At 38.1% G+C, this 44,141-nt stretch carries 38 protein-coding genes and 3 pseudogenes; 37 read left to right on the top strand and 4 right to left on the bottom strand.

Translation table 11 applies throughout. The features are described from left to right. The first annotated feature begins 324 nt into the window (after positions 1–324). The 31 genes and pseudogenes from M3183_RS22150 (at position 325) to M3183_RS22000 (ending at position 34,095) form a co-directional block, all read left to right on the top strand. The gene (locus M3183_RS22150; RefSeq protein ID WP_311315398.1) at positions 325–1,992 is read left to right on the top strand and encodes a ribonuclease J; all 1,668 of its coding nucleotides are present in this window, start codon (positions 325–327) and stop codon (positions 1,990–1,992) included. A 140-nt stretch (positions 1,993–2,132) separates the two neighbouring features. Beyond that, on the top strand, positions 2,133–2,888 hold the full coding sequence (locus M3183_RS22145; protein WP_251473050.1) for a ClpP family protease: 756 nt from the start codon (positions 2,133–2,135) through the stop codon (positions 2,886–2,888). After that, positions 2,885–3,121 carry a YlzJ-like family protein gene (locus tag M3183_RS22140; protein ID WP_251473048.1) on the top strand — a complete coding sequence of 79 codons (237 nt, stop codon included), beginning with the start codon at positions 2,885–2,887 and terminating at the stop codon, positions 3,119–3,121. Before M3183_RS22145 ends, M3183_RS22140 begins: the two co-directional genes overlap by 4 nt. Before the next feature lie 337 nt (positions 3,122–3,458). Next, positions 3,459–5,804, top strand: coding sequence for an FtsK/SpoIIIE family DNA translocase (locus M3183_RS22135; RefSeq protein WP_251473045.1), 2,346 nt, complete (start codon positions 3,459–3,461; stop codon positions 5,802–5,804). Positions 5,805–6,003: 199 nt separating this feature from the next. Next, on the top strand, positions 6,004–6,729 hold the full coding sequence (locus M3183_RS22130; RefSeq protein ID WP_251473056.1) for a GntR family transcriptional regulator: 726 nt from the start codon (positions 6,004–6,006) through the stop codon (positions 6,727–6,729). Positions 6,730–6,815: 86 nt separating this feature from the next. Beyond that, on the top strand, positions 6,816–7,898 hold the full coding sequence (locus tag M3183_RS22125; protein ID WP_251473042.1) for a BMP family lipoprotein: 1,083 nt from the start codon (positions 6,816–6,818) through the stop codon (positions 7,896–7,898). A gap of 210 nt (positions 7,899–8,108) precedes the next feature. Next, positions 8,109–9,638 (top strand): ABC transporter ATP-binding protein, encoded by a 1,530-nt coding sequence (locus M3183_RS22120; protein WP_251473039.1) that lies wholly within the window; start codon positions 8,109–8,111, stop codon positions 9,636–9,638. Continuing rightward, positions 9,631–10,677 carry an ABC transporter permease gene (locus tag M3183_RS22115; RefSeq protein WP_251473036.1) on the top strand — a complete coding sequence of 349 codons (1,047 nt, stop codon included), beginning with the start codon at positions 9,631–9,633 and terminating at the stop codon, positions 10,675–10,677. The genes M3183_RS22120 and M3183_RS22115 overlap by 8 nt, the downstream gene beginning before the upstream one ends. Continuing rightward, complete coding sequence (locus M3183_RS22110; protein WP_251473034.1) at positions 10,678–11,637, top strand: ABC transporter permease; 960 nt, start codon at positions 10,678–10,680, stop codon at positions 11,635–11,637. Between the two features lie 159 nt (positions 11,638–11,796). Beyond that, on the top strand, positions 11,797–13,077 hold the full coding sequence (gene yfmF, locus M3183_RS22105; RefSeq protein WP_251473032.1) for an EF-P 5-aminopentanol modification-associated protein YfmF: 1,281 nt from the start codon (positions 11,797–11,799) through the stop codon (positions 13,075–13,077). After that, a complete protein-coding gene (yfmH, locus tag M3183_RS22100) occupies positions 13,077–14,366 on the top strand; it encodes an EF-P 5-aminopentanol modification-associated protein YfmH (RefSeq protein ID WP_251473030.1) in 1,290 nt (429 codons plus the stop codon). The genes yfmF and yfmH overlap by 1 nt, the downstream gene beginning before the upstream one ends. 79 nt (positions 14,367–14,445) lie before the next feature. After that, complete coding sequence (ymfI, locus tag M3183_RS22095; RefSeq protein WP_251473029.1) at positions 14,446–15,168, top strand: elongation factor P 5-aminopentanone reductase; 723 nt, start codon at positions 14,446–14,448, stop codon at positions 15,166–15,168. A gap of 268 nt (positions 15,169–15,436) precedes the next feature. Beyond that, positions 15,437–15,682, top strand: coding sequence for a DUF3243 domain-containing protein (locus M3183_RS22090; RefSeq protein WP_251473028.1), 246 nt, complete (start codon positions 15,437–15,439; stop codon positions 15,680–15,682). Positions 15,683–15,925: 243 nt separating this feature from the next. After that, the gene (locus tag M3183_RS22085; protein ID WP_251473027.1) at positions 15,926–16,714 is read left to right on the top strand and encodes a YmfK family protein; all 789 of its coding nucleotides are present in this window, start codon (positions 15,926–15,928) and stop codon (positions 16,712–16,714) included. A 20-nt stretch (positions 16,715–16,734) separates the two neighbouring features. Further along, a complete protein-coding gene (locus M3183_RS22080) occupies positions 16,735–17,643 on the top strand; it encodes a helix-turn-helix domain-containing protein (protein WP_251473025.1) in 909 nt (302 codons plus the stop codon). Between the two features lie 157 nt (positions 17,644–17,800). Further along, entirely contained in the window at positions 17,801–18,385 is a 585-nt protein-coding gene (pgsA, locus tag M3183_RS22075; protein WP_251473023.1) for a CDP-diacylglycerol--glycerol-3-phosphate 3-phosphatidyltransferase, read from the top strand. Positions 18,386–18,404: 19 nt separating this feature from the next. Then, positions 18,405–19,655 (top strand): competence/damage-inducible protein A, encoded by a 1,251-nt coding sequence (locus M3183_RS22070; protein WP_251473022.1) that lies wholly within the window; start codon positions 18,405–18,407, stop codon positions 19,653–19,655. A 255-nt stretch (positions 19,656–19,910) separates the two neighbouring features. Further along, positions 19,911–20,195 (top strand): annotated as a pseudogene (locus M3183_RS22065) (recombinase RecA); the annotation flags it as partial. 824 nt (positions 20,196–21,019) lie between these two features. Beyond that, on the top strand, positions 21,020–22,738 hold the full coding sequence (ltrA, locus tag M3183_RS22060) for a group II intron reverse transcriptase/maturase (RefSeq protein WP_251473019.1): 1,719 nt from the start codon (positions 21,020–21,022) through the stop codon (positions 22,736–22,738). A gap of 6 nt (positions 22,739–22,744) precedes the next feature. Next, positions 22,745–22,930, top strand: a complete 186-nt coding sequence (locus tag M3183_RS22055) for an HNH endonuclease signature motif containing protein (protein ID WP_251473016.1) — start codon at positions 22,745–22,747, stop codon at positions 22,928–22,930. A 103-nt stretch (positions 22,931–23,033) separates the two neighbouring features. Next, positions 23,034–23,357 (top strand): annotated as a pseudogene (locus M3183_RS22050) (recombinase RecA); the annotation flags it as partial. A 414-nt stretch (positions 23,358–23,771) separates the two neighbouring features. Beyond that, positions 23,772–24,206: pseudogene (locus M3183_RS22045) on the top strand (recombinase RecA family protein); the annotation flags it as partial. A 302-nt stretch (positions 24,207–24,508) separates the two neighbouring features. Continuing rightward, the gene (rny, locus tag M3183_RS22040) at positions 24,509–26,068 is read left to right on the top strand and encodes a ribonuclease Y (RefSeq protein ID WP_251473013.1); all 1,560 of its coding nucleotides are present in this window, start codon (positions 24,509–24,511) and stop codon (positions 26,066–26,068) included. Positions 26,069–26,155: 87 nt separating this feature from the next. Continuing rightward, positions 26,156–26,953, top strand: coding sequence for a TIGR00282 family metallophosphoesterase (locus M3183_RS22035; protein ID WP_251473010.1), 798 nt, complete (start codon positions 26,156–26,158; stop codon positions 26,951–26,953). A gap of 198 nt (positions 26,954–27,151) precedes the next feature. Then, the gene (gene spoVS, locus M3183_RS22030; protein WP_039232564.1) at positions 27,152–27,412 is read left to right on the top strand and encodes a stage V sporulation protein SpoVS; all 261 of its coding nucleotides are present in this window, start codon (positions 27,152–27,154) and stop codon (positions 27,410–27,412) included. A gap of 516 nt (positions 27,413–27,928) precedes the next feature. Continuing rightward, positions 27,929–29,665, top strand: a complete 1,737-nt coding sequence (locus M3183_RS22025; protein WP_251473007.1) for a 2-oxoacid:acceptor oxidoreductase subunit alpha — start codon at positions 27,929–27,931, stop codon at positions 29,663–29,665. Next, positions 29,666–30,532, top strand: coding sequence for a 2-oxoacid:ferredoxin oxidoreductase subunit beta (locus M3183_RS22020; protein ID WP_251473004.1), 867 nt, complete (start codon positions 29,666–29,668; stop codon positions 30,530–30,532). It abuts the gene before it with no gap. A 514-nt stretch (positions 30,533–31,046) separates the two neighbouring features. Beyond that, positions 31,047–32,591 (top strand): tRNA (N6-isopentenyl adenosine(37)-C2)-methylthiotransferase MiaB, encoded by a 1,545-nt coding sequence (miaB, locus tag M3183_RS22015; RefSeq protein ID WP_251473000.1) that lies wholly within the window; start codon positions 31,047–31,049, stop codon positions 32,589–32,591. A gap of 1 nt (position 32,592) precedes the next feature. Then, positions 32,593–33,048, top strand: a complete 456-nt coding sequence (locus M3183_RS22010) for a YlbF/YmcA family competence regulator (protein WP_251472998.1) — start codon at positions 32,593–32,595, stop codon at positions 33,046–33,048. Between the two features lie 204 nt (positions 33,049–33,252). Then, positions 33,253–33,798 (top strand): outer spore coat protein CotE, encoded by a 546-nt coding sequence (locus M3183_RS22005; protein WP_251472996.1) that lies wholly within the window; start codon positions 33,253–33,255, stop codon positions 33,796–33,798. 96 nt (positions 33,799–33,894) lie between these two features. Beyond that, complete coding sequence (locus M3183_RS22000) at positions 33,895–34,095, top strand: hypothetical protein (RefSeq protein ID WP_251472994.1); 201 nt, start codon at positions 33,895–33,897, stop codon at positions 34,093–34,095. A gap of 9 nt (positions 34,096–34,104) precedes the next feature. Here M3183_RS22000 and M3183_RS21995 read toward each other — a convergent pair whose 3' ends face one another. Beyond that, complete coding sequence (locus tag M3183_RS21995) at positions 34,105–34,659, bottom strand: GNAT family N-acetyltransferase (protein ID WP_251472993.1); 555 nt, start codon at positions 34,657–34,659, stop codon at positions 34,105–34,107. Positions 34,660–34,963: 304 nt separating this feature from the next. Between M3183_RS21995 and M3183_RS21990 the strand changes: the two genes are divergently transcribed. Further along, positions 34,964–35,410, top strand: a complete 447-nt coding sequence (locus tag M3183_RS21990; protein ID WP_251472992.1) for a GlcG/HbpS family heme-binding protein — start codon at positions 34,964–34,966, stop codon at positions 35,408–35,410. A gap of 170 nt (positions 35,411–35,580) precedes the next feature. Continuing rightward, entirely contained in the window at positions 35,581–36,378 is a 798-nt protein-coding gene (locus tag M3183_RS21985) for an ABC transporter ATP-binding protein (protein ID WP_251472991.1), read from the top strand. Positions 36,379–36,413: 35 nt separating this feature from the next. Here the strand turns inward: M3183_RS21985 and epsC are convergent, their stop codons facing one another. Next, positions 36,414–37,295, bottom strand: coding sequence for a serine O-acetyltransferase EpsC (gene epsC, locus M3183_RS21980; protein WP_251472990.1), 882 nt, complete (start codon positions 37,293–37,295; stop codon positions 36,414–36,416). Positions 37,296–37,453: 158 nt separating this feature from the next. Next, positions 37,454–38,893, bottom strand: a complete 1,440-nt coding sequence (hpaB, locus tag M3183_RS21975; protein ID WP_251472989.1) for a 4-hydroxyphenylacetate 3-monooxygenase, oxygenase component — start codon at positions 38,891–38,893, stop codon at positions 37,454–37,456. A gap of 750 nt (positions 38,894–39,643) precedes the next feature. Between hpaB and M3183_RS21970 the strand changes: the two genes are divergently transcribed. After that, positions 39,644–41,587, top strand: coding sequence for a CoA-disulfide reductase (locus M3183_RS21970; protein WP_251472988.1), 1,944 nt, complete (start codon positions 39,644–39,646; stop codon positions 41,585–41,587). Positions 41,588–41,921: 334 nt separating this feature from the next. On the opposite strand, the gene M3183_RS21965 is transcribed toward M3183_RS21970, so the two are convergent. Then, positions 41,922–42,122, bottom strand: a complete 201-nt coding sequence (locus M3183_RS21965; protein WP_251472986.1) for a cold-shock protein — start codon at positions 42,120–42,122, stop codon at positions 41,922–41,924. A 724-nt stretch (positions 42,123–42,846) separates the two neighbouring features. Between M3183_RS21965 and M3183_RS21960 the strand changes: the two genes are divergently transcribed. From M3183_RS21960 to M3183_RS21950, 3 genes are all read left to right on the top strand, one after another. Further along, positions 42,847–43,227, top strand: a complete 381-nt coding sequence (locus M3183_RS21960; protein ID WP_251472984.1) for a rhodanese-like domain-containing protein — start codon at positions 42,847–42,849, stop codon at positions 43,225–43,227. Between the two features lie 13 nt (positions 43,228–43,240). Further along, complete coding sequence (locus M3183_RS21955) at positions 43,241–43,504, top strand: metal-sensitive transcriptional regulator (protein WP_251472982.1); 264 nt, start codon at positions 43,241–43,243, stop codon at positions 43,502–43,504. Between the two features lie 201 nt (positions 43,505–43,705). After that, on the top strand, positions 43,706–43,933 hold the full coding sequence (locus tag M3183_RS21950) for a sulfurtransferase TusA family protein (protein WP_251473052.1): 228 nt from the start codon (positions 43,706–43,708) through the stop codon (positions 43,931–43,933). Positions 43,934–44,141: the final 208 nt, after the last annotated feature.

Raw genomic sequence — 44,141 nt, 5'->3', positions numbered from 1 at the left:
TCTTTTAGACATTTACAATGAGCTACATCCCCAGCGGGGATAAGCATGGAGGAGCCGTATGCGATGACCCGCACGTACGGATCTGTGAGAGGCGCATGAAATTTTTTCATGCGCCTACTCTATTTTTATGACCGTAAAAATGAAAGAGCTTACGATTTTTAGTTGTAAAGAATTTCGCATTTCAAGTATAATAATCATAACTGATTTCGATCGGACCAATTAGAAATGTGCTAGCACTCTAGTTAGTAAGGAAACGGAGCCAGACAAATTAAAAAAGTGTTTTTAGAAAAATATTTCGAAAACAGCATAGGAGGAGTTCAGGCAGTGGTAATAAAAAAAAATAACTCCATTAAGTTTATTGGACTTGGTGGCATAGGAGAAATTGGTAAGAATATGTATCTTGTTGAAGTGGACAAGGACATATTTGTGATTGATGCTGGTCTAATGTTCCCCGAGGAAGAAATGCTTGGCATCGATATGGTTATTCCTGATATTACTTATTTGAAGGAAAATAGGGACAGAGTAAAGGCCATTTTTTTAACCCATGGCCATGAGGATCATATTGGTGCTTTACCATATGTTCTTGAAAATATAAATGTGCCCGTTTATGGTACAAAGTTAACATTGGCGCTTTCTGCTGCAAAACTGAAAGAGCGGGAATATAAAGGGAAAAAGAATTTTATTGAAATTGATTCAAATATTGTTATTAAGTTTGATACCGCGGACGTAAGTTTCTTTAGAACAAATCATAGTATTCCTGATTCAGTTGGTATTTGTATTCATACATCGAAAGGAAATATTGTTTATACTGGTGACTTTAAGTTTGATCAGGCCGCATCAAAACTTTATAAACCCGAAATTGGAAAGATGGCTTCAATTGGGGAACAAGGTGTTTTATGTTTACTGTCAGATAGCACAGGAGCTGAAAAACCGGGTTATACCACCTCTGAGGCTATCGTCGCAAGGGAAATGTCAAACGCCTTTTATAATGCCCCAGGAAGAATTATCGCAGCTTGTTTCGCGTCAGATATCAGCAGGATTCAGCATATTTTTGATTCAGCCAAAGAAAATAAACGCAAAGTGGCTGTAGTAGGGAAAAGTCTTGAACGGATTTATCATATCGCCCTTGATTTAGGGTATTTGGAAGTGGATGATGAATTAATTATTCCAGTGAGTGATATAAAGGAATACGAAGATAAAGATTTAGTAATCCTTATGACAGGCAGTCAGGGCGAACCATTTGAAGGCCTGCAGAAAATGGCCAAGCAAACCCATAAACTTTTGAACATCCAAGAAGGGGACACCGTTCTTATTGCCGCATCACCACTAATGGGAAATGAGATATTTTTGGCTAAAACAATCGATATGCTTTTTAAGGCAGGCGCTGATGTGATAGCCGGAAAGCGGACAGTGCATGTATCAAGCCATGGGAGTCAGGAAGAATTAAAATTTATGATGAACTTAATGCAGCCTGAATTTTTTATACCTGTTCACGGAGAATACCGAATGCTGATGGCCCATCGAAAGCTGGCGTTAGATTGTGGCCTGGATGATGAACATATCTGTATTCCAGACCGAGGAGATATTGTTGAATGGAAGGATGAAACAGCAGCTATTACAGGAAAAGTCCCTTCTGGTAATGTGCTGATAGATGGTATAGGTGTCGGCGATGTTGGAAATATAGTTTTACGCGATCGAAAATTATTATCACAAGATGGAATTTTAATTGTCGTTGTAACATTGACAAAACATGAAAAGAAAATTGCCTCTGGTCCGGAAATCATTTCAAGAGGTTTTGTCTATGTTCGGGAATCAGAAAAATTAATGGATGAATCTACAAAATTAGTGAAAGAAATAGTGGAACGAAATATTATAAAAGAAACATTTGAATGGGCAAGTTTAAAACAGGAAATCAGGGATGGTTTAAATCGTTATTTATATGATCAAACCAAAAGAAGACCCATGATTCTGCCAATTATTATGGAAATTTAACACAGATATAGGCACTTAGAAACTATAGGATAAAATCCAAATAGATTCTAAGTGCCTTTTTATGATGAAAAAATTTCGAGCATGATTTTGGTGCAGGCGTAAATACTAAACTATATCATGCTTTGAAAGGGAGTAATCGAATGGATCAGGACTTACAAAAAACTTCGGCCAATCAGCCAGAGGGAGAAGAGCCCCAAAAACAGGAAAATCCTTCTTCGCCCATTATAGAGAAAATCCAGCAGCTTGGTCAGACGAATGTACCTCAGCTGTCTTCTGATTCAAAAATACATTGCCTGACAATTATCGGACAAATAGAAGGCCATATGGCACTTCCACCGCAAAATAAAACAACCAAATATGAACATCTTATACCACAGCTTGTAGCCATCGAACAAAATCCCAAAATTGAAGGGGTTCTAATTATCCTAAATACTGTCGGCGGAGATGTGGAGGCGGGTTTGGCTATTTCAGAAATATTGTCAACTCTATCAAAGCCAACCGTTTCAGTGGTTTTGGGGGGCGGTCATTCAATTGGCGTTCCAATTGCGGTTTCATGCGACTATTCTTTTATTGTGGAAACAGCAACCATGACGATACACCCGGTCCGGCTGACAGGTCTTGTCATCGGAGTGCCGCAGACCTTTGAATATTTAGATAAAATGCAGGACAGGGTAGTCAATTTTGTTACGAAACATTCACATGTCTCTGAAGAAGTTTTTAAAGATTTGATGTTTGCAAAAGGCAATTTAACGAGAGATATCGGGACAAATGTTATTGGCGCAGAAGCGGTTAAATATGGTTTGATTAATGAAGTCGGAGGACTTGGTAAGGCAATGAAGAAGTTGAATGAATTAATTGATTTAAGAAAGGACAATAAAGAAGGATTGATACAATGATTTTATATACAATGATGCCTCATGAGCTTGTGTTTCCCCCAGACGCAGATGCATTTGGAAAACAACAAATGGTGAAATACCAAGGAATCCCATTATTAGTCGAGCAATCAGATCAGCAAAATGTTCAAGTGGTTCGTATTTTAAGCAGTGACCCGCAGCATTTTTTGGATGCCAGAGTTTGTCCAGGGGAGAAAATTTCCTTTTCAAGCCTTGAAGGAGAAGTCACCTTCTAGTAAAAAATTATGGTATAATCAGGTTAGATTAACAAGAAGCAGCCAAACAGGCTGCTTTCTTCCTTTACATAAAGTGAAATTTTAATCAGCGGTTTTCTTTCACCACGCTGATTGTTAGTCCCGTGTTGGCTCAGGCACACCTCTGCTTATGCATCGGTAAGTTTCGCTGTATCTCACCAATCGGGTGCATGCGCAAGCTTCCTCCACTTATACTTCCTGCTTTAAGCTAAGCCTTAAAGCGGGGATTTTACTGCCCGTTAATGCGGGATAAAAGAATCGGAATTATGGACAAGCCATAAGGGGATGAATCCCAGATATTATATTTCAAGGTGATTAAATGGCCAAAAAGAAAAGACGACAACCTAAAAGACGAGAAAATAAAATGAAGCAGACACTTCAATATGAATTATCAGCAATAGCCATTCTGGCTTTAGCCATCATTTCCATTGCCAAACTAGGAGCTGTTGGAAGAGCAACCGTTCTATTTTTCCGGTTTTGGATGGGAGAATGGTATATGCTCTCATTAATTGGTTTAGTATTGTTAAGTGTTTATTTAATGTGGAAACGTGCTATTCCCTTTATCTTTCACCTCAAATTAATAGGAAGCTATTTTATCATTTCAGCCATCCTCTTATTGAGTCATGTAACCTTGTTTCGTCTGCTGACAAACGAAGGAAAGTTTAAAAATCCAAGTGTAATCGAAAATACATGGGAAATGTTTATGATGGAAGTCCGGGGGGAAACCAGTACATCCGACCTTGGTGGAGGGATTCTTGGTGCCATATTATATGCATTATTTCATTATCTATTTGCAGAAACAGGAACTAAAATTATTGCCTTTATCTTTATCGTAATTGGTTTTATTTTACTGACAGGAAAATCGGTTGGAGATCTCGTAGCAAAAATTTTAACTGCCCTGTATGCCTTTATGAAAGACCAATGGGCAGCTTTTAATAGGGACCTCGAAGAGTGGAAACAAAAGCAGGAGGAGAAGAAAAATCAAAGAAATGAAAGGCGCAGACAAGCATCGGATAATCAGCAGACTGCTTTAAATGCGAGTGAAGAACAAAGTGAGCCAGCAGTTGAGGAGCTTAGGTCTCCTGAGCCGATTATTTCTAGTTTTGCAGACCGGGCTTATACAGAGGAAACTCAAATACAACAAAATCAGCCTGCAGACACGAACGACAGAAACAATAATGCCGAAGATGAAGATGAGCTGGCACCGCCGATTACCTTTACTGAGGTAGAGAATGTCGACTATGAGCTGCCACCGTTTAATTTGCTGAAACTGCCTAAGAAAACAGACCAAACTGGAGAATATGAGTTAATACATGCAAATGCCGCCAAGCTGGAAAGAACTTTCCAAAGTTTCGGTGTTAAAGCAAGGGTCACACAAGTCCATTTAGGCCCTGCCGTAACAAAATATGAAGTTCATCCGGATGCTGGTGTTAAAGTAAGTAAGATTGTAAGTCTCAGTGACGATTTGGCATTGGCACTTGCTGCTAAAGATATACGAATTGAAGCCCCAATTCCAGGCAAATCAGCAATTGGTATTGAAGTTCCTAATTCTGAAATAGCAATGGTTTCCCTAAGAGAGGTTTTAGAAGCAACTCAAAATGATAAACCGGAGTCTAAACTTATGATTTGCTTGGGCAGGGATATCACTGGAGAAGCCGTAGATGCTGAATTAAATAAAATGCCGCACATGCTCGTAGCCGGTGCAACAGGAAGCGGGAAAAGTGTATGTATCAATGGAATTATTACCAGCATATTAATGAGGGCCAAACCCCATGAGGTAAAATTAATGATGATTGACCCAAAAATGGTCGAACTCAATGTATATAACGGAATTCCCCATTTGCTTGCACCTGTCGTGACCAATCCTAAAAAAGCATCACAGGCCTTAAAAAAAGTTGTTAGTGAAATGGAAAGAAGATACGAATTATTCTCGTATACCGGTACAAGAAATATTGAAGGATATAACGAACATATTAAAAAACATAATCTTGAAGAAGATGATAAACAGCCATTGTTACCCTATATTGTTGTCATTGTCGATGAGTTAGCTGATTTAATGATGGTTGCCTCATCTGATGTGGAAGATTCCATTACCCGTCTTGCGCAAATGGCAAGGGCAGCTGGAATCCATTTAATTATTGCCACTCAGAGGCCTTCTGTTGATGTTATCACAGGGGTCATTAAGGCAAACATCCCTTCCCGTATTGCCTTTGCCGTATCCAGTGCAACAGATTCACGGACTATCCTGGATATGGGTGGAGCTGAAAAACTGCTTGGACGGGGTGATATGTTATTTATGCCAGTTGGTGCATCCAAGCCGGTTCGTGTTCAAGGGGCATTTCTTTCTGATCAAGAGGTAGAGGATGTTGTCGAATTTGTTATTTCGCAGCAAAAAGCACAATATCAGGAGGAAATGATTCCTGATGATATTCCTGAAGTAACAGGGGCTGTGGAGGATGAATTATATAATGATGCAGTTGAACTCATTACTGAAATGCAGACTGCCTCTGTTTCCATGCTTCAGCGACGTTTCAGAATTGGCTATACCCGGGCTGCACGCCTGATAGACGAAATGGAAGCACGTGGTGTGGTGGGCCCATATGAGGGGAGCAAACCTCGGGCAGTATTAATCAGTAAAATTAATAATGAGGAACAAAGCTCATAAAATAAGAAAAGGCAAGAGATTGCAGCTGGAGGCAGGTATCTAAGAACACATTTCTGTTTAACAGCTGCTTTCTCTCGCCTTTTTTCGACAAAAGCATAAAATTCTATTTATTTATCCTAGAAAAAATGGTAATATATTTCTCGATTAGTAGGAATGATATCAGATGTCTGATGTCTTAGGAAAAGGCTGGAGGATGCAGATGTTTATTAAGTCAGATAACCGGCATTTATATTTACAAGTAATTGATCGCCTGAAGCAGGATATTGAGGAAGGTGTCTATAAAGAAAAAGAAAAATTACCCTCAGAATTCGATTTGGCTAAACAGCTTGGAATTAGCAGGGCAACACTCCGTGAAGCACTTAGAATACTTGAAGAAGAAAATGTAATTATCAGGCGCCACGGTGTTGGTACTTTTGTTAATTCAAAACCATTATTTACTTCAGGAATCGAGCAATTAAATAGTGTGACTGACATGATTAGACAGGCTGGCATGAAACCAGGGACTATTTTCTTAAGATCAAGTAAGCAAGAAGCCGTAGAAGAGGATATTCGTCATTTTTCCTGCCCGCAAGAGGAAGAAATTGTTGTGATTGAAAGAGTAAGAACAGCAAATGGGGAACCTGTCGTTTATTGTATTGACAAAGTACCCGCCCACATACTGCCAGAAACCTTTTCACATGAGGAAGAATCCATCTTTCATATTTTAAATGAAGAGGCACACAGGAAAATTACATATGCGGTAGCTGAAATTGAACCAATTGGATATCACGAGAAAATTTCTCCTATTCTTGAATGTGAGCCGGAAACAGCCTTATTAGTATTAAAACAAATGCATTATGACGAATTGGATGAACCAGTCCTTTTTTCGGTAAACTATTTTAAAGCAGACAAGTTTCGTTTTCATGTATTAAGAAAACGATTGTAGTATTTTTCTGATATTTGCGAAAATGCAGCTATTTTTTGCTTTAAACATTTCTGCTTAATTCATCAAAATTATAGGGGGTAAACTTCTTGAAAAAACGTAATATGGGTTTAGTTCTATCATTAGTTCTAGCGGCTGGTACACTTTTAGGTGCTTGCGGAAAGAGTGATAATCAAGGAACTGACACATCGAAAGACGGAGGTAAAGGGGATACTTTTTCAGTTGCCATGGTTACTGACTCAGGTGGTGTTGATGACAAATCCTTTAACCAATCTGCTTGGGAAGGTATTCAAAAATTCGGCAAAGACAATGGTCTTAAGCAAGGAAAAGGCGGTTATGATTATCTTCAATCCAAATCGGATGCTGATTACGTAACAAACTTAAATACTCTTGTACGTCAAGATTTTGATTTAGTATTTGGTGTTGGTTTTAAATTAAAAGGGGCAATTGAAGAAATTGCAAAACAACAAAAAGATGCTCATTTTGCCATTGTTGATGAACAAGTAGATCAGCCAAATGTGGCAAGTGTTCTCTTCAAAGAGCAGGAAGCCTCATTTCTTGCAGGTATAGCAGCAGCAATGACAACAAAAACCAATAGAATTGGTTTTATTGGCGGAATGGAAAGTGCTGTAATTGAGCGCTTTGAAGCTGGTTTTGTTGCGGGAGTTAAAGCTGCCAATCCAAAAGCTGTCGTTGATATAGACTATGCAGGTGCGTTTGATAAAGCGGAAACAGGAAAAGCAATTGCATCTAAGATGTTTACTTCCGGTGCAGATGTAATTTTCCACGCAGCAGGTGACACAGGTAATGGGATGTTTACAGAAGCAAATGATAGAAAGAAGAAAAATCCTGAAAAAGAAATTTGGGTAATTGGTGTTGACCGCGACCAGGCAGACATGGGTCCGGATATTGTCCTTACATCTGCACTTAAACGTGTAGACGTAGCAGTACAAGACCTCTCGAAGAAGGCTATGGATGGCAGCTTCGAAGGCGGTAAAGTCGTTTTATATGGTTTAAATGAAGACGGCGTAGGCTTAGCCCCAATCAATGATAAAGCACCAAACAAAGATGCAATTGAAAAAGCTGTTAATGAATGGATTGGAAAAATTAAATCGGGCGCTGTAAAAGTACCAGGTACCCGTGATGAATTGAAAAATTTTAGTGCAAAATAATACATGGTGGAATAAGCGGAGTTTTTTTAAACCGCTTATTCCTTCTTATTGAAATCCTAAATGAAGTGTAGAATGATATTTCCACATTTCACTTATGGTTTGAATAGCAGGGAGAATGAGTTCCCTATTTTTTTATAAATTTCGAAAGGTCTGACCTCTTACACCGATTGGTCAAAATTTCCTTTTACCTTACCACAGGGAGTGTGAAAGATGGATTATGTGATTGAAATGCTTAATATTCGTAAGGAATTTGGCAACTTTGTTGCAAATGATAATATTACCCTTCAATTAAAGAAAGGTGAAATTCATGCATTACTTGGCGAAAACGGTGCGGGCAAATCAACGTTAATGAATGTCTTGTTTGGATTATATCAGCCAGAAGGCGGTGAAATCCGAGTTAAGGGAAAACTGGTTAAAATTACCAACCCAAATATTGCAAATGATCTGGGAATTGGAATGGTCCATCAGCACTTTATGCTCGTAGATACATTCACAGTAACAGAAAATATTATTCTTGGAAGGGAAATAACCAAGGCGGGACATATCGACATAAAGAAGGCGGAACAGGAAGTTCGGCAAATATCTGAACGGTATGGCTTGTCTGTAGATCCTCAAGCTAAAATATCGGATATTTCAGTAGGGATGCAGCAAAGGGTGGAGATTTTAAAAACACTTTACCGCGGTGCTGAAATTTTAATCTTTGATGAACCAACGGCCGTTTTAACACCTCAAGAAATAAAAGAACTTATTCATATTTTAAAAACACTTATTAAAGAAGGAAAATCTATCATCCTCATTACCCACAAACTAAAAGAAATTATGGAAGTTGCTGACCGCTGTACAGTTATTCGTAAAGGAAAAGGAATCGGTACAGTTAATGTGAATGAAACAAATCCTAACGAACTTGCAAGTCTTATGGTCGGCCGTGAAGTAGTCTTCAAAACGGAGAAAAAAGCCGCTTCGCCTAAACAAGATGTATTAGAGGTAAAGGATTTAGTTGTCAAGGATGTTCGAGGTGTGACGGTTGTAAATGAGCTTAATTTGTCCGTCCAATCAGGAGAAATTGTAGGAATTGCCGGTATTGATGGAAATGGGCAATCAGAATTAATTGAAGCAATTACAGGTTTGCGTAAATCAGAAAGCGGAAGTATAAAGGTAAATGGAAAGGAATTAATCAATCATACACCTCGGAAAATTACTGAATCCGGGGTAGGTCATATTCCACAGGACCGCCATAAACACGGCTTGGTACTAAACTTTCCCATGGGGGAAAATATGGTTCTTCAAAGTTATTATAAAAAACCTTTCTCCAAACATGGTGTTTTAAACTTTAAAGAAATTTATAATCAGGCCAGAAGGTTAATCCAGGAGTTTGATGTCAGAACCCCTAGTGAATATGCTTTGGCACGAGCTCTTTCAGGAGGAAACCAGCAAAAGGCAATTATTGGACGTGAGATAGACCGGGACCCTGATTTATTAATTGCAGCACAGCCGACCCGCGGTTTAGATGTCGGGGCAATTGAGTTTATTCATAAACGATTAATTGAACAGCGTGACCATGGAAAAGCAGTCTTGCTTATTTCATTCGAACTAGATGAAATTATGAATGTCAGCGATCGGATTGCAGTAATATTTGAGGGGAAAATTGTTGCAGTCGTAAACCCGAAAGAAACGGATGAACAGGAATTAGGTTTATTGATGGCTGGATCGAATAGAAAGGAAGCGGGTGCAGATGTCTAAACGCTTATCAAGTATATTAACACCAATTATTGCCGTATTACTGGGCGTAATTGTAGGGACAATCATTATGCTGGCAAGTGGATACGATCCAGTTGCTGCCTATACAGCCCTTTGGAATGGTGCATTTGGCGATATTTATTATACTGGGGAAGTGATAAGGCAGGTTACACCATATATATTAGCTGGTCTTGCCGTTGCCTTTGCTTTTCGCGTAGGACTATTTAATATCGGGGTGGAAGGCCAATTCCTTGTTGGCTGGCTGGCTGCTGTTTGGGTGGGGGTTTCGTTCGATCTCCCGCGAATCATTCATTTACCACTGGCCATTATCGCAAGCATAGTAGCTGGTGCTTTGTGGGCATTTATTCCGGGTTTATTAAAGGCGAGATTTCGGGTTCATGAAGTCATTATTACCATTATGATGAATTATGTTGCACTTCATATTTCTAACTATATTATTAAAAATGTTATTACCGATCATAAAGATAAAACCGACATGATTAAAGATTCAGCTACACTGCGGTCTGAATGGCTGCAAAGTTTAACAGATTATTCTCGGCTTCATTGGGGAATTCTTATAGCCATTGTTTGTTGTATTTTAATGTGGTTCTTACTGGAAAGAACTACAAGAGGGTTTGAATTGAGATCAGTTGGGTTTAACCAGCATGCAGCCCATTATGCCGGGATGAGTGTGAATAAAAATATTATTTTATCCATGGTTATTTCCGGTGCATTTGCAGGGTTGGCGGGTGCTATGGAAGGTCTAGGGACTTTTGGATATGCAACTGTAAATGGTGGTTTTACCGGTGTGGGATTTGATGGAATTGCTGTTGCTTTGCTGGGTGCAAATACTTCTTTAGGGGTGTTTTTCTCAGCTATATTGTTCGGTGCATTGAAAGTAGGAGCATTGAACATGCCGCTTGAAGCAGGAGTTCCTAATGAACTTGTTGATATTATTATTGCTTTGATTGTCTTCTTCGTAGCATCGAGCTATATCATAAGAGTGTTTCTTGACCGATTTACTAAAAAGGGGGTGAAGTAAGTGAGCTTAATGGAAATTTTAACAATAGTTGTTCCATCCACCCTTTTATGGGCGGCTCCACTTATCTTCACTGCGTTAGGCGGAATATTCTCAGAGCGTTCAGGCGTAGTTAATATTGGTTTAGAAGGTTTAATGGTAATCGGAGCATTTTCATCTATCGTATTTAATCTGACATTTGTTGATACTTTTGGCAGTGCCACTCCTTGGATTGCATTGCTTGTAGCAATGGCGGCAGGCGCACTATTCTCGATGCTCCATGCTGTAGCTTCTATAACGTTTCGTGCCGATCATACTGTATCTGGTGTCGCCATAAACTTACTGGCCGTTGGGGTTTGTTTGTTTCTTGTGAAACAGATTTATGGAAAAGGGGAAACAGGCATCATTCGTGAAGGATTTAGAAAAATTGATGTTCCGGTATTAAAAGATATCCCGATAATTGGAGAAATATTTTTTCAAAATACGTATTGGACCTCATTTGTCGCTATAATTGCAGCAATTATTGGATGGTATGTTGTCTATAAAACACCATTTGGTCTAAGGCTCCGGTCAGTTGGCGAGCATCCAATGGCAGCTGATACAATGGGAATTAATGTAACAAAGATGCGTTATTTAGGTGTCATTATATCTGGAGCTCTTGGCGGTATCGGGGGAGCTGTATATGCACAATCGATAACCTCTAACTTCAGTCATGCCACCATCAGTGGTCAAGGTTTTATGGCGTTGGCTGCCATGATTTTCGGTAAATGGCATCCTCTGGGTGCTCTTGGTGCAGGTATTTTCTTTGGATTTGCTCAAAGTATCAGTATCATTGGATCAAGCCTGCCATTCCTAAAAGAAATTCCAAATGTATATTTATTAGTCGCTCCATATGTGTTAACCATCTTAGCCTTAACAGGATTTATCGGCCGGGCCGATGCGCCGAAGGCAAGCGGAACACACTATATCAAAGGGACTCGTTAATTACTTAGTATGAACTCTCGGCTAATCTGGGAGTTCTTCTTTTTTATAGGGAAGTGGTAAGTTTTACTTCAATTAGTATAGGTTTTATTTAAGTGGAAAAGATATAAAGAAAAATGTTTACATATCATTAATAAGAGCCTTATTAAAGGAGGATTGCAAATGAATGCTTCTGAAGAAAGAATGATTGAGATGCAAGGATATAAGCTTCATGTGATCGAGACAAATAAATATAAAACGAATACAATTGTTTGGCGAATGAAGGCCCCTTTGACGAAGGAAGATGTCACAAAAAGGGCATTACTTCCGCAAGTGCTTCAAAGCAGTTCTGCCAAATACCCTGCCACCACTAAACTGCGGGCCCATCTGGATGAGTTATATGGTGCAACCCTTTTCGTGGATTTAGCGAAAAAAGGGGAATATCATATCATTAGCTTTTTAATTGAAATTGCTAATGAAAAATTTTTAAGCGATCCCGCACCATTATTAAAAAAAGGGTTTGAATTATTAGCAGAAATTTTGACCAAACCGAATGTTTCCGGCAGCAGTTTTGACAAGGAAACAATTGAGAAAGAAAAGAGGACATTAAAACAACGAATCCAATCTGTTTATGATGACAAAATGCGTTATTCTAATGCCCGGCTAATTGAGGAAATGTGCAAAGGGGAACCATATGCATTGCAGGTAAATGGAGATTTAGAGGACGTTGATGCCATCACGGCCGAAAATTTATACGACTATTATAAAAAAGCCTTTTTAGAAGATGAAATGGATTTATATGTGGTAGGTGATGTCAAAGAGGAAGATGTAAGAAAGGCAGCTTCTGAGCTGCTGCAATTTGAAAATCGGACCCCGAAACAAGCTCCGGAACAGGAAGTTCAAAAGCGGTCGGAAGTAAATGAAGTGAAAGAACATCAGGATGTAAAGCAAGGAAAATTAAACATAGGTTATCGAACAAATATCAAATATGGAGACCCTGATTATTTTACTTTACAGGTCTTTAACGGGATTTTTGGGGGCTTTTCCCATTCAAAGTTATTTATAAATGTCCGTGAGAAGGCGAGCCTTGCTTATTATGCTGCCAGCCGTCTTGAAAGCCACAAGGGGCTCATGATGGTTATGTCCGGTATTGACAATAAAAACTATGATCAAGCAGTAGGAATTATTCATGAACAGATGGAAGCGATGAAAAAGGGAGATTTTACGGATGAGGAATTGACGCAGACAAAAGCCGTAATTCGAAATCAGATTTTAGAAACCCTTGATACATCAAGGGGGCTTTTGGAAATTCTTTATCATAATGTTGTGGCCCAAACGGATATCAAAATTGATGATTGGCTGACTGAAATGGGGAAAGTCACAAGAGATCAAATCGTTCAGACTGCGAATAAAATTGATCTTGATACGATTTACTTCTTAACCGGATCGGAGGCGGGCGAATAATGGAGCAAATCACATTTGATCAGCTAAAAGAGGAACTTTTTCATGAAAAAATGGCAAATGGGCTGGAGGTTTACATTTTACCAAAAAAAGGTTTCAACAAAACATATGCAACTTTTACAACAAAGTATGGATCAGTAGATAACACTTTTGTTCCGCTTGGGAAAAATGAATTTGTCAAGGTTCCGGATGGGATCGCCCACTTTTTGGAGCATAAGCTCTTTGAAAAAGAAGACGGTGATGTCTTCCAGCAATTTAGTAAACAGGGAGCTTCAGCAAATGCTTTTACTTCCTTTACAAGAACTGCATATTTATTTTCAAGTACTGCAGATGTTGAAAAAAACCTTGAGACCCTGATTGATTTTGTTCAAAGTCCCTACTTTTCAGAAAAAACAGTAGAGAAAGAAAAAGGAATCATCGGGCAAGAAATAACAATGTATGATGATAATCCAGATTGGCGCCTTTATTTTGGACTAATTCAAAATCTATATCAAAATCATCCGGTTCGAATTGATATCGCTGGTACGATTGAATCCATTTCACATATTACAAAAGACTGGTTGTATGAATGTTATAATACATTTTATCATCCAAGCAATATGCTGTTATTTATTGTCGGCCCTGTCGACCCAGAGAAAATAATGAATCAGGTCCGGAATAATCAAGCAGCGAAAGATTATAAAGATATGCCAGAAATTAAACGAAAGTTTGAAGATGAACCGCAAGCAGCTGCAGAGAAGAAACAAGTCATGCAAATGAATGTTCAAACCCCAAAATGTTTAGTTGGGATTAAGGCACTTCATGTTGATCAGACAGGACGGGAAATGTTAAAAAATGAATTAACCATGAACGTTCTGCTTGATCTTTTATTTGGTAAAAGCTCTGACTATTATTACGAACTTTATAATGACGGGTTAGTGGATGATTCATTTTCATACGATTATACACAGGAACAGGGTTTTGGGTTTGCTATGGTTGGCGGGGACACGAATAATCCTGATCAGCTGTCAGAAAGAATTCAAAAAATCCTTATAGCAGCTAAAAGTAAAGGGACATTTACTGACGAGCAATTGGAAAGGGCAAAGAAGAAAAAAATTGGTGCATTCCTTAGGGCCATCAATTCCCCAGAATATATAGCCAACCAATTTACCCGTTATGCTTTTAATGAAATGGACCTGTTTGATGTTGTACCGACACTTGAAGGCATTACTATAAAAGATGTAGAATCATTAGCAGAAGAAGTTATTGCAGAGGAACGCTTTTCTGTCTGTCAAATTGTCCCAAAGAAATAAATTTAGGTCAGCGTCGCGTTTTGCGGCGCTTTCCTGCGTTTCCTTCAACGGTTAAAGAGAATTAGAAAGAGTGAAAAGAATGAAGAAATTTGTCTTAATTACAGGTGCGAGCGGTGGAATCGGGCAATCGGTTGCTTATCATTTAGCGAAGAGCGGCTATCATTTATATCTACATTATAATAAAAATGAAAAATCTATTAAGGGATTACTCGAAGACCTTAAAAAGTTTGGGGGAGAGTATATCCCCATTCCTGCTGATTTGGCTGAACCTGATGGCTATAAAAAAATTACATCACAAATTTTTTCACTGGATGCTATGGTCCATTGCGGCGGGAACAGCCAATATGGTTTATTAATTGATCTGAAGCAGGAAGAACTGGAAGCTTTGATGAATATCCATGTATTAAACCCTGTTATGCTAACAAAAGAATTAATGCCAAAATTCCTTTCGAAAAATTCTGGGAATATTATTGTCATTACATCGATTTGGGGTCAGACAGGTGCTGCATGCGAAGTGGCTTATTCTGCTGCCAAAGGTGCTCAAATTGCTTTTGTAAAAGCGTTAAGCAAGGAAGTTGCCTTAAATGGTGTTCGTGTCAATGCCATTGCCCCTGGGGCGATTTCTACGCACATGATGGAAGGCTTTACAGAGGATGAGCTGGAACAAATCCGTTTTGATATTCCAATGGGCAGGCTCGGTCTGCCAGAAGAAATCGCACATGCTGTCACTTTTTTATTATCAGATAAAGCAAATTATATTACAGGGCAGGTCCTCGCTATTAATGGCGGATGGTATACATAAAATGTAACTTAAATCAGCGGGGTTTTTCCATCCCCCCAATGATTATTAGTCCTGCTGTAAACCTTTGCTGATACTTTGGTAAATTTCGGTGTATCTCACCAATCGGGTGCATTTAGCACTTATTCCCGCTTATATTTCCTGCTTGTGCTGTGTCTTGATACGTAGGACTTATTCGTTAATGTGGTAAAAAATTCACTTTATTACATGCATAGTTTGAACTCCAAAATAGCAAAATAACGTTGTACCATAATCAAAAGGAGGTTAAACAATGTCTGTTTTAGATAATTGGAAGGAATGGCAGGACTTTTTAGGTGATCGCCTTTCTCAAGCACAAGGTCAAGGAATGAGTGAGGGCGCAATTAACAGTCTTGCTCATCAAATTGGTGATTATTTAGCTGATAATGTAGACCCAAAAAATGAGCAGGAGCGAGTTCTTGCAGACATGTGGTCTGTTGCCGACGATCAAGAACAGCAGGCAATTGCTAACGTTATGGTAAAGCTTGTTAAACAATAATGTAGAACTCATCAGTGAGGGTTTTTACAACCTTTATTGATGGTTTAAACAAAGTCCCCCAGCTGGGGGATAATATTAAGTTTTATGGCTGGATAGAAGAGAGCGGAGGGTATCCTCCCTCTCTTTTTTTCATAATATATTTTTTTCACTGTGTTTTTTCTTTCATCTTCCAGTAAAATCATTTATGATAAAGTTTAGGTAAAGATTCGTAAAAATATTGTCGATTTTTCTTTGGGGGTTAACATGAAAAAAGAATGGTATTTAGAATATGAAATCCAAAAAAACCGCCCCGGTCTGCTAGGCGATATTTCTTCTCTTTTGGGAATGCTTTCTATTAATATTGTAACCATTAACGGTGTTGATGAAGGAAGACGCGGTTTGCTGATTTTAGCAAACGATGATAACCAAATAAAACGACTTGAGTCGATTTTACATAAAATGGACACAATAAAAGTAATCAAAATAAGAGAACCGAAACTCAGAGATCGGCTGGCCGTCCGCCATGGCCGATATATTCAAAGGGATGCGGATGAGAAAAAAACATTCCGATTTGTAAGGGATGAACTTGGCCTTTTAGTTGATTTTATGGCAGAATTATTTAAGCAGGAAGGTCATAAATTGATTGGAATCCGCGGAATGCCCCGTGTTGGTAAAACTGAATCTATTGTGGCCGCGAGTGTATGTGCCAATAAAAGATGGCTGTTTGTTTCTTCCACACTTTTAAAACAGACAATCCGTGATCAGTTGATTCAGGATGAATATAACGCTGATAATTTGTTTATTTTAGACGGTGTCGTTTCTACAAAACGCGCAAGTGAACGGCATTGGCAGCTGGTTAGAGAAATTATGCGTCTTCCGGCGGTTAAGGTGATTGAACACCCTGATATTTTTGTCCAGCACTCTGAATATACACTTGATGATTTTGATTATATTATTGAAATTAGAAATCATGCTGATGAAGTAATTACATATGACGTAATGGATAAGAATAATCTGTTCTCTGGATCTGATTTTGGGGATTTTAACTTTTAGTAATTGGAAGGTGTTTGTTAGTGACTGAATTAGGGAATCGATTAAAAGAAGCCCGTTTAGCCAAAAATTTAAGTTTGGATGATTTGCAATCCTTAACAAAAATCCAAAAACGTTATTTAATAGGAATTGAAGAAGGCAACTATTCAAGCATGCCTGGGAATTTCTATGTGCGAGCCTTTATTAAACAATATACAGAGGCATTGGGACTAGATCCGGATGAAATTTTTGAAACTTATAAAAGTGAAATACCTGCTTCCCTTAACGAAGAATTGCCGCAGCAGCTATCTCGGGTTAAAACAAATAAGGCCCTTTCAGAAGGGAATTCGAAAATTTTTGATATTCTTCCTAAAATATTAATTGGTGTGTTTGTCGTAGGCGTGGCTGGAATCTTGTATTATTTTCTCTATAATCATGCAGGTAATGATACAACTGAATCGATGAACAATGAAACAGAGCCTGTAAAGGTAGAGAATAAAATTGACCAGAATGCAAAGACGAGTGAGAAGGTTCAGACTGAGGATAAGAATCAGGGGGGAAAAGATAGTAAGAAGGGCACCAATGAGGAAACAACACCCCCTGCCTCTGAAGCAAATCCACAGGAATTGTCAGTTGTTAAGAGCCAAGGAAAAAATTCTACATTTGATTTGAAAAATGCTGATCAATTTGTTCTGAAAGTAGTATCGAAAGGAAAAACATGGGTCACTATACGAAATGGAAAAGGCAAGACTTTTTATTCAGGAATGTTACAAACAGGTGGAACAGAAAGTCAAACTGTTGATTTTTCAGACGAAAAAGAAGCTTATATTGTAGTCGGCAATTCCCTCGATACAGATATTTTTGTTAATGATCAGAAGCTGGAGTTTGCAGTAGATCCATCCAAAATGGTTCGGCAGAACATTACGATTCAATATGTTCCGAAGAACGAATAGTCATCGAGTGATGGCTATTTTTCACTTACCATCCCGCACGCAGGTAACGGGACCAACAATCAGTTGGGGATAGAAAACTCGCATGATTGAAGTTATACTTTATGTTTAAAATGCCTGGGTTGATTAGGCTTTTTCGTTTGCTTTAGGAGGAAACTGTATGAATATACCAAATAGAATAACCGTATCAAGAATTTTATTAATCCCAATTTTCCTAATCATTATGCTTGTCCCATTTAATTGGGGACGAATCCATTTGCTTGGGGCAGATATTCCGCTCACTCATTTTGTCGGTGCATTAATTTTCATTTTGGCATCCACAACAGATTGGATAGATGGTCATTATGCCCGAAAGCATAATCTAGTAACTAACATGGGTAAATTTCTTGATCCACTGGCTGATAAGCTTCTTGTTTCTTCTGCCTTAATTGTTCTGGTAGAAATAAATGATCTTTATGCGCCATCCTGGATTGTCATTATCATTATAAGCCGTGAGTTTGCTGTAACCGGTCTGCGCTTGCTGCTTGCCGGCGAAGGAGAAGTGGTGGCCGCCAATATGCTCGGCAAAATTAAAACATGGACACAAATTATCGCCATTTCATCTATTTTGTTACATAATATTATTTTTGCTATGATATCTTTCCGTTTTGATGTTTTGGCCCTTTGGGTAGCCTTAATTTTTACGATTTGGTCTGGCTTGGATTATTTTGCAAAAAATGGACATGTGTTTAAAAATTCAAAGTAGGAGAAAGGGGAGAGGGAAAATGAATGCAGAGATAATCGCGGTAGGTTCAGAATTGCTCCTGGGCCAAATCGTCAATACAAATGCCAGGTTTATTTCACAAGAACTGGCAGGTCTTGGAATTGATGTATATTATCATACGGTTGTTGGGGATAATCCAGACAGGCTTAAAGCAGCAATTACCATTGCAGAAAAGCGTTCCGATATTATTATCTTTACCGGGGGTCTCGGACCTACTAAGGATGATTTAACTAAGGAGACAATTGCGCGTCACTTAGGGAAACAGCTTGTAATGGATGATGCAGCATTGGATGGAATTAAGCTTTATTTCAAACGGACAAACCGTGAAATGACTGAAAATAACAAAAAGCAGGCATTAATTCTGGAAGGTTCACATGTGCTGCCAAACGATCATGGCATGGCACCAGGGATGCTGCTAAAAAAAGATGCCCATTTATATATGCTTCTCCCAGGGCCGCCAAAGGAAATGGAGCCGATGTTTTCAAAGTACGGAAAACAGGCATTATCTGCTGAGGCTGATTCAAGCTCTATTCTTGTCTCACGGGTGCTGCGCTTTTTTGGTATTGGTGAAGCTGCTTTGGAAACGGAAATTATTGATTTAATCGAGGCTCAGAGCAATCCTACCATTGCGCCTCTTGCAGGAGATGGGGAAGTGACCTTAAGATTAACCGCCAAACATTCTGACGAGGCTGTTGCCGTATCTATGCTGGATGAAGTGGAAAAGAAAATCGGGGAGCGGGTTGGAGAATTTCTATATGGTTATGATCAATCTTCTCTTTTGAACGAATTAACAAAACTATTAAAAGAAAAGAAATTAACCATAACAGCAGCAGAAAGCTTAACGGGAGGAATGTTTCAGCAGAATATTACTTCTATTTCTGGCGCAAGTTCTGTTTTCAAAGGCGGCATCGTTTGCTATTCCAATGAGGTCAAACATCAAATTTTACAAGTTAAGCAAGAAACACTTGAAAAATATGGAGCAGTCAGTGAGCAATGTGCACAGGAATTAGCGGAGAATGCCGGAAGAATTTTTGGAACGGATATCGGTATTAGTTTTACTGGTGTAGCTGGGCCCGAAGAACTCGAAGGAAAACCGGTTGGCACGGTTTATATTGGGATTTCTATTAAAGGAAAGCAGACGGTTGTTAAGAAATTAACACTCAGCGGTACTAGAACCGCTAACAGAGGTCGAGCGGTTAAATATGGCTGTTACTATATTTTAAAAATGCTGCGTACTGCACAGAATGCTTAAGAAGCGTTCTGTGTTTTTGGTTTTAGAGAGTTTTCTGACAAAATGAGAAAAAGATGCTTTCAAGAAAAGAAACCTCAGATTAATATCATTTCGGGGTAATTTTGGTCATATTGCCAACAAAAATAGATTGCAATCAAGTCGAATGAATGTTCGTGTTTTTGCTCGACAAATGAACAGAAAGAGGTTATATTATTAATAGGTTTCGTTTTGATAGATTCCGGCAATAATTAAACTTTTTATAAAGGAGGTCTATTTGTGAGTGACCGTAAGGCAGCGTTAGAAATGGCGCTAAAACAAATAGAAAAACAATTCGGTAAGGGATCCATTATGAAAATGGGTGAGCAAACGGATACACAAATTTCGACCGTCCCGAGTGGATCCTTAGCACTTGACACTGCACTTGGGGTTGGGGGTTATCCTAGGGGAAGAATTATTGAAATATACGGCCCAGAAAGTTCAGGTAAGACCACGGTTGCTTTGCATGCTATCGCAGAAGTGCAGGCAATAGGCGGACAAGCTGCGTTTATCGATGCCGAGCATGGTGCGATTTGTTGCTAAGTTAAATCCATTGGAAACAATGGGCTAAAGCTTAGCCGAGTAAAGACCACGGAGGATAAAAACCTCCATGAAAACCTGTGGTTAAAACTCGAACTGTATGACTAATTTGGCAGGTGAAATACCTGCTTAGGATGTATGCGAGCATTCCTACCCTAATACCCCGACATGCTGTGATAAATCCGCGTTTATCATGGTGTGAAGCTCGGAGAGGACGGCGAAACTTGACCTGAGATGGTACAGGAGTAGTCGGGGGGCTAGAAAATTCCTATGCGTAGAGAGTCCTCTGGACTAGAACGAACCAACGGAAGTACGGCTCGAAAGGCGTGGAGATACCAAAATGAAGGTACTCACATCCGAAAGGATGACCAGTAGTGGATTTTGTATTCGTGTTTGCAAAATCTGTGTTTAACCATTATAGGTTATTCGAGAATTTGAACCTCTCGCAGTGGTTGAATTCTTTGCTGGCGGGTTAGAGTTGGACGCTAAGGGAATATGTAAAGCTAAGTCATACGGAACAAATGAAGCCGAGAAGTGGATGTTAAGGTTGCGGAATCAATGACACTAATCAGTAGGAAATGGCTGATGAATCTCGGTGGCAGCAGCCCGTAGTAGGTATGAAGCACTGATAATAAGGTGTGGACCGAAGGGGCATAGTTAGTAGTTATGTTACAAGAGTAGATTTGCGACTAAACTGACAAGGAAGCCGTTAAGGAATCGAATCGATTTCAATGAGCACAACTGACTAAAACCTGCAATCCTTCAAAGCGTTACGTGTAATAATACACGATTGAAGGGGGTCCAAGAACTTGTCGAGACCAAAAACAGAAGCCGAATACAAATCCCTGCAAGATAAATTTTATAACCAAACAAAAGAATGTTTGGAAAGAAACAAACACCCAAGTTTTAAAGGGCTTCTCGAAATCGTTAAAAGCGATGCAGTGATAATGACAGCAATTCACAAGCTAAAAGCAAATAAAGGTAGTAAAACACCCGGAAGCGATGGAATTGTCATGGAAGATATTTTGGTCAAAGATTATCGTGAGGTAGTCGATGGGGTCAAAAAGAAATTGGACAATTACAAAGCAATACCTGTAAGAAGAAAATTTATTCCGAAGACAGGTAAGAAAGGTGAATTCAGACCACTTGGTATTCCGGCTATCATAGACAGGGTTATACAAGAACTAATTAGGGGCGTAATAGAGCCAATACTTGAAGCCCAGTTCTATGACCATTCTTACGGGTTTAGACCCATGAGAGAAGCGGGACAGGCGGTTGAATACCTTAACCATATTATGAGACGTACAGGGTATACATGGTGTATCGAAGGTGATATAAGCAAATTCTTTGATGAAGTTAATCACCGTATTCTTCTGAAGACCTTATGGTCTATGGGAATAAGGGATAAGCGGGTCTTGATGATTATCAAAGAAATACTTAAAGCCGGAATAATGAATGAATGTAGTAGGAATGAACTTGGAACACCTCAAGGAGGAATTATTTCTCCATTGTTAGCTAATGTATACTTACATCGCATGGATATGTGGATAACAAAAGAGTGGTATAACAAGAAGACGAGGAAAAGTTTTGTAAGCCAATCGTCTAAAATTTCTACGTTAAAACATCATTCAACATTGAAGCCAGCTTATTTAGTACGCTATGCCGATGATTGGGTTATTATATGTCGAAGTAAAACTGATGCTGAAAAGTGGAAATACCGGATAGGAGAATATCTGGGAAATACATTAGAACTTCGGCTTTCAGAAGAAAAGACATTAATAACCGATGCAAGAAAGAAACCTCTAAAGTTCTTAGGGTTCAAGATTAAAATGCTCAGTAATCGTGGAAGAGCAACACATGGAATATTGCCGAAAGTAACGCCGGATGAAGAACGAGTTGACCTGAAAGTAAAAGAATTACGTAAAGCGATCAGGAGATTGAAATACGCCAAAAACAAAGAGTTTTTAATTAGTGATATAAATCTTATCAATTCCCAAATTAGGGGAATAATTAATTATTACTCTGCGGCAGATGGTGTAAATGAAGTTCTTCGAAATTACAAAGAAACACTGAAATATGCTTCTTATAAAGCATTAAAGAAGTATGGTGCAAAATGGACTCCGGCAAACAAAACAGACAATTTGAGAGAAGTTCACGAAGAAAGAACTGAACAGATTGCGGCAATTGAATATGTAGTGCCTAAACGAATACCTAAGAAGCATATAACCGAAAAAGATAAAATAGTTGTTGGTATCACTTCCATAGCTTTTGCAACTTGGAAAATGGTTCCAAAAAAGAAATTAACGGAATCGCCATATACAAAAGAAGGAAGAGAACATTACGCAAAAAGGTCAAAGAAGAAAGCGGCTTTATATAGGGCTGATTCTATCTTCAATGACATCCAATCGGTTTTAATCGCCTATGACACAAAAAGCCAAATATATAATTTTGAATACTTAATGAACAGAGGATATACTTTCAATCGGGATAGGGGAAAATGCAGGTGTTGCGGTGATTTCGTCACTTGAGAAACGGTGAATATTCACCATGTAAAACCATATTTACCACTGAACGAGATTAATAAGGTTGCAAATTTAGCAACGGTGTGTAAACCGTGTCATTATCGAATCCATAACGAAAAAGAATTAACAGGGAGACCACTTATGGTGGTTAAAAGGATTGAAAGTTTTAGGAAGAAATTAGTCAAGCAAATCGCATAGCTATTGATGGAACGCCGTATGCGGGGAAACTCGCACGTACGGTGTGAGGCGGGGGAAAACAGCTCCTAACGGGTAAGCCGAGGATGTCTGTTACCTATCGCTATCGCTCGATCCTTCCTATGCACAAAAATTAGGTGTAAACATTGATGAGTTATTACTTTCCCAGCCAGATACCGGCGAGCAGGCTCTGGAAATCGCGGAAGCTTTAGTACGAAGCGGAGCAGTGGATATCATCGTTATCGACTCTGTTGCTGCATTAGTACCAAAAGCTGAAATTGAAGGTGAAATGGGAGACTCCCATGTAGGTCTTCAAGCCCGCCTCATGTCGCAAGCTCTTCGTAAACTATCAGGTGCTATCAATAAATCTAAGACAATTGCTGTCTTCATAAACCAGATCCGTGAAAAAGTCGGAGTAATGTTTGGAAATCAACTTGTTGTTGCTTAATCTTGATAAACACTTTTTTCTTTATAAGTTGTGTATTTCATAATACAAAGAATTAAGTTTCAATGTTTATAAGGTATAAATGGTGTTCTAAAAGAGATTAAGGAGTATACACTGGGTTTCCCTTGCTAGCGATAGCAAGTAAAATACCTTGTGAACCCTATTGCCTAGGGGTGTAATGGAAACATTGCTAACGGTGAAGCCCCCCATAATACTGGGTAATACCGTGCCAAGTCTTACAAGTTTTGTAAGGAAGGTGTAGAGACTAGCAAAAGGAGCATATGAAGCTAACCGAGTAGCGTACGGCAGAAGATAGGCTGCTGCTGGAAGTGCAAGGCTCTCTATTTTAGAGATGAAGAGATAGTCCGTGCTATAGAAATGGTAAATCTATAGAAGAAGCCAGAAACAACTCCAGGAGGACGTGCATTAAAATTCTATTCTACTGTTCGCCTTGAAGTCCGCCGTGCTGAATCCTTAAAACAAGGAAATGAAATGGTGGGGAACAAGACAAAAATCAAAGTTGTTAAGAATAAAGTGGCCCCTCCTTTCCGTACTGCAGAAGTGGATATTATGTATGGACAAGGGATTTCCAAAGAGGGCGAGATTGTTGATATAGGTTCAGAATTAGATATCATTCAAAAGAGCGGTTCCTGGTATTCTTATAATGATATAAGAATTGGACAAGGACGCGAAAATGCGAAACTTTATCTAAAGGAAAACCCGGATATTCGGAATGAAATTAGTCAAAAAATACGTGAGCACTACGGATTGGATGGAGAAAAAGCCATCACTGAAGGCAATGATGAAGATGACCAATTTGAATTACTAGATTAACATATTTGGGCAAATCCTCTAAGGCTTTGCCCATTATATTTTTTGGGTAATTATCCCAAAATGTTTATATTTATACATAATTACTTAAAAGCAGCATGTATAATTTCAAATTATTTAAAAAGGTCCAATTTAGTAGACCTTGACAATGAATATATACACCTTTACAATTAACATGTATATTCTACATTTTTAGTAATATTACAAAGCGAAAAGCCATAGTGCTTGCTGTATGTTGAGTCTAAACAATGTACATGCCGACACTTAAAAAACGTAAAAAGTTCATAGCAAGAGGAGGTGTAACGATGGACCTAATTACAATCATCTCCATTTTGCTTGGCCTTATCGTCGGTGCCGTTGTTGGCTATTTTGTTCATAAATCCATTGCAGAAGCAAAAGTTACTGGTGCAAAAAATGCTGCGGAGCAGATTATTGAAGATGCAAAACGTGATGCGGATGCATTGAAAAAAGAAGCTTTGCTGGAAGCAAAGGATGAAATTCACAAGCTTCGAACAGAAGCAGAACGTGAGGTTCGTGAACGAAGAAATGAAATGCAAAAACAAGAAAACCGTTTACTGCAAAAAGAAGAGAATTTAGATCGAAAAGAGGAAACGTTAAATAAGCGTGAAAATCTTTTAGAAAAGAAGGATGATTCTCTAAACCAAAGACAACAGCATATTGAAGAGATGGAAAGCAAAGTGGACGAGTTAGTAAGAAAACAACAAACAGAACTCGAACGAATTTCAAGCTTAACGCGCGAAGAGGCAAAAACTATCATCATAGAGAAAATGGAAAAAGAACTTTCCTATGAAACCGCTATGATGATTAAGGAAAGCGAAACTCGTGCAAAAGAGGAAGCAGATAAAAAAGCGAAAGAAATATTATCGCTTGCAATCCAGCGTTGCGCTGCTGACCACGTTGCGGAAACTACTGTCTCGGTTGTCAACCTTCCTAATGATGAAATGAAAGGTCGAATAATTGGACGTGAGGGCCGAAATATTCGTACTCTTGAAACATTAACGGGAATTGACTTAATTATCGATGATACTCCTGAAGCTGTCATTTTATCAGGTTTCGATCCAATTCGTCGTGAAACGGCAAGATTGGCACTTGAAAAACTTGTACAGGATGGCCGGATTCACCCTGCACGGATTGAGGAAATGGTCGAAAAATCCCGTCGGGAAGTGGATGAGTACATCCGTGAAGTTGGAGAACAAACAACCTTTGAAGTTGGAGTTCACGGACTTCATCCAGATCTTATCAAGATTCTTGGCCGCTTAAAATTCCGTACCAGCTACGGACAAAATGTGTTAAAGCACTCAATGGAAGTGGCCCAGCTTTCAGGATTGCTTGCTGCAGAGCTTGGACAGGATGAAACACTTGCTAGACGAGCTGGCTTGCTCCATGATATTGGCAAGGCGATTGACCATGAGGTTGAAGGCAGTCACGTTGAAATCGGGGTAGAACTTGCTACGAAATATAAGGAACACCCAGTGGTCATCAACAGTATTGCTTCACACCACGGTGATACGCCGCCTACTTCGATTATTGCAGTTCTTGTCGCTGCTGCTGATGCTCTTTCAGCTGCAAGACCAGGTGCTCGAAGTGAAACATTGGAAAACTATATCCGCCGTCTTGAAAGACTTGAAGAGATTTCCGAGTCTTATGAAGGTGTAGAGAAATCATTTGCTATCCAAGCAGGCCGTGAAGTACGAATTATTGTACGGCCAGATGCAATTGATGATTTGGCAGCACATCGCTTAGCACGGGATATCCGTAAACGAATTGAAGAAGAACTTGATTATCCAGGACATATTAAAGTGACAGTAATCCGTGAAACACGGGCTGTAGAATACGCAAAATAAAGCGGTGCAATTGCACCGCTTTATTTATTCATCAATATTTATGATACAATTTAACAGATGAATCTTTATTAATGAAAGGATATGTAAATGAGATTATTATTTATTGGTGATGTGGTTGGTTCTCCAGGAAGAGATATGGTAAAGGAATATTTGCCAAAATTGAAAGAAAAGTATAGTCCTCAATTAACCATCATAAATGGAGAAAATGCGGCGGGTGGAAGAGGAATCACTGAAAAAATATATCGTCAATTTTTGGAGCAAGGAGCACAGGCAGTGACTTTAGGAAATCATGCTTGGGATAATCGAGAAATCTTTGAATTTATTGATGAAGCGAAATACTTGGTTCGGCCGGCGAATTTTCCAAAAGATATACCTGGTAAAGGCTTGGTTTTTATTAAAATAAATCAATTAGAAGCAGCGATTATTAATCTGCAGGGTCGTACATTTATGAACCCAATCGACTGTCCGTTTCAAAAAGCGGATGAACTCATTTCTATCGCAAAGGCTAGAACCCCATTTATCTTTGTTGATTTTCATGCTGAGGTAACAAGTGAAAAGCAGGCACTTGGCTGGTATTTAGACGGAAAAGTTTCTGCTGTAATTGGTACCCATACACATGTACAAACGGCAGATAATCGAATTCTGCCAGGGGGAACTGCTTATATGTCAGATGTAGGAATGACAGGACCATATGACGGAATTCTTGGGATGGAACGAACGGCTGTCTTGAAAAGGTTCCTAACAAGCTTACCTGTCCGTTTTGAAGTACCGTCAGGCGGAAGAAACCAATTAAGTGCCGTTCTTATTGATTTAGATCAAAAAACAGGTTTAGCGAAAAAAATAGACCCAATCCTTATCAATGATGATCACCCATTCTATTCATAAAAACAGGTTATGAAAATTCCATGTGCAGTTTTAGAAATTAATGACGCCTTTTTTTATTTAAGCATTTATATTGACTTTTTTTGTCCAAGCCGGAATATGTCTTACGCTTCCCGAATATAGTAGCAGTGGAATGTTATAACCTGATTTGTTCATGATATTCTCATGCGGAATCGGGATTTTTACAAGGGGGAGCTAGGAATGGAAATATTAAAAGTTTCAGCAAAATCTAATCCTAATTCTGTTGCTGGTGCACTTGCCGGAGTTCTGCGTGAAAGAGGTGCGGCAGAAATACAGGCTATTGGTGCGGGTGCATTAAATCAAGCCGTAAAGGCAGTAGCCATTGCTCGAGGATTTGTAGCACCTAGCGGAGTTGATTTGATTTGTATCCCGGCGTTTACTGATATTGTAATTGACGGGGAAGAACGCACAGCTATTAAGTTAATTGTAGAGCCACGTTAAAAAGAAGAAAATTCAAGTTGAGACAAGTGGTAATAAAATCTGAACATGCTTACCTGCCTGGTTGTTTAAAACAAGCAGGTTTTTCTTATGGGCAAATTCATTCTTGTTAATTAATGACAATAATTGTATAAATATTCCATTGTTACGAAAAATATTATTCTACAATAAAAATATTAGAATAAATTACAAGATTACGTGACTGAAATTTTTAAAGAAAAACTATATAAAAAATCAAGTTTTCTTTCGTTTTTTTAATGTTTTCCCCTTTAAAAAAAGTGGTGATTTGAAATAATAAAAAAATATACATATTTTAGATAATATTTTGCTCTAAAGGGTTGCAATTTTCCAAACATAGGTCTAGAATTGTAAGCGTTTAGTGAGTATTCCTGGTGCTAGTTTTAAGGCTATAGAGATTAAAAAAAATAGAACTATTATCTAGTGATTTACCTGGAAAAATGCTACACTAAGACATGATTCTAGCTACTTATTTTTTACATATCCAAAGGGGTGTAACTAATGATCAATCAACTTTCGTGGAAAGTTGGCGGGCAACAAGGGGAAGGTATTGAAAGTACTGGGGAAATCTTTGCTATCGCACTGAATCGCCTGGGATATTACCTGTATGGTTATCGTCACTTTTCATCACGTATTAAAGGCGGTCATACCAATAATAAAATCAGAGTAAGTACGACACAAGTTCGTTCCATTTCTGATGATTTAGATATTCTTGTGGCTTTTGACCAAGAAACTATTGATTTAAATTACAAAGAATTACATAGCAATGGGGTAATCCTTGCTGACGCGAAATTTAAACCGAAAAAACCTGAAGACACTGATGCTTCATTATATGCTGTTCCATTTACAGAAATCGCAACAGAATTAGGAACATCTTTAATGAAAAACATGGTAGCTATCGGTGCTACTTCAGCAGTATTGGATTTAGATATTCACGTTTTTGAAGAAGTTGTTCGTGAAATTTTTGGCAAGAAGGGCGACCAGGTTGTTGCGAAAAACATGGAAGCTATTAAAGCCGGGTATAACTATACACAGGAAAAAATGGATGGAGATCTTCCAACCATGCAGCTTGAAAAAGCGGATGGAAAGCACCGCATGTTTATGATTGGTAACGATGCTATTGCTATGGGTGCACTTGCAGGCGGATGCCGTTTCATGGCTGCATATCCAATTACGCCAGCATCGGATATTATGGAATACTTAATTAAGAAATTACCTGCACTTGGCGGGGCAGTCATCCAAACAGAAGATGAAATTGCTGCATGTACAATGGCAATCGGCGCCTCATACGGAGGGGTTCGTGCCCTGACAGCATCTTCAGGCCCTGGATTATCATTAAAAACAGAATCAATCGGCCTTGCTGGTATTACTGAAGTACCGCTTGTTATTGTGGATACACAACGTGGTGGTCCGTCTACTGGTTTACCAACAAAACAAGAGCATTCTGACTTAATGGCAATGATTTATGGCACTCATGGTGAAATTCCAAAAATCGTAATTGCACCAAGTACTGTTGAAGAAGCATTCTACGATACTGCTGAGGCATTCAACCTCGCAGAAGAATATCAATGCCCAGTCATCGTTCTATCTGACCTTCAATTATCTCTTGGAAAACAAACAGTTGAACCGCTTGATTTCTCTAAAGTTGAAATTCGCCGGGGTAAGCTTGTGACAGAAGAGCTTCCAGAACTTCCTAACAAAGAATACTTTAAACGTTATGAAGTAACAGAAGATGGTATTTCACCACGTACCATTCCTGGTATGAAGAACGGTATCCACCATGTTACTGGTGTTGAACATGCAGAGACAGGTAAACCTTCTGAGTCACCAGTTAACCGTGTTCAACAAATGGATAAGCGTTTTCGTAAGATTGAACATATTCATTTTAATACACCTGTTTATAAAAATGCGCCACACGAAGAGGCTGATTTATTAATCGTAGGTTTTAACTCTACTCGCGGCGTTATAGAAGAAGCAATGGGACGTCTTGAAAAAGATGGATTGAAAGTAAACCATGCACATGTGCGTTTAGTTCATCCATTCCCAGCTGATGAACTTCGTCCGCTTGTTCAATCAGCTAAGAAAGTCATTGTAATTGAAAATAATGCAACAGGACAGTTAGCTGACCTTATCAAAATGAATGTAGGCTATCCTGAAAAAATAACTAAGTATGTTAAATATGACGGAAATCCATTCCTTCCTCATGAAGTTCATTCAAAATGTAAGGAGTTGTTCTAAATGGCCACTTTTAAAGACTTTAGAAATGATGTAAAACCGAACTGGTGCCCTGGCTGTGGTGACTTCTCTGTACAAGCAGCAATTCAACGTGCAGCAGCTAATGTTGGCTTAGACCCTGAAAATCTTGCTGTTGTTTCTGGTATCGGCTGTTCTGGACGTATTTCAGGTTATATTAATTCCTATGGTTTTCATGGCATCCACGGTCGTTCCCTTCCAATCGCCCAAGGGGTAAAAATGGCTAACCGTGACTTAACTGTTATTGCTTCCGGCGGTGACGGAGACGGATATGCAATTGGTATGTCTCATACAATTCACGCAATCCGCCGTAACATTGATATTACTTATATTGTAATGGATAACCAAATTTATGGTTTGACAAAAGGCCAAACTTCACCAAGATCGGCAGTAGGGTTCAAAACAAAATCTACTCCAATGGGATCAATTGAGCAGGCTATTTCACCAATGGAAATGGCTTTAACAGCCGGCGCAACATTTGTTGCACAAAGTTTCTCAACTGATCTTAAAGATCTTGTAGCATTAATTGAAGCAGGAATTAACCATAAAGGATTTTCTTTAATTAATGTATTCAGTCCATGTGTTACTTATAATAAAATCAACACCTATGACTGGTTCAAAGAAAACTTAACTAAATTAAGTGATGTTGAAGGCTACGATTCAACAAATCGTAAAATGGCTATGCAGACATTAATGAAATACAATGGTCTTGTAACAGGTCTTATTTACGAAAACAATGAGCATCCTTCCTATCAAGAGTTAGTTCATGGTTATGATGAAAAACCATTAACAAAGTCAGACCTTACTCTTAACCAAGAACACTTTGATAAATTAGTTGCAGAATTTATGTAATAAAGGATCATACAAGAAAGCCCGGGGACTCTATTCCCGGGTTTTTTTATACTTTATGAGTTTATCAGTTTTGACTTTAAGAATGGTTCAAGGTTCATCAGCAGATGCATTGTACGCAGGAAAGGCGTTAGCTTTATCCAGGAGAGCCAAGTTAAGTTAGTTTCTCCTCGAATAAGTTATAAAAGAATGATTCATAAAGCGCCTCTTTAAACAGATTGAGGTTAATTACCTTCATTCTGTAAGTCAAAAGGCCATCAGGGATATTTTGGGGCAATGAGGAAAAACTGCTGAGAAATCATCACAAGGACAAGCTATCCTTGCTCCAAAGGTACTTACCTTTCTTATATGTGTCCAATTTTGGGACACCTGGATTTTCTATTGTTTTCAAGGGATGAAACCTTTATACTATAATAATGTGCAGAGAAAGGTTTTTTATTCTATTCTTATGCTGTGCAGGTCATTATATAAAGAATGAAGTTTACTTTATTTTGTAAAGAAAGGGGTTATTTCATACATGAATGAGAAACAACGTTTAGAAGGTCAGCAAGTGAATACTGCTAATTCTTCGGACAAAAAATCCGAAAAGGATTACAGTAAATACTTTACACAAGTTATTACACCGCCTTCTTTAAAAGAAGCAAAAAAAAGAGGAAAATCCGAGATTCAGTATCATGATGACTTTGGAATTCCCGAAGAATTTAGAGGAATGGGAGAAGGACGTAAGTTTTACATTCGTACTTACGGCTGTCAAATGAATGAACATGATACCGAGGTAATGGCAGGAATTTTTTTGGCCCTGGGATATGAACCTACGGATAATACTGAAGATGCCAATGTGATTCTGCTTAACACATGCGCAATTCGTGAAAATGCAGAAAATAAAGTATTTGGTGAACTTGGCCATTTAAAGTCATTAAAAATGGAGAAACCAGATCTTCTTTTAGGTGTCTGCGGCTGTATGTCACAGGAAGAATCTGTTGTGAACAAAATTTTAAAAACATATCATCATGTTGATATGATTTTTGGTACCCATAATATCCACCGCCTGCCGCATATTTTGAATGAGGCGTATATGTCTAAAGAAATGGTGGTTGAAGTATGGTCAAAGGAAGGGGACGTTATTGAAAACCTTCCGAAAGAACGTAAAGGCCAAATTAAGGCATGGGTTAATATTATGTACGGTTGTGATAAATTCTGCACCTATTGTATCGTACCTTACACACGCGGAAAAGAGCGCAGCCGTCGTCCTGAAGAGATTATTCAGGAAGTACGCCATCTGGCAGCACAAGGATATAAAGAAATCACTCTTCTGGGTCAAAACGTAAATGCTTACGGGAAGGATTTTGAAGACATTCAGTATGGCCTTGGTGATTTAATGGATGAAATCCGTAAAATTGATATCCCGCGTGTCCGCTTTACAACAAGTCATCCACGTGATTTTGATGACCATTTGATTGAAGTTCTGGCAAAGGGCGGAAATCTAATGGATCATATTCATCTGCCAGTACAATCAGGGTCTACAGATATTTTAAAAATTATGGCTCGAAAATATACAAGAGAACAATATTTAGAGCTTGTTAGGAAGATTAAAGCAGCAATTCCGAACGTTTCGTTGACAACAGATATTATTGTAGGATATCCAAATGAAACAGAAGAACAATTCGAGGAAACACTATCCCTATATCGTGAAGTAGGCTATGAAACTGCCTATACCTTTATATATTCACCAAGGGAAGGAACACCTGCCGCAAAAATGGAAGACAATGTTCCTATGGAAGTGAAAAAGGAACGCTTACAGCGTTTAAATAACCTGGTAAATGAGCTTTCCGCCGAGGCTATGAAAAAATATGAAGGTCAAATCGTCGAAGTATTAGTCGATGGGGAAAGCAAGAACAACCCTGATGTCCTTGCAGGGTATACAACGAAAAACAAACTTGTAAACTTTAAAGGACCAAAATCTGCCATTGGTAATATTGTAAAGGTTAAAATTAACGAGGCAAAAACTTGGTCTTTAAATGGAGAAATGGTGGAAGAAAACGAACCGGCAGAGGTGAAATAAAGTGGCTAACTATACAAAAGATGATATTGTTTCTCGTGCAACAGATTTAGCACGGATGATTGCGGAAACGGATGAAGTAGACTTTTTCAAAAGAGCAGAAGCACATATTCACGAAAATCCAAAAGTAAAAACAATGATTTCTGATATCAAAGGATTGCAAAAGCAAGCAGTAAATCTTCAACATTATGGAAAACCAGAAGCATTGAAAAAGGTTGAAGAAAAGATTGCTGCCATTGAAGCAGAATTGGATGCCATTCCAATTGTTCAAGAATTTAAACGGTCTCAGCTTGAAGTAAATGAATTACTGCAATTAATCGCTTCAACTATTTCCAACACAGTCACTGACGAAGTGATTACCTCTACTGGAGGGGACTTATTAAGCGGTGAAACAGGCGCCAGCATCAACAATGGCGGCGCAGATTGTGCTGGTCACGCAGATTGCGATCATGAGCATTAATAATAAGCCAGGCCTTATATAGGGCCTGGCTTTTTACATATGAACTAATATATTTGAAAAGCCGGACATCAGGCACACCTCCATTCATCCAGCATAAGATGTCATGACTAAACTTTTATCCTGCTTTTGAAAAAATTTCAACTCACACTAGTATAGACATTCGCATAGGATGAAATGAAAAGAAATGAGGAGGGTTCGCGCAAAATGGGAGAATATAGAGAGATATTTGCGAAAGCCGTAGTCGCGAAAGGACGTAAATATACCTCGTCCAATCATACGATTAGCCCGGCACATAATCCATCGAGCATTCTCGGCTGTTGGGTTATCAACCATAAATACAACGCGAAAAAAGTTGGTAAAACAGTAGAGATTCACGGCTCATATGACATCAACACTTGGTATTCTTATAATGACAATACCAAAACAGAAGTAGTGACCGAACGTGTTCAATACACAGATGTCATCAAGTTAAAATACCGTGACAGTGACTGCATGGATGATAGCGAAATTGTAGCCAAAGTGCTGCAGCAGCCGAATACTTGTGAAGCAGTAATTTCCCCAAATGGCAATAAAATTATCGTTCATGTCGAAAGAGAATTCCTTGTTGAGGTCATTGGAGAGACAAAGGTTTGTGTAAGAGTCAATCCAGACGGCTGTAAAGATGAGGAAGAAGATTGGGGAATGGATGTAGACGACGAGGAATTCGAAGAACTCAATCCGGATTTCTTAGTCGGCGGTGAAGAAGAATAACCATAACTAGGAGGTTTTTACTTCCTAGTTTTTTCTTTTTTATTTTGAATTTCAAAGGAAAAAATGAAGCACCTTAATGATAGGAGGTGCTTCACGATGGAACCAAGACAGCCTGGAAATAAAAGAATGCCCGATTTTGACACATTAAATGATCGAATCATTGCCGAAAAACCTTCTGGACCCATGTTAGTAATCAAGACAAATCTTGATTCAAAGAGTGTAGCAGAGGAAAACCCTTATTACCAAGGTAAGGATGTGGAAGATCCAAAGGAGTTTCAAAATTATTTTGAAGAATGAAAGCCAAGGTTATTCCCCTTGGCTTTCCTCCCATTCATGTTTTAATAAAGATAACACATATGTATCGTGTGACTGATTATTTTGATAGATGTATCCTCGAAGCAGCCCTTCATTTGTGAATCCCAGCTTTTTAAGAAGCTTTAAAGAAACTTCATTTTCAGGGTAAACAACCGCACCAACCCGGTATAACTCCAATTGTTGAAAACTAAAGTCAAGAATCTCTTTTAAAGCTTCAGAGGCAAAGCCGTTTCCCCAAAATGCCGGATGCAGTTCGTATCCAATCTCAGCCCGCTTATTATTAAGCTGCAAGGAATTTAAACCAATCGTACCAATTATTCTTTGATTTTCCTTCAGTTTGATGCCCCAGCGAATGCCCCTTTTTTCATGATAATTCTTGTGATACATATCAATTAATTTAGTGGCTTCAGCCGGCAATACGAATGGATCCGTTCCATAATATTTTGTTACTTCTTCGAGGGATAAGATACCGAATATGCTATCTAAATGTTGGTGTGTAATTTCAATTAATTTTAGTCTTTTTGTTTCTAGTGTAGGAAAAGCCACTGTCTCACCCCAATTCCACATTCTATATATCAGTGTATATGGAATGATGGTAAAAATAAAGAATTTTGGCATCTTAAAATGGGTAATACAAAAAAATAATTAGGACATTTTAGTAACTTCTGATGTGATATTATCATTTTTAACTGAACTGTATTACACAACAACAACAAACAGCAATAGAGAACGATGTCTTTGGCTGCCCTGATAGGTCCCTCTTTAAATTGAAAAATGAAGCATTCGGGACAAACACTTAGATAAAACATATAATAGAGCTATATTTAAAAAGTTGAAAGGGGAAGCAAAAATGGAAAATGAAAATAAAATAAAAACAACGATTGAAACTAAAAATATCAGTTTGGCATTGGCTAATAAAATGCTTGAAGCCGCTCTATTAAAAGCAGAGGAGCTGGGTATGCCATTTAGCATTGCCATTGTTGACCGGACTGGAAATTTGAAAACCTTTGCTGCACAGGATGGAGCCCAGGTTCTAAGTATAGAAATTGCTCAAAATAAAGCATTTTCTGCTGCCGCCTACAACAGGCCTACCCATGAGTGGTATGATAGAATCAAAAATGACCCTCCATTGCTTCATGGAATAGTACATACTAAAAAATTAGTGATTTTTGGCGGAGGCTATCCAATTAGTATAAATGGTGAATTAATTGGCGGTATAGGGGTAAGCGGCGGCCACTATACTCAAGACATGCAAGTATGTGAAGCTGCCCTGGAAGTGTTAAAAAATTACGTTTAGAATTTGTTGAGTTATTGTGAAATACTGCTGCATAGCTTTTCTAAAATCAAATATTATTTATGAAAGGAAGAGAGTAATCAAAGTAGTTGGTTGCTTTCTCCTTTTTATTATCTGAAAATTTTGATATGATAGTGATATAGTTTTTAGTGAAAGCAGAAAGGAGAAAGTAAATGATTTTACAGCTGGAAGATGTTTCGTTAAAACGTGATGGAAATTGGATTTTACAAAATATTAATTGGAATATTGAGCAAGGTGAACATTGGGTATTATTTGGTTTAAACGGTTCTGGGAAAACATCGATATTAAATTTATTAAATGCCTATAATTTCCCGACAAAAGGAAAGATAACAGTTCTTGGGATGGAATTTGGAAAAACGTATCTTGGTGAAAAACTCCGGAAGCAAATCGGGTTTGTTTCCTCGTCACTGCAGGAAAAATTTCATGCTGGTGACAATGCATTTGAGGTCGTATTAAGCGGAGCATTTGCGTCTATTGGTTTATATGAAACTCCAACAGACGAAATGAGGGAAAAGGCTGGCGTGCTGCTTGAAGAATTGGGATGTAATGACTATGCTAACCGGCGGTATATAACATTATCTCAAGGTGAAAAACAACGTGTTCAAATTGCCCGGGCTTTAATGGCTGAACCAGCTCTGCTCATACTGGATGAACCGACAAATGGATTAGATTTTGTGGCCCGTGAGAAACTGCTGGAAACAGTTGAACACATTGCAGAAAAAACAAATGCACCAACAATCATTTATGTTACCCACCATGTAGAGGAAATTTTACCTATTTTTAATAAAACCCTTCTACTAAAAGAAGGAAATGTATTTTCTGCTGGAGATACAAAAGATATTTTATCAGGTGAACAGCTTACAAAGTTTTTCGACATGCCGGTGAGTGTATTATGGGAGAACAATCGGCCATTATTATCAAAAAAGCAGCCAGTGTCAGGCACCATGTGAAAAATTCCCATGGTGCTGACGTTTCTCCTCTATTTTTAGAGCATTTTATTCTGGATTTTTGTAATTACTTTACTTCGTGGAGGAAGACTTTTGGTAAGCCATACATTTCCTCCTACTACTGAGCCTTTACCTATAACGGTCTCACCGCCTAGTATGGTAGCGCCGGCATATACAGTTACATCATCCTCAAGGACAGGGTGACGTCTATTTCCGCCTTTAATAATCTCTCCATTATGATCTCTTTGAAATGAGAATGCACCAAGTGTTACACCTTGGTAAACTGTTACGTTATTACCAATAATGGTTGTTTCTCCAATAACAATTCCAGTACCGTGGTCCATAAAAAAACTATGTCCAATAGTGGCACCTGGATGAATATCTATGCCTGTTTTACTATGTGAGTATTCCGATATTACACGAGCTATTAAAGTATAGCCCATTTTATAAAATTCATGGGATATCCTATGGACAATAATAGAGAAAACTCCAGGATAAGTTAGCACAATTTCTTGGTAACTTTTAGCTGCAGGATCCTTTTGATAAGCTGCTTTAATATCCTGTAGAATAATGGCTCTTAATTCAGGTATTTTTTCGATAAATGCAAGAGAGTTTTGGTTTATCAGCTGTTTATTCCCAGTATAAGATAATAACTGCTGCACTTGTATATGTAGTTTGGTTAAATTGTTTAAAGTAAAGTCAATGTCCTGATTTGAAAAATAGTATTCTGGTAAAAGTACTTTTATAGTATTATCAATAAAATCTGGAACTTTCCTTAAATCAATTTTAAGGGGGGGAGCTTGAGATTCCAGCTGCTCTTGAACCTGGTCTTGTAACTTATTAAAAACATCTAATAATCTGCTATGTTCCATAAAAAATCCAGTCCTAACTTTGTAATTTATTTTAAGTTTATTATACATATAATTTTATTTCAAACAACTAGAATTTACAAAATTTATAACATTCGAAAATCAAAATTCTGTATAACGAGAAAAAAGGCTTTGCTGGCAAATGAAAATGCTGCATCAGGGTTAACCTGGTGCAGCCATTTTAAACCCAAATATTTTTTGAGGTTGAGCTATGTTATATTTAAAAAGTCTGAAACCATTTTTGTATATTCATCAATTGGATAGGATTTATATAATAGACTAGATAACCGTATCGGGTCCCCGAAGAAATACCTCTCATATTGAGTCTGCCTTGTGCCAAACGAACTCATTGTCAGTTCCCATGCCAGCCGAAAGATTTTTACCCGGTCTTCTGCCGTCCTCGAGGCACCTTGAAGGTATTGGTCCAAATCAGGTTTTATTGCCGATTTGAAATCTTCCTCGGTTGGTAAGGTCACCATACCGCTTGCTCCTACCAATTGGATAATTTCACTAAAACGAGGGTATATTCGCGGGAAAATATTAGTGGCAGTTTGGAGTGGAGCCATATTGGGTCTTAAATATCCCCATTCATCTATTTCTGCTTCTACCTCTGATTTAATTAACAATGCCTTCATCGTTTCAAGACCTATGATAATTTCTGATAATTTCTCCTGGATGTGCTGATAACTGCTTACATTAATCGTTTCGACAAGGAGTCCAGCGACACCTAGAACGAATTCTGTTTTTGCAATTTGTCTCGTCACCGCCTGATGGGTGGCATAATTATGGAAAGAACTGAGCGAGATAAATTCATTCGCAGCCTCAACATTATTATAGAAAAAGACACAATCCCATGGAACGAGTACATGATCAAACACTAAAATGGTGTCCATTTCCTCATATTGCGAACTAAGCGGAGAATTATAGGCAGAGTCTCCGCCGACAAATGATTCCCGGCAGATAAATTTTAACCCCTTTGTATTAGAAGGAATCGAGAAAGCGTAGGCATCTGCGTCCATATAAACTCCTCCGGCAGAATAAACCAATACCTCATCCGTCAGTCCGCCTTGAGTGGCTAAAAGGCGTGCCCCTTTTACAATGATTCCTTTTTCATTATGATCAATCACGCGTGCTGCAATCGGCTCTTTTGAAAAATCGATATTTAGCTGTGAGCGATTTACCTGCGGGGTGATAAATGTATGTGTAAAGGAAAGATCGTTTTCCTTCGCCCTGTTATATAGAGAACGAATATTTTCGGGGAAACAATTTTCTCTGCCTTCTAAAATAGCTGCCGAGGAGGCAAAAGCCATGATGACAGAATTCATATAATCAGGGCTTCTTCCCATCATCCCATGTGTGTGGTTTGCCCAAATTTCCATCATTGTCCTTCTATTTAACAAATCTTCATGTGTTTTTGGCTGTAAATAAGAAAGTCCAATCGGTTCTCCTGTTTCGGGGGATAAATAGGTAAGTTTCCTGTGCAGGAGGGGGTCATGCTGCAAATCATAAAGAGATGCCTTACTTTTAATAATTCCTTTAAATGCAGGATGTTCTGAAATCCTTCCTTCTATTTTTTTACCATCCAGCCAGATGTTTGGATTAAGCCGATCAATCCGTTCAATAAATTCTTTTCCGCTAATGGCTCCCATATAACCACCCCTTAATTTGGGCCATTAAAAAATTTTGAGCTAGTTTATTTTATTGGATAGATGGTTAACTTGTTCCGAAAAAGGCAATAAAGGGCGGATGACTTGAAAGATCATATTTAAAGGAATCCGTGTATAGTCCGACTTTCATCCCGCTTTTTTAATCATTCAGTTTCCTATTGTCATGTAAGGTGGAACCAGAAGTACAAAATCATGTATTGAAACATTCTAAGCCATTCAACGTTTACCCGCTTTTTATGTTCACTGTAAGCTTTAACATTGGCTCATTTATTCTCTTCTATATCCACTAAATGTTCCTGTTGTAATTGCAATAATGCCTTTTTAATCGTATTTCGGCTGACTCCTATATTCCTTAAATAAATCACTTTCATATAATTTTTGAGATGTTTTAAAGGTAAATGATCATGACGGGCCAGCAGGACATACTACTTTAACAAACTTTAGAAAAGGTTTTAGAGTACAAATTGAATTGGCTGCTGTTTTGTAATAATAGAATACGAAAAGCAGCCCCAACAGTGATGTATGTTAGGGATGCTTTTCGCTTAAATTATACGGGATTATGCCTTTTATCTAAAATGTGAATAAATAGTGAAAATTATATGTGAAGAAAATGTGAAAAACACATGAAGAAGCTTCACATTTTTTTATTAAGCTCTATAATACCCATATAGGTATAAAACCCATTGGGGTATATCTGATAGACTGTTAACAAAAATGCTTGGAGGGAAAAACATGACACAGAAAGTAATCATCGTAGGCGGAGTTGCTGGCGGAGCTACTGCTGCTGCCAGATTAAGAAGATTAAGTGAAGAAGTAGAAATCATTCTTGTAGAACGCGGGGAACATATTTCATTTGCAAATTGCGGACTTCCCTACTTTATTGGTGAAACCATCCAGGATCGAAGCAAATTATTAGTACAAACCGTAAAAGGAATGTCAGAACGGTTTAATCTTGATATCCGTAATTTAAGTGAGGTAGTAAGTATTGAACCTGAAAGTAAGAAAGTAATGATCAAGAATTTACAAAATGGAGAAGTGTACGAAGAATCCTATGATAAGTTATTACTTTCACCAGGAGCTAGACCAATCGTACCACCTATCCCTGGATTAAATGAAACCAAGTCCTTATTTACACTAAGGAATATTCCAGATACTGACAAAATCAAAAGTTATGTTGATGCCAAGTTTCCTAAAAAGGCAGTTGTTATTGGCGGTGGATTTATTGGTATAGAAATGGCTGAAAACTTAGTGGACAGGGGAATCGACGTTACCATTATTGAAATGGCTAATCAAGTTATGGCACCCATCGATTTTGAAATGGCCAGTATTTTACACACTCATTTAAAAGAAAAAGGCGTAACTTTAGTCTTAGAAAATGGTGTGCAATCATTTGCTGAGCAAGGAAACAAGGTTATCCTTTCCGATGGAACAGTAATCGAAACCGATATGACCATTTTATCAATCGGAGTCAGACCAGAAAATGAATTAGCCAAGACAGCAGGATTGGAAATGGGAGAGAGAGGGGGAATTATTGTTAATGAATACCTTCAAACCTCAAATGAAGATATTTATGCTGTTGGTGATGCGGTCGAGGTTGTCGATTATATTAGCGGAACAAAGGCGATGATCCCGTTAGCAGGACCTGCCAACAGCCAAGGACGGATTGCGGCAAACAATATGATGGGCAAAAAAGAGAAGTATCAAGGAACAATGGGTACTTCGATTGCCAAGGTATTTGATTTGACTGTTGCGGCAACAGGAAACAATGAGAAAACATTGAAACGCTTAGAGGTGCCATATGAAGTTGTTCATATTCACCCAAGTTCACATGCAGGATACTTTCCGGGAGCAGCTCCGATTGCCTTAAAATTAATTTTTGATAAAGAAACCGGAAAAATTTTCGGCGCCCAAGCCGTCGGGGCAGACGGGGTGGATAAGCGCATTGACGTAATTGCAACTGCCATAATAGGTGGATTGACAGCAGAAGACTTAACAAACCTGGAATTGTCATATGCCCCTCCTTATTCATCTGCAAAAGATCCGGTTAATATGGCTGGTTATGTGGCTTCCAATATTATGGAGAACGAAGTGGAAATGGTTCAGTGGCACGAAATTGACAAAATCGTTGCAGACGGAGGACTTGTCATCGACGTTCGTGAGCCAATGGAGCGGGAATTTGGTTTTATCGAAGGTTCCATTAATATTCCTTTAAATGATTTAAGAAACAGATTAGAAGAGCTGCCAAAGAACCAGACCATTTATGTCAGCTGCCAAGTCGGATTAAGAGGATATTTGGCAAGCAGAATTTTAAAAAACAACGGCTATCATGTTAAAAATGTGGATGGCGGGTGGAAAACATATTCCTCCGTGTTCGGAAGCAATGTAAACAAAAATGTTGTAACCTCAACTAACGAACTTGGGGAAACCGTTGTAAATAATGCAAATATTATAAAAGCCGATTCGGTTTTAGATGTAAGCGGCTTAACTTGCCCAATGCCAGTCATCAAATTGAAAAAAGGTTTAGATACATTGAAAAGCGGACAAATATTAGAGCTGTATGTCACAGATAAGGGAGCTCTAAACGATCTGCCGGCTTGGGCAAAAAATGCAGGTCATACGATCCTAAAAACGGAAATCGAAAAAAATCTAATCAAATTTTGGATTGAAAAAAACTAAGTGAGTGTAACCTTTTAGTAAGACGTTTTCTATTGAGGTACCCACAACAATAAAAGATAGTAGAAAAGCAAGGCAGTTCATTCACATGAATTCGCTTTGCTTTTTTATTAGTATAGTAGGGTTTTTAGATATTTGGATGGTTAACATGGAAGTAAAATCCAATGTTTTTATAGTTGCAAATTTGTCCTGCGGGAGTAAGGGAAAGGGGGGAAAGACCCCGCAGGCGCCAAAGCACCGAGGAAGGCTCCCCAAACCGCCCCCGGAAAGCGAAGTGACTGGAGAGGGAATAAAAAAACAGACTCTAAAAAAGAGTCTGTCCATGTTTGGCATATTATTAAGCTTTTTGAACGTTAGCTGCTTGTGCTCCACGTTGACCTTGCTCAACATCAAAAGTCACATCTTGACCTTCTTCTAATGTCTTGTACCCTTCGCCTTGGATAGCTGAGAAATGAACGAATACATCTTCTCCACCTTCACGTTCGATGAATCCGAAGCCTTTTTCGCCATTAAACCATTTTACTTTACCTTTTTCCATGTTTGTTGCCTCCTAGTGTGATAGAACACACAATGTATTACTATCCTTGCTCTCAGTGATCATCAAGACGAAAAGTTTTTACTAATACTATCCTTTACACCGAACAAAAATAATTCTTCTTTAGAATAGCATGTTTAGAAATAGTTTGCAAGGAATAAAATTTTTTAACTAAAGCTCCCCCCATTAGTAAAATAAGCTTCTTCATTACTATTACCGTATATTTACTCAAAACAATAAAAAGCAATGTGATTCAAGTTGAACAACTTTTATACTTGCATGATCCTGTGCAGGGACTCCAAAAGAATGTCTTAACCTTTTATACCAATATTATTAATTACAATTTAAACTAAATAAATTTTATTAAAAATTGCATGATCTGATTTTGTAGACAATTCTTTTCTCATAAACGACACGGGAAAATATGGAGGATAATAAGTTAGAATCAAAAGATGACCTAGAAAGATAATAAATTTGAAAGGGAAAGTATTATAGGAGATTACAGTAAATAAGGTGCTGGACGCAGCTTACTCATACCGATTGTAAAAATGAAAACAGAAATAAATAGTTATGAATCATAACAAAATTTTAGTTTGGTCTTGACAGCAAAGTTCATAAGCACTCTTTTTTGCATACTGAAAAAAATTTTATAATACTATTGACTTTATACCTATAGGGGTATATTATAAAGCTTATCAATGAGATTCATCCATTGAAGGAGGCTAAAATGATCATACTAATTTTGATAACATTAATTATATCATTTATACTATATAAAAGATATTTTCCGGTTCTTGGTGTTCATTTTATTCATTTAAAGGATTTAGAAGTAGAGAAAATAAAGATCATAGATATTAGAGACTATAATGTGTCCTACAAGGATCCTATCAAGGGTTCAATAAATATCCCGATCGCCTACCTAAATAGAAGTATTGAAGAAATTCCTGATAATGATTTATATATCGTCACATCAAGTTCACTTGAAAAAAATGTTGGAATTCGTTTTCTTAGAAAAAAAGGTTTCCGGGTTGTCGGATATTCCATTTCTAACCATAACAAAAATTCATTAAAGAAAAATTCTTTAAATATAGAAAATAATTGTTGTTAAAGGAGAAAAATTTATGGATTACACTGATCAAATTAAAAATAGAGTAAAACGGATTGAAGGACAGTTAAGAGGAATTTTAAGAATGATGGAAGAAAAACAGGATTGCAAAGAAGTAATCACTCAGTTGTCTGCATCCAGAACTGCCATCGATCGTACAATTGGTGTTATTGTAAGTTCCAATTTGGTAGAATGTGTACAAAAAGCGAATGACCAAGAGGATAGAAGCATGGAGGAAATTGTTAAAGAAGCTGTCAATTTGCTTGTAAAAAGCCGATGATTTTTTAAGAAAATACTATACCCAATAAGGTGATATAAAAATCTTGGAGGGTATACTATTTTCTTCATAAAAATACACCTAATGATAAGATAATGAGGGAGAAAATCATTTTAAATAGTAAAAAAACGTTGACACCTTTTATACTTTTGCTTACTATTATACCCATTGGGGTAATCAAACGGGAGAGGAGAAGATTTCATGATGAGTATTGATAAGGTATTAGATGCAAAAGGATTAGCATGTCCAATGCCGATTGTAAAAACAAAAAAGGCGATGGATGAACTTGAATCTAGTCAAGTAGTAGAAATCCATACCACTGATAAGGGTGCAAAAAATGATCTTGCAGCCTGGGCTAAATCAGCTGGACATGAGTTATTGAAATATGATGAAGAAAATGCGGTATTAAAGTTTTGGATTAAAAAAGGATAATTTTTTTGACACTAAAATATACCCATACCAGTAATGGTTTAATACATTATTTTACTTTCAGTAAATTACCGCATGGTATATAAGGAGCATTCCTGTTAGAAGGATTTTCGGGGACTTGAACAAAAAGGAGCCCTCTTGGTATGATACGGGGTGTCAAATCGTGGCGAGATGACCCCTAACTTAGTTAACCAAGGAGGACTCCAATAAT

Origin of the sequence: Neobacillus mesonae (genome assembly GCF_023715155.1) — a bacterium.
Lineage (GTDB): Bacteria > Bacillota > Bacilli > Bacillales > Cytobacillaceae > Neobacillus > Neobacillus mesonae_A.
The sequence above is the reverse complement of the archived record's forward strand: the minus strand, read 5'-3'. Positions and strand labels throughout refer to the sequence as shown.

Coding starts and splice junctions, on each gene's coding strand:
- M3183_RS21950 (WP_251473052.1), top strand. CDS start 43,706: ATGAGTATTGATAAGGTATTAGATGCAAAAGGATTAGCATGTCCAATG.
- M3183_RS21990 (WP_251472992.1), top strand. CDS start 34,964: ATGGAAAATGAAAATAAAATAAAAACAACGATTGAAACTAAAAATATC.
- rny (WP_251473013.1), top strand. CDS start 24,509: ATGGACCTAATTACAATCATCTCCATTTTGCTTGGCCTTATCGTCGGT.
- M3183_RS22070 (WP_251473022.1), top strand. CDS start 18,405: ATGAATGCAGAGATAATCGCGGTAGGTTCAGAATTGCTCCTGGGCCAA.
- M3183_RS22085 (WP_251473027.1), top strand. CDS start 15,926: ATGAAAAAAGAATGGTATTTAGAATATGAAATCCAAAAAAACCGCCCC.
- M3183_RS22120 (WP_251473039.1), top strand. CDS start 8,109: ATGGATTATGTGATTGAAATGCTTAATATTCGTAAGGAATTTGGCAAC.
- miaB (WP_251473000.1), top strand. CDS start 31,047: ATGAATGAGAAACAACGTTTAGAAGGTCAGCAAGTGAATACTGCTAAT.
- hpaB (WP_251472989.1), bottom strand. CDS start 38,893: ATGGGAGCCATTAGCGGAAAAGAATTTATTGAACGGATTGATCGGCTT.
- M3183_RS21965 (WP_251472986.1), bottom strand. CDS start 42,122: ATGGAAAAAGGTAAAGTAAAATGGTTTAATGGCGAAAAAGGCTTCGGA.
- M3183_RS22035 (WP_251473010.1), top strand. CDS start 26,156: ATGAGATTATTATTTATTGGTGATGTGGTTGGTTCTCCAGGAAGAGAT.
- M3183_RS21960 (WP_251472984.1), top strand. CDS start 42,847: ATGATCATACTAATTTTGATAACATTAATTATATCATTTATACTATAT.
- M3183_RS22135 (WP_251473045.1), top strand. CDS start 3,459: ATGGCCAAAAAGAAAAGACGACAACCTAAAAGACGAGAAAATAAAATG.
- M3183_RS22020 (WP_251473004.1), top strand. CDS start 29,666: ATGGCCACTTTTAAAGACTTTAGAAATGATGTAAAACCGAACTGGTGC.
- M3183_RS22130 (WP_251473056.1), top strand. CDS start 6,004: ATGTTTATTAAGTCAGATAACCGGCATTTATATTTACAAGTAATTGAT.
- M3183_RS22005 (WP_251472996.1), top strand. CDS start 33,253: ATGGGAGAATATAGAGAGATATTTGCGAAAGCCGTAGTCGCGAAAGGA.
- epsC (WP_251472990.1), bottom strand. CDS start 37,295: ATGTATAATAAACTTAAAATAAATTACAAAGTTAGGACTGGATTTTTT.
- M3183_RS22025 (WP_251473007.1), top strand. CDS start 27,929: ATGATCAATCAACTTTCGTGGAAAGTTGGCGGGCAACAAGGGGAAGGT.
- ymfI (WP_251473029.1), top strand. CDS start 14,446: ATGAAGAAATTTGTCTTAATTACAGGTGCGAGCGGTGGAATCGGGCAA.
- M3183_RS22145 (WP_251473050.1), top strand. CDS start 2,133: ATGGATCAGGACTTACAAAAAACTTCGGCCAATCAGCCAGAGGGAGAA.
- M3183_RS21970 (WP_251472988.1), top strand. CDS start 39,644: ATGACACAGAAAGTAATCATCGTAGGCGGAGTTGCTGGCGGAGCTACT.
- yfmH (WP_251473030.1), top strand. CDS start 13,077: ATGGAGCAAATCACATTTGATCAGCTAAAAGAGGAACTTTTTCATGAA.
- M3183_RS22000 (WP_251472994.1), top strand. CDS start 33,895: ATGGAACCAAGACAGCCTGGAAATAAAAGAATGCCCGATTTTGACACA.
- M3183_RS21985 (WP_251472991.1), top strand. CDS start 35,581: ATGATTTTACAGCTGGAAGATGTTTCGTTAAAACGTGATGGAAATTGG.
- M3183_RS22090 (WP_251473028.1), top strand. CDS start 15,437: ATGTCTGTTTTAGATAATTGGAAGGAATGGCAGGACTTTTTAGGTGAT.
- M3183_RS21955 (WP_251472982.1), top strand. CDS start 43,241: ATGGATTACACTGATCAAATTAAAAATAGAGTAAAACGGATTGAAGGA.
- M3183_RS22115 (WP_251473036.1), top strand. CDS start 9,631: ATGTCTAAACGCTTATCAAGTATATTAACACCAATTATTGCCGTATTA.
- pgsA (WP_251473023.1), top strand. CDS start 17,801: ATGAATATACCAAATAGAATAACCGTATCAAGAATTTTATTAATCCCA.
- spoVS (WP_039232564.1), top strand. CDS start 27,152: ATGGAAATATTAAAAGTTTCAGCAAAATCTAATCCTAATTCTGTTGCT.
- yfmF (WP_251473032.1), top strand. CDS start 11,797: ATGAATGCTTCTGAAGAAAGAATGATTGAGATGCAAGGATATAAGCTT.
- M3183_RS22140 (WP_251473048.1), top strand. CDS start 2,885: ATGATTTTATATACAATGATGCCTCATGAGCTTGTGTTTCCCCCAGAC.